This is a genomic window from Salipiger bermudensis HTCC2601, from assembly GCF_000153725.1.
In the GTDB taxonomy this organism is placed as follows: domain Bacteria; phylum Pseudomonadota; class Alphaproteobacteria; order Rhodobacterales; family Rhodobacteraceae; genus Salipiger; species Salipiger bermudensis.
Genome location: NZ_DS022276.1, coordinates 3952629 through 4010299 on the forward strand (window position 1 = coordinate 3952629; position 57671 = coordinate 4010299).

Annotated in this window: 50 protein-coding genes and 1 tRNA gene (1 of these 51 only partly in view); 13 read left to right on the top strand and 38 right to left on the bottom strand. The window is 64.0% G+C overall.

Going from position 1 to position 57671, the window contains the following annotated elements; genetic code table 11:
* From R2601_RS26120 to R2601_RS26695, 3 genes are all read right to left on the bottom strand, one after another.
* A partial coding sequence (locus R2601_RS26120; protein WP_007801172.1) for a transposase occupies nt 1–174 on the bottom strand: 174 nt, incomplete at its 3' end.
* A 676-nt stretch (nt 175–850) separates the two neighbouring features.
* Complete coding sequence (locus R2601_RS26690; RefSeq protein ID WP_144266929.1) at nt 851–4606, bottom strand: RNA-directed DNA polymerase; 3756 nt, start codon at nt 4604–4606, stop codon at nt 851–853.
* A gap of 994 nt (nt 4607–5600) precedes the next feature.
* Nucleotides 5601–6983, bottom strand: coding sequence for a hypothetical protein (locus R2601_RS26695; RefSeq protein WP_144266930.1), 1383 nt, complete (start codon nt 6981–6983; stop codon nt 5601–5603).
* A 14-nt stretch (nt 6984–6997) separates the two neighbouring features.
* On the opposite strand from R2601_RS26695, the gene R2601_RS18690 reads away from it, so the two are divergent.
* Complete coding sequence (locus R2601_RS18690) at nt 6998–7930, top strand: IS5-like element ISRssp5 family transposase (RefSeq protein ID WP_007801183.1); 933 nt, start codon at nt 6998–7000, stop codon at nt 7928–7930.
* 648 nt (nt 7931–8578) lie between these two features.
* On the opposite strand, the gene R2601_RS18695 is transcribed toward R2601_RS18690, so the two are convergent.
* From R2601_RS18695 to iscR, 15 genes are all read right to left on the bottom strand, one after another.
* Complete coding sequence (locus tag R2601_RS18695) at nt 8579–9781, bottom strand: IS256-like element ISPebe1 family transposase (protein WP_007792467.1); 1203 nt, start codon at nt 9779–9781, stop codon at nt 8579–8581.
* Between the two features lie 468 nt (nt 9782–10249).
* Nucleotides 10250–10732: a hypothetical protein gene (locus tag R2601_RS26700; RefSeq protein ID WP_144266931.1), complete on the bottom strand. Its 483-nt coding sequence runs from the start codon at nt 10730–10732 to the stop codon at nt 10250–10252.
* Nucleotides 10729–11754 carry a tyrosine-type recombinase/integrase gene (locus tag R2601_RS26130; protein ID WP_007801185.1) on the bottom strand — a complete coding sequence of 342 codons (1026 nt, stop codon included), beginning with the start codon at nt 11752–11754 and terminating at the stop codon, nt 10729–10731. The genes R2601_RS26700 and R2601_RS26130 overlap by 4 nt, the downstream gene beginning before the upstream one ends.
* A 106-nt stretch (nt 11755–11860) precedes the next feature.
* A tRNA-Arg gene (locus R2601_RS18700) sits at nt 11861–11937 on the bottom strand.
* Nucleotides 11938–12010: 73 nt separating this feature from the next.
* Nucleotides 12011–13024 (bottom strand): methyltransferase, encoded by a 1014-nt coding sequence (locus tag R2601_RS18705; protein ID WP_007801186.1) that lies wholly within the window; start codon nt 13022–13024, stop codon nt 12011–12013.
* A 114-nt stretch (nt 13025–13138) separates the two neighbouring features.
* Nucleotides 13139–14359, bottom strand: coding sequence for a cysteine desulfurase (locus R2601_RS18710; RefSeq protein ID WP_007801188.1), 1221 nt, complete (start codon nt 14357–14359; stop codon nt 13139–13141).
* Nucleotides 14359–14937 (bottom strand): YIP1 family protein, encoded by a 579-nt coding sequence (locus R2601_RS18715; RefSeq protein WP_007801190.1) that lies wholly within the window; start codon nt 14935–14937, stop codon nt 14359–14361. The genes R2601_RS18710 and R2601_RS18715 overlap by 1 nt, the downstream gene beginning before the upstream one ends.
* Entirely contained in the window at nt 14934–15422 is a 489-nt protein-coding gene (locus R2601_RS18720; RefSeq protein WP_007801192.1) for a YIP1 family protein, read from the bottom strand. Before R2601_RS18720 ends, R2601_RS18715 begins: the two co-directional genes overlap by 4 nt.
* Nucleotides 15422–16699: a SufB/SufD family protein gene (locus R2601_RS18725; protein ID WP_007801194.1), complete on the bottom strand. Its 1278-nt coding sequence runs from the start codon at nt 16697–16699 to the stop codon at nt 15422–15424. The genes R2601_RS18720 and R2601_RS18725 overlap by 1 nt, the downstream gene beginning before the upstream one ends.
* Nucleotides 16700–17455 (bottom strand): Fe-S cluster assembly ATPase SufC, encoded by a 756-nt coding sequence (sufC, locus tag R2601_RS18730; protein WP_007801196.1) that lies wholly within the window; start codon nt 17453–17455, stop codon nt 16700–16702.
* Between the two features lie 44 nt (nt 17456–17499).
* Entirely contained in the window at nt 17500–18063 is a 564-nt protein-coding gene (locus R2601_RS18735) for a hypothetical protein (RefSeq protein WP_007801198.1), read from the bottom strand.
* Between the two features lie 186 nt (nt 18064–18249).
* Nucleotides 18250–18447 carry a hypothetical protein gene (locus R2601_RS18740; RefSeq protein ID WP_007801202.1) on the bottom strand — a complete coding sequence of 66 codons (198 nt, stop codon included), beginning with the start codon at nt 18445–18447 and terminating at the stop codon, nt 18250–18252.
* 49 nt (nt 18448–18496) lie between these two features.
* Nucleotides 18497–20029, bottom strand: a complete 1533-nt coding sequence (gene sufB, locus R2601_RS18745; protein ID WP_007801204.1) for a Fe-S cluster assembly protein SufB — start codon at nt 20027–20029, stop codon at nt 18497–18499.
* Between the two features lie 221 nt (nt 20030–20250).
* Nucleotides 20251–21285 (bottom strand): cysteine desulfurase family protein, encoded by a 1035-nt coding sequence (locus tag R2601_RS18750; RefSeq protein WP_007801206.1) that lies wholly within the window; start codon nt 21283–21285, stop codon nt 20251–20253.
* Nucleotides 21286–21408: 123 nt separating this feature from the next.
* Nucleotides 21409–21870 carry a Fe-S cluster assembly transcriptional regulator IscR gene (gene iscR / locus R2601_RS18755; protein ID WP_007801208.1) on the bottom strand — a complete coding sequence of 154 codons (462 nt, stop codon included), beginning with the start codon at nt 21868–21870 and terminating at the stop codon, nt 21409–21411.
* A gap of 198 nt (nt 21871–22068) precedes the next feature.
* Between iscR and R2601_RS18760 the strand changes: the two genes are divergently transcribed.
* The 3 genes from R2601_RS18760 to R2601_RS18770 are packed head-to-tail and all read left to right on the top strand — an operon-like array spanning nt 22069 to nt 23606.
* Entirely contained in the window at nt 22069–22722 is a 654-nt protein-coding gene (locus tag R2601_RS18760) for an alpha/beta hydrolase (RefSeq protein ID WP_007801210.1), read from the top strand.
* A gap of 13 nt (nt 22723–22735) precedes the next feature.
* Nucleotides 22736–22966: a hypothetical protein gene (locus R2601_RS18765; RefSeq protein WP_007801212.1), complete on the top strand. Its 231-nt coding sequence runs from the start codon at nt 22736–22738 to the stop codon at nt 22964–22966.
* 46 nt (nt 22967–23012) lie between these two features.
* Nucleotides 23013–23606: an HD domain-containing protein gene (locus tag R2601_RS18770; RefSeq protein ID WP_007801214.1), complete on the top strand. Its 594-nt coding sequence runs from the start codon at nt 23013–23015 to the stop codon at nt 23604–23606.
* Nucleotides 23607–23708: 102 nt separating this feature from the next.
* Here R2601_RS18770 and lpdA read toward each other — a convergent pair whose 3' ends face one another.
* From lpdA to R2601_RS18795, 5 genes are all read right to left on the bottom strand, one after another.
* On the bottom strand, nt 23709–25103 hold the full coding sequence (gene lpdA, locus R2601_RS18775; RefSeq protein WP_007801215.1) for a dihydrolipoyl dehydrogenase: 1395 nt from the start codon (nt 25101–25103) through the stop codon (nt 23709–23711).
* A 207-nt stretch (nt 25104–25310) separates the two neighbouring features.
* Nucleotides 25311–25892: a DUF924 family protein gene (locus tag R2601_RS18780; protein ID WP_040544922.1), complete on the bottom strand. Its 582-nt coding sequence runs from the start codon at nt 25890–25892 to the stop codon at nt 25311–25313.
* Between the two features lie 121 nt (nt 25893–26013).
* A complete protein-coding gene (locus tag R2601_RS18785; RefSeq protein WP_007801217.1) occupies nt 26014–27294 on the bottom strand; it encodes an MFS transporter in 1281 nt (426 codons plus the stop codon).
* A 109-nt stretch (nt 27295–27403) separates the two neighbouring features.
* Nucleotides 27404–28453 carry a tRNA preQ1(34) S-adenosylmethionine ribosyltransferase-isomerase QueA gene (gene queA, locus R2601_RS18790; RefSeq protein ID WP_007801218.1) on the bottom strand — a complete coding sequence of 350 codons (1050 nt, stop codon included), beginning with the start codon at nt 28451–28453 and terminating at the stop codon, nt 27404–27406.
* Nucleotides 28454–28478: 25 nt separating this feature from the next.
* Complete coding sequence (locus R2601_RS18795) at nt 28479–31772, bottom strand: YhdP family protein (protein ID WP_007801220.1); 3294 nt, start codon at nt 31770–31772, stop codon at nt 28479–28481.
* A gap of 90 nt (nt 31773–31862) precedes the next feature.
* On the opposite strand from R2601_RS18795, the gene R2601_RS18800 reads away from it, so the two are divergent.
* The 4 genes from R2601_RS18800 (at nt 31863) to R2601_RS18815 (ending at nt 35209) form a co-directional block, all read left to right on the top strand.
* Nucleotides 31863–32315, top strand: coding sequence for a peroxiredoxin (locus tag R2601_RS18800; protein ID WP_040544924.1), 453 nt, complete (start codon nt 31863–31865; stop codon nt 32313–32315).
* A 34-nt stretch (nt 32316–32349) separates the two neighbouring features.
* Entirely contained in the window at nt 32350–33159 is an 810-nt protein-coding gene (locus tag R2601_RS18805) for a ferritin-like domain-containing protein (RefSeq protein ID WP_007801224.1), read from the top strand.
* Nucleotides 33160–33381: 222 nt separating this feature from the next.
* On the top strand, nt 33382–34692 hold the full coding sequence (locus R2601_RS18810; RefSeq protein ID WP_083793952.1) for a M23 family metallopeptidase: 1311 nt from the start codon (nt 33382–33384) through the stop codon (nt 34690–34692).
* Nucleotides 34682–35209 (top strand): bactofilin family protein, encoded by a 528-nt coding sequence (locus R2601_RS18815; protein WP_007801228.1) that lies wholly within the window; start codon nt 34682–34684, stop codon nt 35207–35209. The genes R2601_RS18810 and R2601_RS18815 overlap by 11 nt, the downstream gene beginning before the upstream one ends.
* 166 nt (nt 35210–35375) lie before the next feature.
* Here R2601_RS18815 and lon read toward each other — a convergent pair whose 3' ends face one another.
* From lon to tgt, 5 genes are all read right to left on the bottom strand, one after another.
* Nucleotides 35376–37781 carry an endopeptidase La gene (gene lon, locus R2601_RS18820; RefSeq protein ID WP_007801230.1) on the bottom strand — a complete coding sequence of 802 codons (2406 nt, stop codon included), beginning with the start codon at nt 37779–37781 and terminating at the stop codon, nt 35376–35378.
* A 269-nt stretch (nt 37782–38050) separates the two neighbouring features.
* Nucleotides 38051–38224, bottom strand: a complete 174-nt coding sequence (locus R2601_RS27085; protein ID WP_007801235.1) for a hypothetical protein — start codon at nt 38222–38224, stop codon at nt 38051–38053.
* Nucleotides 38225–38296: 72 nt separating this feature from the next.
* The gene (locus R2601_RS18825) at nt 38297–39391 is read right to left on the bottom strand and encodes an alkene reductase (protein WP_007801237.1); all 1095 of its coding nucleotides are present in this window, start codon (nt 39389–39391) and stop codon (nt 38297–38299) included.
* A 226-nt stretch (nt 39392–39617) separates the two neighbouring features.
* Nucleotides 39618–39941 carry a PRC-barrel domain-containing protein gene (locus R2601_RS18830; protein ID WP_007801239.1) on the bottom strand — a complete coding sequence of 108 codons (324 nt, stop codon included), beginning with the start codon at nt 39939–39941 and terminating at the stop codon, nt 39618–39620.
* Nucleotides 39942–40062: 121 nt separating this feature from the next.
* Nucleotides 40063–41190, bottom strand: coding sequence for a tRNA guanosine(34) transglycosylase Tgt (gene tgt / locus R2601_RS18835; protein WP_007801241.1), 1128 nt, complete (start codon nt 41188–41190; stop codon nt 40063–40065).
* Nucleotides 41191–41360: 170 nt separating this feature from the next.
* Between tgt and R2601_RS18840 the strand changes: the two genes are divergently transcribed.
* The 4 genes from R2601_RS18840 to R2601_RS18855 all read left to right on the top strand — a co-directional run bounded on the left by R2601_RS18840 (nt 41361) and on the right by R2601_RS18855 (nt 46225).
* Nucleotides 41361–41663, top strand: coding sequence for a hypothetical protein (locus R2601_RS18840; protein WP_007801242.1), 303 nt, complete (start codon nt 41361–41363; stop codon nt 41661–41663).
* An 85-nt stretch (nt 41664–41748) separates the two neighbouring features.
* Nucleotides 41749–43530: a glycosyltransferase family 2 protein gene (locus R2601_RS25610; protein ID WP_007801243.1), complete on the top strand. Its 1782-nt coding sequence runs from the start codon at nt 41749–41751 to the stop codon at nt 43528–43530.
* The gene (locus R2601_RS18850) at nt 43527–44462 is read left to right on the top strand and encodes a glycosyltransferase family 2 protein (RefSeq protein ID WP_007801244.1); all 936 of its coding nucleotides are present in this window, start codon (nt 43527–43529) and stop codon (nt 44460–44462) included. Before R2601_RS25610 ends, R2601_RS18850 begins: the two co-directional genes overlap by 4 nt.
* A gap of 254 nt (nt 44463–44716) precedes the next feature.
* Complete coding sequence (locus R2601_RS18855) at nt 44717–46225, top strand: DEAD/DEAH box helicase (RefSeq protein WP_007801245.1); 1509 nt, start codon at nt 44717–44719, stop codon at nt 46223–46225.
* A 341-nt stretch (nt 46226–46566) separates the two neighbouring features.
* Here the strand turns inward: R2601_RS18855 and R2601_RS18860 are convergent, their stop codons facing one another.
* From R2601_RS18860 to R2601_RS18905, 10 genes are all read right to left on the bottom strand, one after another.
* Nucleotides 46567–47649 (bottom strand): ABC transporter ATP-binding protein, encoded by a 1083-nt coding sequence (locus R2601_RS18860; RefSeq protein WP_007801246.1) that lies wholly within the window; start codon nt 47647–47649, stop codon nt 46567–46569.
* 3 nt (nt 47650–47652) lie between these two features.
* Entirely contained in the window at nt 47653–48438 is a 786-nt protein-coding gene (locus tag R2601_RS18865; protein ID WP_007801248.1) for an ABC transporter permease, read from the bottom strand.
* Nucleotides 48435–49421 carry an ABC transporter permease gene (locus R2601_RS18870; RefSeq protein WP_007801249.1) on the bottom strand — a complete coding sequence of 329 codons (987 nt, stop codon included), beginning with the start codon at nt 49419–49421 and terminating at the stop codon, nt 48435–48437. The genes R2601_RS18865 and R2601_RS18870 overlap by 4 nt, the downstream gene beginning before the upstream one ends.
* A gap of 96 nt (nt 49422–49517) precedes the next feature.
* Nucleotides 49518–50624 carry an ABC transporter substrate-binding protein gene (locus R2601_RS18875; protein WP_007801250.1) on the bottom strand — a complete coding sequence of 369 codons (1107 nt, stop codon included), beginning with the start codon at nt 50622–50624 and terminating at the stop codon, nt 49518–49520.
* A 43-nt stretch (nt 50625–50667) separates the two neighbouring features.
* Nucleotides 50668–51768: an NAD/NADP octopine/nopaline dehydrogenase family protein gene (locus tag R2601_RS18880; protein ID WP_007801251.1), complete on the bottom strand. Its 1101-nt coding sequence runs from the start codon at nt 51766–51768 to the stop codon at nt 50668–50670.
* Nucleotides 51765–52352: a peroxidase-related enzyme gene (locus R2601_RS18885; RefSeq protein WP_007801252.1), complete on the bottom strand. Its 588-nt coding sequence runs from the start codon at nt 52350–52352 to the stop codon at nt 51765–51767. Before R2601_RS18885 ends, R2601_RS18880 begins: the two co-directional genes overlap by 4 nt.
* Nucleotides 52349–52831 (bottom strand): hypothetical protein, encoded by a 483-nt coding sequence (locus R2601_RS18890; protein ID WP_007801254.1) that lies wholly within the window; start codon nt 52829–52831, stop codon nt 52349–52351. Before R2601_RS18890 ends, R2601_RS18885 begins: the two co-directional genes overlap by 4 nt.
* Nucleotides 52828–54291, bottom strand: a complete 1464-nt coding sequence (locus R2601_RS18895; protein ID WP_007801256.1) for an NAD(P)-binding domain-containing protein — start codon at nt 54289–54291, stop codon at nt 52828–52830. The genes R2601_RS18890 and R2601_RS18895 overlap by 4 nt, the downstream gene beginning before the upstream one ends.
* Before the next feature lie 39 nt (nt 54292–54330).
* Complete coding sequence (locus R2601_RS18900) at nt 54331–55668, bottom strand: MFS transporter (protein WP_007801258.1); 1338 nt, start codon at nt 55666–55668, stop codon at nt 54331–54333.
* Nucleotides 55665–57125 (bottom strand): aminotransferase class V-fold PLP-dependent enzyme, encoded by a 1461-nt coding sequence (locus R2601_RS18905; RefSeq protein WP_007801260.1) that lies wholly within the window; start codon nt 57123–57125, stop codon nt 55665–55667. Before R2601_RS18905 ends, R2601_RS18900 begins: the two co-directional genes overlap by 4 nt.
* Before the next feature lie 114 nt (nt 57126–57239).
* Between R2601_RS18905 and R2601_RS18910 the strand changes: the two genes are divergently transcribed.
* Nucleotides 57240–57671: the 5' portion of an Lrp/AsnC family transcriptional regulator gene (locus R2601_RS18910; protein WP_007801261.1), read on the top strand. 30 nt of this gene lie beyond the right edge of the window; 432 of the gene's 462 nt are visible here — the first part of the coding sequence; the start codon lies at nt 57240–57242; the stop codon falls past the right edge of the window.

Genomic DNA, 57671 nt, shown 5'->3' on the forward strand with positions numbered 1-57671 from the left:
GGCCTGGATTGCGGCGTCGCTATAGGTTTGCTGGCGACCGCGCCGCCCGGACGGCGCCGCTTTCCATTGCATCAAGGGATCGAACCAGACGGTCAGCGATCCGCGCCGCCTCAGCGCCTGATTGTAGCTGCGCCAGTTGGTGGTCTTGTAGGTCGGCTTCGGAGGTCTGCTCATGCTGCCCGGCTAGCATGCTGGATTCACGAGATGAATCCCCTAGATTTGCGCAACAACGCCGGTTCGCGGTCTCAGTTATTGAATATGCCGAAGCAAACAGTATCCCCTTGGCGCGACCGTTGGTCAACTTAGACTTCAGTGACTTTTAGGTCCACCGAAATTATAGCCGACTGGACGCGATCAACATTTTTCATGATAGTTTTGGCCCGACACTTCACACCGCTAGGAATCTGCCATTTGCTGCGATGCAGAAAATCTGCAAGAAGGGCTCCAAGCGGCCATGCGGCAGCGCGGCAGGCTCCTCGCTCAGGTGAGCCTGCCGCAGGGCGTGGACGGCCCAGAGCTGACCTTGGCCCACTGCCAAGACGCCCCACCGCAGTGTCACAGAAGCGGCCATTCCTCCTGGCCGCAGCATTTTGAACGATCGAAGGTCGGGAGAGCGCAGGCAGCGGACGCACCCTGTCGAGCAAGGGCGCCTCACTTCACAGGCGCGCTCGGCCAAATGGGAAACGCGGGGAAGGACGGTTTTGAGAAACTGTTTTATGTTCCTTCGGTGCGATTTAATGTTCGGAACAAAAACTCCGGACACCATAGGTATTGATTTTGCTGTCCTACGCTTGAACTGAGTAGAACCAAACCAGAGAACGTTTGACGTACACCCTCAACTGACGTCATTCTAGTAATCCGTCCACTTCTTTTGCGGCATAACTGAGTGGGCGGGAGGGGATTTGAAAGGCTTCGAAGTGCTCTTCGGAACAGTTTTTTGGTCGTCGCCACCGTCTTGGGAATCCTGAATATGCCGGCTCTTGAAATCCGCGATGCGATCAATCTCGAGAAATGCAATCGACGCTTGAGGTTGGCCATGCATGTGGAAAATTTGTCGCTTGTAAGGCTTCGTAAACGGAGCATATGCGTTGCTTCCTCCGTACAACCCATTGTTTGCAACAAGGACCATCTGAAACATATGGTAATGAAGCGCCTGCGCCATTTGATCGAATGTACCCACGTCCTTGTTCAGCGCAGGTATCAAGTAGACGTCAGAATGATCTCTCAAATCAGCTGCCAGACTCAGATCGGTAGCGTCGTAGCAGATCGACGCGGTTAGCCACAGGGGATCATGCCCAGGTTCATTGGTCCATTGGTAGCCGACTAGCCACTGACATGGCCGGAATGGGCGTATCAAAGTAACTGGACTATTAAGCTTGCTCTCTTCAGGTGCCAGATTTCCTTTACCCTGCCGTCTGATTTGAACGCGAAATCCACCGGTGGCGTCTTGCATCGGAAGAATCCAAAGTGCGCTATTAACAAGAGGTTTGCCCTTCTCGACTTCATCATATGTCAAACCTGTAACCACCGTAGTGCGATACTTACGCATGAAGGGGACAATATGAGTACCAACGTCTGCAGGGTGAACCGCTAGCTCCGGTAGGATAAGGAGATCCAATCGACCATTCTGGTCCTTGTGCGTTTCTCGCAATTCCAAAGACTTAATGACTGCCGATAGAGCTGCCGAGAGATGTCTTCGATGGCGAACGCGTATGCTCTTATCAGACATTGTGAGATCAGATTTCTGAAAATCTTCTTTTTCTCCGGGGATCACTGTTTGCACAACACAAGCACGAATTGGCTGCGTGGAATTCCCGGAATATGAACGTGGAAGATTAATAGGCAGAACATCGACACTTTTACCGTGAAAGCCTTCAAGTAGGGCCGACCTTTCCCTAAGCGATCGAAGCAGGTGGTCAGATGAGTTACTAAGATCGAATCTTCCTTCTACTTCCGGGCAGCCGGGCCACTTTAGTAGTTCAAACAGCAAGTTCTCCGTCCAATCAGAAATAGGCAACCAATCGTCACCAAAGGCGGAGTGTCCGCTGTAGAGGCCGTAGAACCTTTGGTACCAATGACTCGTAGCGGGGCGGTAGATGGTATCGGATTCTTTCCAGTATGAAGTCTTGACAGGCTTAGTGAAATCCCGGCGCGCCGTTAAAATAAACCTTAGCAGGTAGCCTAGCTGAAAACGCCATTTCTCGTCGTCGTGGCACCAGTCCGGGGGTGAATACAAAGACCCAGAGCCTTTCCCGGAACTCTCTATTCGCACCGAATCCACCGTATGCCTTCTCGTATCGCTTTCAGACAACGAAACGTACACATCCGATGGTGAAATATAGTCGTGAACTTTGCATTCTGAAAGTTCCACGAGAAAAGCAGAGGCAAAACTGATCAAAGAGTATTCGTTTCGGAGTATCTCCCTAGTTTCCTTAGATAGGACCAGGTCGGCCAGCTGTAGTTCACGCTTCCGGCCTCTAGATTTCTTATAGCTCAAGCTGGATTTTGAAGCGCCATAGAACATTTCAAGCATCGAGGGATCAAATTCCGCCATCTCCGCACCGAAGTCGGGATCCAATCTGGCGATTTTATTCGCCCTTGCCGCAGTAATGTTTGTTGATACTATCGATCGTGTCTGTTCGATGCTCCGAAACGATCTTCTGGTCAGAACAGAGTATGTGGCGAATTCTTCATCTGTAAGGTTTTCAAAATTTCCCGAAAGAAAATTCTGAAGTTTGCCGTAATGTCTGCCGACGACAGCTGGCTCTGCGAGTACTATCGGGTCTCCACTTGTGGCCAAGAGAAGGTGCGCTTGCTGCACTAGGTACCAGGGTAGCGCAATTGAACTGCCTTGAAGCAAGGCGCTGGCTCGCCCGTACAGTTCGCTTCTGAATTTATTGATATCAAGCCGCGATGGAAGCTTCTCATCATCATCGACAAAAGCTGTCTCAACAGCTCCTGCGCGGAAGACTTCCGCTAGGCAGTACGAAGAAACAAGCACCTCCAGAGAGTTAGGCTCGTGATCATTGATCGCCCCCATTAGCAGGTCGAGAATTCGCCTCAGCAGATGGAATTCGGGCCAAACATCTAACCCAATTCGTAGCAACCGCACATTAGATGGATCTTGGATCCACTTTGAAACCATTTCATACGCAAAGGCTCTTGCTTCTTCATCCAGCTCTTGCCTCGTCAAGTCGGAGCCGAACCGCGAAGTTGCCAAATCCACATCGTCTTGGTTGCTCTCAAAGTAAAGCAACGGACGCAAAGAGCGGTATGTGCTTCGAAACCTCGCGGCGGCGAAGCGATCGACCGTTTCGTCCTTCACGTCAGGGACGGGCAAGAACTCTAGGCTGGAAGTCGCAGATTCCCTAGCACCGAGTCTTTTCTGAGCACCGATTAGTCCAAGTATTGATGATAGTATTTCGCTACCTCCTGTGGCATCAAAACCTCCAGAGACAGCGGACTGAATTCTGCGCATCTTTTGGCTCTGCCTAACGACAGGCCGTTCTTCGCCACGGAATACCGCGGCAACAGTTTTCTCCCTTGAGGTTGTAAGGCCGGGCGCTGCGTCGTTCAAGAGATCATTTAACCATCTGGAAAGCTCCCCCTCTACTTTATCGATGCCCGTTTCGTTTTCGACAATTAGAACTAGGCGTATGTCATCAACATACCTAGCGCAGTCCATCAATTTTACTCCAGGCATTATGTAGGTATTTATCGACCCCACCATTGCTTCATCGAAACTGAGAAGTACGGTATTTGCCAAAAATCCCGACGCCACAAGGCCCTGCGGAAGGCACACTCTATCAAAACTATCGAGAGAAGCCTGTCTTTTGTATTCACTTACTAGATCATTATCATCTTTATGCCAGCGCCAATCTAGATAACCACAAGCGAAATCAAAGAACTCCATCTCAGATATGTTTTTCTGAAATTTTCTAAGCGAGCTATGGAGCAGCTCTGGAGCCACTCGATCATAGAACTGTCTGAGATCTGACTGCAGAATGACAACTTTCGAGTCGGATTGAGGAAGGGCTTCAGCTATGGCGTCAGGACGTTCTAGAAATGATCGATAATCCTGGAAGTAACCTCTATATAACTTTGCAGATCCCCAGCGATGCCTTAGCTCGCTACCCTCTCTGTCACAAAATAGCCGATTCCCGTATGAAACCACTCGATCGACCGGTAAATCCGTGATGGGGTTTCTTGGATCACCCTGTGCAGTCTCCACGCGATCCGCCAGCAGTAGCATCAATGCCGTCGTTACCACCTGATCTTCGATCGAAACGTGGGCTAATGGCCGCAAGCGAGCGGATGCCCCTGATGCCTCCATCGGGGCCCATTTCCCATTTCCAAAGACGCCCCACTCTTGGCTCTTTGGAGCTGGCACCATCCTCAAGGGATCACTGGATGATGCGTTTCCCGATCGGATTTTCATTGAAAGGTTTGAGATGAAAGTCTGGAGATTTACTGCCGTCAAGTCTAATTCGAGTGTATCAGAGAACCAATTGTGATATCGGATATGTGCGGAAGCTTTCTTCCATGCTTGCACTAGGACTTCTTCACGCGCCAATTCGTCAAGACTCAATGCGAGTTTTTCGATCAATTTTACACCTGTTTTCGCATGGAAGTATTAGCAAAATAGAATATCGTGTGCTTTACAGGTTGGCAACGCGCCCGAATCTAGGAGCTGCCTAGTGTTGCCAGTTTATTGCGCCAAGCTGTCGATGTGGCGTTTCTGCTTGGCTGGCCGCTGCTGCGGCAATGCGCTTATGTTCAGTGATGCCTTCTAGTGCAGTACATTCACATTCTCTAAAGCAGACATCGCGCTCGGCAGGTCGGATGGCAGCATTGTCCAAGTCACGTCATGAAGGGCGACCACTGGTCGTACCTTCGCTATGTCGGCTACCTGTGCTTCGCTGCTGTTCATCCTGGACGCAGCGAACGGCGTCTCTCCGCCCGTCGCGCAACTCTGGGTCGCATTTTTAGATGGCACGCGCCAGGAAAAGATTAATGCTTGCTATCCTGAGAACGGCCACACAATCTGGAAATTGAGTGCCACCCACCTTCCCGCCGCTTCGTAGTGCGCGTTTTAATACATAGAAAACAAACAGATACCGAAAACAAGGGCGAGGCTTAGGCCCCGCCCTTCATCTGGTTATCCCGCTTCCACAAGGGCTGCAGATTCGTGTAGTGACAAAGCTTCGCCAAGTCTTCGACGGTGCTCGCTGCCGACAACGGTATGACATGATCGATTTCCCATTGACCGTATCTCGGCCAGGCCATCCCCTCGCTAAATTGAGCAGTGATGTATTGCTTCAATCTTCTACGATCGCAACCCAGCGCTTCGACAGGACTTACCCTCCCACGCAACACCTGCCCCGACCTTCGCTGCACGGATCGATACATTCTGAATGATGGATCAGCCGCGGACCTCCGCCGCTCCCGTTCCCGTGCCTTCTCTGCATTGCATTGAATGCACTGCCCGTTACTGACATAGCGCTCCGCAAAATGCCCAGACTTGCAGGGCTTTCCCGTATTGAAACGCGAAAGGCCGCACTGGGCGGCCTCTTCACGGGTAATAGATTTTGATTTTGTGCTCAGAGGATCACACATCTGAATCCCTTCACATCAGCCGTAACAGGTTCATAGCGGAGCACAGGTTTGGCCGTACGCCCGCAGCCAGGAACAAAGCGCCACCCTCGTGTATGAAGCGGCTTGCACTGTTTCGACCCGAATACACGCTTCAAGTCTTTGCTCGCAATTTCGGTTTCGCTCTCAACATCCGACGCATTTAACGTTATCGGCCGCTTTCCAGCCATAGCTGAAGCCAACAGGCCAAAGAGTCTTTTACCCTTGGTATTCTGAGAACTTGAATGGTCGTCGATGTATGAAGGAGCAGCTGCTCCGGGAAATATTGAGTCGTAACTTTCCGTAAAAAGCCCTCGATCCATCGTGGTATAAAGACGCATTGAATTCGCAAATCCACGTTCATCGATCAGGCGTACGCTTCCACGGCTGGCCATCTGCTTAAAATGCCGCAATCTATGTGCTTTGGACACATCAGAAACCGCGCCTGTGCAATGACTTCCATTTGCTTGGGACAATTCGTCATGAGACACTGTAAGCCCTCGTGCTGCAAGGCTCCGAGCGAGGTAGATATGCCGAGGCTGGTGAAATTCTGCGAACAAGAAAATGACGCTACAGCCTCGGTATTCGTTTGAACCTACACCCATACCCCAATTCGCCACTTTGACCTTTCGGCCCGGTATCGGATTCATCGCATCCAAATAGTCACGGACCCTCTTTGGCACCACAATCAAAACACTTTCATCTATTGTTGACTCCGCTCTGACGGTGCGCTTTACCCAAGAAGCATACCCTCGTATGGTATCGGAAGATGCCGACCGGCTGGACGCAAGTTTAAATTCAGGCGGCTGATTGATATGGAAAGGATCCAGATTCCGATATGAAACTGTCCCGCCGCTATATCGTTGAAATGGCTTCCCCGCTTGAACCAAAGGTGAATATCCGGCCGTTGCATCTAGGATGACGAGACCAGGGTGACTTTGAAACCGATTATGAAAGGTCACTAAGTTTTTCTGGCCATTCGCTTCTCCCGAACGGCGTGCTTTGGCGCGTGAAAGAAACGCCCCTCCATTTGCGCTAGAAATGACACCATTCATTGTATTTTCCAAATTATGCAGATTATCGACGTCGTTCAGACGAGTTAGATCGACAGCCTTCAGAAGGGATAAATCTCCCGGAGCGACTAAATCTGGAACTGAAAAGCTTGAGCGTTTCGCACCGCACTGCGCTCTAAATGCTCTAGCCGCCTCACGGATCACTTTCGATGCAGTCTGATAATTGGGAAAGCGCTCAAGCTGATCGGCGAGTTCGTCGACATCCGACGGTGAAATCTCTGATATATGCAATGGGCGTTGTTGCGCAAATCTAGGGGATTCATCTCGTGAATCCAGCATGCTAGCCGGGCAGCATGAGCAGACCTCCGAAGCCGACCTACAAGACCACCAACTGGCGCAGCTACAATCAGGCGCTGAGGCGGCGCGGATCGCTGACCGTCTGGTTCGATCCCTTGATGCAATGGAAAGCGGCGCCGTCCGGGCGGCGCGGTCGCCAGCAAACCTATAGCGACGCCGCAATCCAGGCCTGTCTCACCCTCAAGGTCCTCCTCGGGCTGCCGCTCCGCCAGACGACGGGGTTCGTGGCGAGCCTGCTGGAACTGTCCGGGCTGGGGTGGTCCGTTCCTGACTTCAGCACGCTGTTACGTCGTCAGAAGACCTTGGACGTCAGCATCCCGTATCGCGGCTCCAAGGGGGCGCTTCACCTGCTAGTAGACAGCACCGGCATCAAGGTGGAGGGCGAAGGCGAGTGGCACACGCGCAAGCATGGCGGCTCGAAACGGCGTGTGTGGCGCAAGATCCACCTCGGGATCGACGAGCAAACATTGGAGATCCGGGCCATCGAGGTCACGTCCAGCAATGTCGGCGATGCGCCGATGCTGCCAGATCTGCTCGCCCAGATTCCGGCGGAGGAGGAGATCGCCACGGTGACGGCCGACGGCGCCTACGACACGCGCGCCTGCCACGATGCCATCGCCGCCCGTGACGCGGCAGCGGTCATTCCGCCGAGGCGGACCGCGAGGCCATGGGAGCCGGACACTGCCGGAGCCCGGGCGCGCAACGAAATCCTGCGGGCGTCAAAGCACCTGGGCAGGGCGCTCTGGCGGAATTGGAGCGGGTACCACCGCCGCAGCCGGGTCGAAACGAAAATGAACTGCGTGAAGCAGCTCGGCCAGCGGCTGATGTCACGGGACTTCGACCGCCAAGTGGCAGAGGTCCAGATCCGCGCGGCGGTCATGAACCGCTTCACGGCTCTCGGCATCCCGATGACCGTGGCCGCAGGATAGGTGTGTCTGGGGAAAGGGGGACTGCGGTCACCAGCTGATTTGTCCAACAACGCCTATGCAATGTGTCCGGGAACTCATCTAGAAACACATGAGTACGCGGCGAACCATCATATTTTCGAATTCCATAATCACATTCTGTATCAGCTTCACTAAAGTAAAGTTCATGTGTGCAGATAACGACCCTACACTTCCTTAGAGCTGCCTTCTGGCTTGGACCGTTGGTGTTCACATGTTCCTCCACTCTGTCTCCAATCCTTTGCGCGGCCTCTATGCTAGCATGAGCCGAAGTATAGATTGAAAGCTCGCCGTCCGGGAGCAAAGGCGAAATAAGATCATATACCTTTTGCGCTTCATTTATAGTGGCGACGACATAGGCCGCTGAGTAATTCTTCGCGTAGATGGTCCAAGTAGCGATAAGCGCAGTGCAGAAGGTTGTCTTTCCACTCCCAGTCTCAGAACAAACCAGCTTCGGGACAGAGTTTTTACGATCCGAATCTGCTTGTTTCACAGTGCTCAAGGCAGCATCGAAGAGTGCTCGATTGGACTTCATGCCAAAGGGGGTTGGCTTTCCGCAAACTGCGCTCGATGATGTCCCGGGAAGTGGTGTAGCTCCTCATGGGCCTCGCGCTTTCGAGCGGGCCGAGCTGGTCAGTCGCTCTGCGCTGCAGGCAGACTGACACCGAGATCATCGCAGACGGGCGCGAGCGTTTCCAGCGTCATGTATCTGGCGCGCTGGACTGTCCATTCCTCGGTCTGCTCCATGAGGATCGCGCCGACGAGGCGCCGGATCGAAGCCTCGTTCGGAAAGATGCCGACGACGTCCGTGCGTCGCTTGATCTCGCCGTTCAGCCGCTCGATCGGATTGGTGCTGTGCAGCTTGGTGCGATGCTGGGCCGGGAAGGTCATATAGGCCAGGACGTCCTCCTCGGCCGTGTCCATGAGCGTGGCCAGCTTGGGGAGCTTGCCGCGCATCTGGTCCGCCACGAGACGCCACTGGGCCTTCGCCGCCGCGTGGTCGGGCTGGGCAAAGGCCGTGGCGATGAATGCCGAGACCACCCGGCGGCTGTTCTTGCCGGCATGGGCGAGCGCATTGCGCTGGAAGTGGACGCGGCAGCGCTGCCAGGTCGTGGACAGGACCCGGGCGGTGGCGGCCTTGATGCCCTCATGCGCATCGCTGATCACAAGCTTCACGCCGCTGAGGCCACGGCGGACGAGATCACGCAGGAACTCGGTCCAAAAGGGTTCGGCCTCGGAGGCCCCGATCGCCATGCCCAGCACTTCGCGCCTGCCGTCGGTGTTGACGCCCACCGCGAGCGTGACCGCAACCGATACGATCCGGCCGCCCTGGCGCACCTTGAGATAGGTGGCATCGATCCAGAGGTAGGGCCATTCGCCCTCGATCGGCCGTGTCAGAAAGGCATCCACGCGCTCGTCGATCTCCTCGCACAGTCGGCTGACCTGGCTCTTCGACACCCCGGTGCCACCCATGGCCTGCACCAGGTCGTCCATCGATCGCGTTGAGACGCCGTGGACATAGGCCTCCTGGATCACGGCCGTCAGGGCCTTCTCAACAGAGCGCCGCGGCTCGAGGAACGAGGGGAAATAGGAGCCGGTGCGCAGGCGCGGGATGCGCAGTTCGACGCTGCCGGCCCGGGTCTGCCAGTCCCGATCGCGATACCCGTTGCGCTGCGCCAGGCGCTCGCTGGTCTTCTCACCATAGTCAGCACCGGTCTTGGCGCCGACCTCCAACTCCATCAGCCGTTCGGCAGCAAAGCCGATCATCTCGCGAAGCAGGTCGGCATCGGCGCTCTTCTCTACCAGCGCACGCAGGTCCATCATGGGTTTGGTCATCGGGGGCATCCCTCGGTTCAGGTTGGTGTCAGCAACCCGACCCTACCGAGAAACCCGATGGCCACCGAAAGCTACACCACGACCTGGGACCTCACCATGCGCTCTGAGTTTGGCAGGCCGCATGGAATATCTGTTCATAGTTCAAGTTTCTCTCCACAAAAGAAAACCCGCCGTGAGGCGGGTCAGGTGATTTCAAATGTAAAACGGCGTATTTTTCTATGGGTATCTTTTAGGAAATTGCGCCGATGACTTCAGGTGTGCCATTTCGTGGCGCTCCGTTCTTGTCTATATGTGAGCAGTTCGTCAGGAGGATGGAAGGAGTTTCCAGCATCCATTTGTTTTTAAATAGAAATTTAGAAGCACACTTCCCGTTCCGGAAGTACCTTTTGACGGACTGTGATCAGGCAAAACACAGAGTGAGCACCGATAACTGAACCCTAAGCCACAGATACTTACTTAGAAGGATGCTTACTCAACTCTATCCTCGCTGCTGTCCTTCTCGGTTTTCCGAAAGCACTTTCCACTGATCACTGCTGCTTCATACGTCTCCGTACCACGCGGCACAAAATATGGACCTGAAGAGTAGTAGCGCTGATGTGTAACCATCGACGCAACTCCGGTTTCAAGGTGGATAGTGAAGATCGACATATGGTCCAGAAGTGGAACCTTCGGTGTGTGAGAAAAGACCATAAATCCGTCTGGCTCTACTAAGAAGTATGGACCGACGGACATCGCCCACTCGCCGTTCGCAGTACGCATTTGGACTTCATAACTCCCGTCAACCCGAATAACACGCCACGAATGCCCGTTAGATTCCTTACTGGAGAGACGATCCAATCCTGCGCCAGAATAAGCCTTGTGCATCTCGCAAGTTAATTCGATGTGCTGAGCGCGTGCCATTCTGGGCTGCAAAGAAGCCAAAACCGCCACAGCAAACAATAGACCTTTCATGCCGCAGAGCCTGCCTTATTGAACTTCAAAACAATATTTTCTGCACGTAGGTGAGTATATCGGAACAGCATTCTCGGGTCTCGGTGCCCACTTATAAGTGCAACTTCGGGGACCGACAAACCCATCTCAAAGAAGCGGCTGACTGCTTCATGCCGAAGATCATGAAAACGTAGGCTCTCAATTTGCTTATAGTCTTCGGCTACTTTGCCCTTACAGCGCTGCCAGCATTGCCTAAATGCGTTCGCTGAAACAGGGAATATTCTAACCGAACTGTCATCACAGACTTCCAACATATCTCGCAACACATCAACTGCAACGGCGGTCAGTGGGATACGCCTAGCATGGCCGTTCTTTGTCTCTCGGATCGTCAAAGTGGATGTATCCATTGAAACATCACACCACCTTATCGAAAGTATTTCCCCTCGGCGCATCCCCGTTTCGATTGCGAGCACGATCCCGGCACGAAGCCAGTCGTTTCTATAGGACTGACAGGCTGTCAGCAGAAGATCAAGCTCGCCGGGGCGTAGGCGCCGCTCCCTCGGATCAGGCGCTTTTGGTTTGCGCACGTTCGCAAGCGGATTATTCTGCAGCGGCACATCCCACTCTAGCCGCGCAACCTCAAAGATCGATCTGAGCAATCCCAAGTCGCGAATAACGGTACCCGGCCTTACAGTGCGGAGGCGTTCGTCTCTGTAGCGACTGAAGACCTGTGGCGTCACCTTCGAGAGAGTTCGGTCAACCCATGTCTGCCGAAGAAAACCATCGATCCGCTTGCTCTCAGATGCAGCGCCACGTTTGGTAGCTGTTACTTCTCTTCGGTAGCGCTCCAAGAGGTCGCGTACGGTGACCCGGTCCAGAACACGTATGTCAATCCTTAGTGCCGAGGCCTGAAGTTCTGCTTCTGTCTGCTTGGCCCAGCGTTCGGCATCGCGCTTGGTCGTAAAGGACTTGGTTTGCGATGCATGCCCCTTGATACGGACCTGCGCATGCCACTTACCATTGCGATTTCTGATGGCAGCCATGTCTTAGCTCCTCTTGGTGTGCCCAGAGTGTGCCAAGTTGCTTTTCAGTGGTTTTTCGCCGCGTTCCTCTCTAAGCGCAAACCGCTTGCAAATAGAGGAATAAGTATGGCGCACCCGATAGGATTCGAACCTATGGCCTCTGCCTTCGGAGGGCAGCGCTCTATCCAGCTGAGCTACGGGTGCCTGCGCCGGGGTGATAGTGCAAAGCAAAGCGGCCCGCAATCGGGAATTCCCGTTCCGCGCCGCTTTCCTGCACTCACTCCGGTCGGCGCGCTTCGGCCAGCATCGTCATCTGCGGGATCATCTCGGAGACCGTCACCTCGGCAAAGCCCGCCGCCCACAGATCCCTCGCCAGCCCTTCGGCATCGACCGAGCGCGCCTCGGGCGTGAAGGCGGTGTGCTGGAGCTGCCAGAGCGCCGCCAGCGGCGGGCCGCTGCGGTCGGCATGGACCACGAAATCGTGGATCAACAGCCGTCCGCCCGGCATCAGCCGATCATGGGCGGCGCGGAGCAGCCCCTCATGCGCCGATCCAGGCACGCCGGAGAACAGGTAGGACATCAGCACCACGTCCTGCCCGCCCGGCCAGTCGGTTTCGAGCGCGTTCCCCTCGACATACGCGATCCGGTCCGACAAACCTGCCTCGGCGACATGGCGGCGGCCGAGCGCCGCGACATTGGGGAAATCGACGATGGTGGCCGAGAGCTCCGGGAAGGCCTTGCACAGCGTGATCGCGAAGGCGCCAGTTCCGCCGCCCACGTCGAGCAGCTGGCGCGCCCCCGACAGGTCGATGCGCTTGGCGAGCTGGCGCGCCGGGCCGAGCGAGCCCGCATGCTGGCTCTCGGAATAGAGCCGCGCCTGCTCTGGGTCGGAGAACCATTGCTCGTAGGAGGCCGTGGCCCCCTCACCCAGCGCCCCCGAGACTGCGTCACCGAGCTGGCCCATGAGCCCGTACATCTGCTTGCCGACCTGAAGCCGCAGGTAATCGCCGAAATCGTATTTCGCGCCCTTCACCAGAAAGGCCTCGGCGGCCGGTGAATTCGCAAAGCGCCCGTCCGAGACCGTCACCAGCCCCAGCCCTGCCAGCGCGGTCAGCAGCGTCTCGGCGCGATCGCGATGCAGGCCGGTGCGGTCTGCCAGCGCCTCTGCATCAAGCGCGCCCTCGGCGAGCACGGTAAAGAGGCCATGATCCAGCGCAGTGAACAGCGCCTGTGACCCCATGAACCCGAAGGCAATTCGCGAAATCTCGTCGGCGTCCGTGACCGGCCCCATGCATCTCTCCCGCTTGTCGATGGTGCGGCGAGGCTATCAGGGGGGCGCGGCGTGTCCAGAAGGATTGCCCGAAACCGACATATCACGTCGGTTTCGGACCGGAAACGTCACGTCTCAGGCAAAAAGCTCGTGCGCCAGTTCCAGCGCGTCGATCAGCGTGTCGACCTCGGCCTCGGTGTTGTAGAGCGCAAACGAGGCGCGGCAGGTGGCCGAGACGCCAAGGTGATCCATCAGCGGACCGGCGCAGTGATGGCCGGCGCGCACCGCGACGCCCTTCTTGTCGAGAATGGTCGAGATGTCATGCGCGTGCGCCGCACCGTCGAGCGTGAACGAGAAGATGGCCGCCTTCCCGGGCGCGTGACCCTGCACCTGCAGCCAGTTGAGACCGGCGAGCCGCTCCATCGCATAAGCCGCGATGCGCGCCTCGTGGGCCGCGACGTTCTCCATCCCGAGGTCCATCATGTACTCGAGCGCGACGCCAAGGCCGATCTGCTGCACGATGCCGGGCGTGCCGGCCTCAAACTTCATCGGCGGGTCGGCATAGGTCACGACGTCCTTGTGGACTTCCCGGATCATGTCGCCGCCCCCCATGAACGGCTGCATCTCGGCCATCCGCTCCTTGCGGATCCAGATCGCGCCCGAGCCCGAGGGACCGTAGAGCTTATGGCCGGTGATGGCGTAGAAGTCGCAGCCGAGCTCTTCGACATTCACCGGCATGTGCACGGCGCCCTGCGAGCCGTCGACCAGCACCGCTACACCCCGCTCGCGGGCCGCGGAACAGATCGTCTTCACGTCGACCACGGTGCCCAGCACGTTCGACAGCTGGGTGATCGCAACGAGCTTGGTCTTCGGGCCGATGGCGTCGATCACCTTCTGCGGATCGAGCGCGCCGGTCTCGTCGACATCGACCCACTTGATCACCACGCCCTGCCGCTCGCGCAGGAAGTGCCACGGCACGATATTGGCGTGGTGCTCCATCACCGACAGCACGATCTCGTCGCCGGGCTCAAAGCGCGGCATGGCCCAGCCATAGGCCACGAGGTTGATGCCCTCGGTGGTGCCGGAGGTGAACACCACCTCCTCCTCGTCCTTGGCGCCGAGGAAGCGGGCGATGATGCCGCGCGTGCCCTCGTATTTCTCGGTGGCGAGGTTCGACAGGTAGTGCAGGCCGCGATGGACGTTGGCGTATTCCTCGGCATAGCCGCGGGTCACCGCGTCGATCACCACCTGCGGCTTCTGCGCCGAGGCGCCGTTGTCGAGATAGACCAGCGGCTTGCCGTTCACCTCCCGGGAGAGGATCGGGAAGTCTTTGCGGATTTCGGTCACGTCATACATCAGATCGCCATCGCGTTGGGGCTTATGCCCATCAGGGATACGAGCAGGCTCATCGCCATGACAAGGACAAGCCCGCCGATCACGAGCACGGCGAGCGCCCGCAGCAGGTTTCCGAAGCCATGAGCCACGTCGAGAAAATTCAGGAAAATGTAGATGCCGGCGAGGAAGCCAAGCACCGCGAGGATCGAGGCCAGCGCCGGGGTCAGAAGCGCCGCGACGGCGACGATGACCTGCCAGAGAATGCGCACCGCCTGCAGCCAGGCCAGCAGAACGGCCAGATCCTCGGCCCGGGCGGTCCCGCCCAGCATCCGACCGACGCCGGTCAGCACCATGACCGACACCACCAGCATCGCCGCGAGCAGCGCGCCGAAGAGCACCGGGCTCATCACGAAGGGCAGCGCGCCGGCGCCCATCGAGACCTGCAGGATGCCCATGACCAGCGCGTTGAGTGCCACGACCAGCGCCATTGCGGTCAGGATGGCCTCGTGGCTGAGCCTTGCTGCGATGAGCAGCTGCGCCACCTCGCGCGGGGCGGTGACGGTCTGCCACGCCAGTCGGACAAACGCGACCGGGCTCATGCGGGCGCCGCCTTCTGCGCCGCGGCGAGGCCCGAGAGCCAGAACCACAGGAACACCGCGAACCAGACCAGCCCCACCAGCGTGAGCTCGAGCCCCGGCCCCATCAGCCCGGCCACGAGCCCGTTCAGAAGCACCAGTGGCGTCGCCGCCAGAAGCGCCCAGAACAGCGCCAGCCGCGCACCATAGGCGCTGCCCTTGCCGCCGAACAGCTTGGCGACGAGGTGGCTCAGGAAGGCGACGAGGTAGAACAGCAGCGGCGCCAGCACGAGCCACGCAAGAAGCGCTCCACCCAAAAGCGGATTCAGCTCCGTTTCTTCCAAATGCGCCTGCCGCGACAGGGCCGGCATCTGCGCGATGAAGAACAACGCGCAGGCCGCCATGACGAGCATCAGCGCACGGTCTTCGCGCGGCCCCTGCGAGAGGAGCCGCGCGACAACCTTGCCCGGCCCCCGGTAGGTGGCCAGGATTTCGCGCGAGAGCGACATCAGCCGCGGCGCCGCAGCAGCCAGGCTTCGACGCGCTCGACGATCTCTTCCTGCAGGCCCTCGTCCTCGACCTCCTGCACCGCTTCCGCGATGAAGGCGATGGTCAGCAGATCCTCGGCGATGCCGCGCGGCAGGCCGCGGGCGCGCAGGTAGAACAGGCCGTCCTCGTCGATCGCACCGGAGGTGGAGCCGTGCGAGCAGGCCACGTCGTCGGCGTAGATCTCGAGCTCGGGCTTGGCGAGGAACTGGCTGTCATCGTCGAGCAGGAGCGACTGCGAGATCTGGTAGCCGTCGGTCTTCTGGGCGTCCGGCTTGACGAGGATCTTGCCCTGGAACACGCCGGTGGCGCCGTTGCGCAGCACCTTCTTGAACACCTGGCGGCTTTCACAGTTCACCGCGTCATGGGTGATAAACACCGTGTCGTCGTGATGGAAATCGCCATCGCCCATGCAGGCGCCCGCGACATGAGCCACGGCATCGTCGCCGTTGAGCTCGAGCACGCACTCGTTGCGGGTCATCACGCCGTTCACCGTGAGGGTGAAGGTTTTGAAGGTGCTCTCGGTGCCCAGACGGCCGAAGATGTACGTCGCCGCGCGGCGCTCGTCATCCCGGCCCTGCGTGCGCACGTGGTGGAAGCCCGACCGGTCCGCCACGTCCACTTCCATCACCTTGTTGAACCGTGCCGCCGCCGGGCCGTTCTCGAGGATGGTGACGTCGCCGCCCTGCTCGACCTTGACCACGTGGTGCAGGATCGCATCGGAGCTGTCCGACTTGTGGTGATAGATCAGGTTGATCGGCTTCGACACCTTGCCAGTGACGCGCATCAGGATGCCGTCGGTGGCGAAGGCGGTGTTGAGCGCCGCCAGCGGGCGCTCCACCGGGGTCTGGCCGTTGGCTTCCAGCGTGCCGTAGAGATCCTTGGCCCAGTGGATGTCGGTCGCATCCGCAAGACGGGCGATCTCGACCCCCTCGAGCGCCAGCTCGTCCGAGGCCTCGGCATCGAACACGCCGTCCACGAAGACGATCTTCAGACGGTCGCGCTCACCGAAGATCGGCGCCTCATCGGCCTCGAACACGGAGGCCTTGGGCGCCTCGGCGCTGACCAGCGTCTCGGGACGGGTGTATTTCCAGTACTCGTCACGCGCGTGGGGCAGACCCATCGCGCGCAGACGGGCCAGCGCGTCCTTGCGCGCCGGGGCCGACCAGCCGCCCTCGGGCAGCTCGAGCGCGGCGATGCGCGCCTCGGTCGCGTCCAGTTTCGGTTGCGGAAGAGCCATTTACGCCTCCTCTTCGATCAGGTGGGCATAGCCTTCGTTCTCGACCTCGAGGGCCAGTTCGGGGCCGCCGGTCTTGATGATGCGGCCATCGTGCATGATGTGCACCACGTCCGGCTTGATGTGGTCGAGAAGGCGCTGGTAGTGGGTGATCACGAGGAAGCCACGGCCTTCGTCACGCAGCGCGTTGACGCCATCGGCCACCAGTTTCATTGCGTCCACGTCGAGGCCGGAGTCGGTCTCGTCGAGGATGCAGAGCTTGGGCTCGAGCATCGCCATCTGCAGGATCTCGTTGCGCTTCTTCTCACCGCCGGAGAAGCCCACATTGACCGGGCGCTTCAGCATCTCGGCGTCGATCTTGAGGCTCTTGGCCTTCTCGCGCACGACCTTGAGGAACTCGGTCGAGCTCATCTCTTCCTCGCCGCGCGCCTTGCGCTGGCTGTTCACCGCGGTGCGCAGGAAGGTCATGTTGCCGACGCCGGGGATCTCCACCGGGTACTGGAAGGCCAGGAACAGGCCTGCCGCGGCGCGCTCTTCGGCGTCCATGTCGAGCAGGTCCTCGCCGAGCAGCTCGGCAGACCCGTCAGTGACCTCGTAGCCGTCCTTGCCCGAGAGCACGTAGGACAGGGTCGATTTGCCCGAGCCGTTCGGGCCCATGATCGCGTGCACCTTGCCGGCCTCGACGGTGAGGTCGACGCCCTTGAGGATCTGCTTGTCCTCTTCTTCAAGTTTCACTTGCAGGTTTTTGATTTCCAGCATGTTTTTCTCCTGTCGGCCGCGGGCCGATCTTCCTCTTTCCGGCCTCAGGGCCGCATCGTCAATTGCATGATCCGCAGCAGGCGCTTCGCCGGGACCGGCTGCGGGGTGATCTCGAACCGGGCCATGCGGCCGGTCATTTCGGGGTGGCCGAGGAACTCCTCGACCTTGTGGTATTGCTTGCGCTGCGCGTAATCGTCGAAGAGCAGCGTCAGCGGTTTCTCGGCAAGGAAGGCCGCCGCCAGCGCGCAGCCCTCGCGAAAGCGCCCGTCCACCAGCACCACGTCGGGCTGACGGAACTCGGGCAACTCCCAGACCTCGAGCGGATAGCGTGACCAGCGCCGCCACTCGCCGTCGTCGACCGGATGGCCCCACTCTTTGGTGGCACCGATATCGGACCAGATCACGTCGACCTGGGTGCCCTCGGCTGGCGGGTTCTGATCGAACCAGCCGCGCATCATCTGCGCCCAGTCCCGGTCACTCTCGACCGCGAAGACGGTGCGCCCCGGCAGTTCTGAGGCCACCACGGTCGAGCCGCCGGTGCCGTATTCGAGGACCACCCCGGCCCGGCCATAGGTCTCGCGCAGCAGCGCGGACTCGGCCTCGGGCATCGTGAGCTCCGGGCGCGTTATGGGCGCGGCTCCGGTCACCCGATCAGCACCGCCGCGCCAGAGGCCGAGACCATGAGCATCGAGTTGCCGACCACCACGCCCCTTAAGGCGGTGATGCGATGGCCCTCGATGCTGTTGGTCGTGGTCACGATCATCGTTTCTCTCCAACCCCTTACGGGACGAACCTCAGACGGCGGTAAAGTACTTCATCGTCATCATGACAAGCATGGCGAGCCCCGCCGCCGCACTTGCGGTGAGCAGGACCGAGCCGCCAAGCAGCCCCTCTGTCTTGCCCTTGCGCTTGCGGATGCCAAGCCCGATCAGCACGCCGAGGAAGACGCCAATGCCGGTGCCGAGCGACTGGATGGCAAGTTGTTGGATCATGTCCGGTCTCTCCCGAGGGGGCGGGCTTGCCGCCCACCCGTGCCGTGCGTCAGCCCACCGAGCCTTCGAGCGAGATGGCGACCAGCGCCTGCGCTTCCATGGCAAACTCCATCGGCAGCGCCTGCAGCACTTCCTTGCAGAAGCCGTTCACCACGAGAGCCACGGCCTCTTCCTCGTCCATGCCGCGCTGGCGGCAGTAGAACAGCTGATCGTCATCGACCTTCGAGGTCGTCGCCTCGTGCTCGCAGCGCGAGGAGTTGTTCTTCACCTCGATATACGGAACCGTGTGGGCGCCGCACTTGTCGCCGATGAGCAGGCTGTCGCACTGGGTGTAGTTGCGCGAGTTCTTGGCCTTGGGGTGCATCGAGACGAGACCGCGATAGGTGTTCTGCGCCACGCCGGCCGAGATGCCCTTCGAGACAATCCGGCTCTTGGTGTCCTTGCCGAGGTGGATCATCTTGGTGCCGGTGTCGGCCTGCTGGTGGTTGTTGGCGATGGCGATCGAGTAGAACTCGCCCTGGCTCTCGTTGCCACGCAGGATGCAGGACGGGTATTTCCACGTCACCGCCGAGCCGGTCTCGACCTGGGTCCACATGATCTTCGCCCGGTCGCCGCGGCAATCCGCGCGCTTGGTGACGAAGTTGTAGATGCCGCCCTTGCCCTCTTCGTCGCCGGGGAACCAGTTCTGCACCGTGGAATACTTCACCTCGGCGTCTTCCTCGACGATGATCTCGACCACGGCGGCGTGCAGCTGCGCGGTGTCGCGCTTGGGCGCGGTGCAGCCTTCAAGGTAGCTCACGTAAGAGCCCTTGTCGGCGATGATCAGCGTGCGCTCGAACTGGCCGGTGTTCTCCGCATTGATGCGGAAATAGGTCGAAAGCTCCATCGGGCAGCGCACGCCCGGCGGCACGTAGACGAAGGAGCCATCCGAGAATACGGCGCTGTTGAGCGTGGCATAGAAGTTGTCCGACACCGGAACGACCGAGCCGAGATACTTCTTCACCAGCTCCGGGTGCTTTTCGATCGCCTCGGAGATCGAGCAGAAGATCACGCCGGCCTTCTCAAGCTCCTTCTGGAAGGTGGTGCCCACCGAGACGCTGTCGAAGACGGCATCGACGGCCACCTTGCGCTCGGGCGCGTTGGCATCCGCGGGGGCATCCTCGGCGCCCTCCACCCCGGCCAGAACCATCTGCTCCTTGAGCGGGATGCCGAGCTTCTCATAGGTCGCCAGAAGCTTCGGATCGACCTCGTCCAGCGACTTGGGCTTGGTCTCCATGCTCTTGGGGCGGGCGTAGTAATACTGCTTCTGGAAGTCGATTTCCGGATACTCGACCATCGCCCAGTCGGGCTCTTTCTTGGTCAGCCAGCGCCGATAGGCCTCGAGGCGCCATTCGGTCATCCACTCCGGCTCGCCGTTCTTGCTCGAGATCAGCCGCACGATGTCCTCGTCGAGGCCCATCGGGGCGTATTCCATCTCGATCTCGGTTTCCCAGCCGTACTTGTAGGTCGAGACGGCTTCGACCGCGTCCACGGTCTCCTTCTCGACACCTTCCTTGACCGTCACGTTGTCAAAGGCTGCCATGCGTTCTCTCCTGTCATCGCGCGACATGCGCGCGTCTCGTGCTTCCACCGGCGCTGCGGGCGCCGCCTGTTCTCGTCTCGCGCCCGAGGGCGCGGTTAAATCCCTACGCCCCGCGGCGCGGTCTAATCCCTGCGCGTCTCAGCGCGGCCTCCTCCGGCACTTGCGGCACATATAGGGACCCTCGCCCCCTCCTGCAGCCCGGAGCGCCACTTTCGCGGCGCTCAGCCGGTCCGCCGCCGGTATTGTTTCAGCCAGGCCTCGGCAAAGCCCAGCACCTCTTCCTCGGTCGACTGCGGCCCGAGGCTGACGCGGATGGCGCAGCGCGCCGCCTCCTCGTCATGACCCATGGCCTGCAGCACGTGGCTCGGACGCAGCTTGCCGCTGGAACAGGCCGAACCGGCACTGACCGCGTAGCCCGCAAGGTCCATCTGCATCACCTGCGTCTCCCCCTTCCAGCCCGGCATCGCGAAGCAGGATGTATTGGGCAGACGCGGAGCGTCATTTCCGACAAAAATAGTCTCTTCCGCGCTATCTGCAATCACATTCTCTAGAATGTTTCTAAGTTTCTCGACCCGCGCCCAGACGCCCTGCTCGAGATCCCGCGCTGCGGCCTCGGCAGCGGCCCCGAAGCCCGCCACGCCGAGCAGGTTCTCGGTGCCCGCGCGCCGGCCCATCTCCTGCCCACCGCCCCTGAGCTGCGCCTCCAGATCGGTGCCACGCCGTAGCACCAGCGCGCCGATGCCCTTCGGTCCGCCCAGCTTGTGGGCCGAAACCAGCGCGGCGGTACAGCCGGCCCAGTTGAAGGCAAAGGGGATCTTGCCGAAGACCTGCGTGGCGTCCACCACCGCGAGCCCCTGCGGCAGCTCCTGCACCACTCCGGTCTCGGAATTCGCCGCCTGCAGCGCGGTGCGCCCGGGCGCGTCCACCTGCACCTGCCCGCGCCCATCGACCGTCAGCACCGGATCGATCCACGCCGCCACCGCGTCATGCTCCACCGGCGCGCCCACGAGGCCCCGCCCGGCGCAGGCCAGCGCCGCGGCCTCGGTGGCGCCGGAGACAAAGATCACCTCCGCCCCGTCGGCCCCGAAGGCCGCCGCCACCTGCCCGCGGGCCCGCTCGAGGAGCCCCTTGGCCGCGCGGCCCTCCGCATGGACAGACGAAGGGTTGCCCATCACGTCCATGGCGGCGATCATCGCCGCGCGAGCCTCCGCCCGCAGCGGCGCAGTGGCGTTCCAATCGAGATAGGCGCGCGTCACGTCAAGCTCCTTGCCGGGCCGCTTGTCCGGCCCATTGTCTTCTCTGGGTCAAAAATACCTCGGGGGAGTCCGCGCTCGCGCGGACGGGGGCAGCGCCCCCTCACCTCCCCGGACGCGACAGGATCAGGCCTCGTCGACCACCGCAAACAGCGAGGGCACCGCCGGGCATGGCGCCAGCGAGTTGCCGACCACGTCCGACAGCCGGGTCTGGTGCAGAAAGACGTAGACATGCGCCGAGAGGCTTTGCCACAGCCGGTTGTTCAGCGATTGCGCGCGGCTGCCCGAGGTCGCGCCCGACGCTCCCGCCCCCTTGTGCATGGCGTCCACCGTCTCGTCCACGGCGCCGAGGATATCGACCACGCGGATTTCCGAGGCCGGGCGCGCCAGGCGGTAGCCGCCACCCGGGCCGCGCACCGACTCGACCAGCCCCGCCCGGCGCAGCTTGACGAAGAGCTGCTCGAGATAGGGCAGCGACACGTCCTGCCGCTTTGAGATATCGCCCAGCGTCACCAGAACGCCGTCCGGCTGCATCGCGATGTCGGTCAGCGCGACCATCGCGTAGCGCCCCTTGGTACTCAGCTTCACGCCACCGCCTCCCTATCGTCTGTCTCGCGCATCCTGCGCCAACCCCGCATCACACTGGCAAAGATTGACCTTGCCAGACCAATTGCATATCTGCAAACGAAGACAACCCGGAGCGCACTCCGGAGTTAGAACCGTTCTAAGGTGCCTGAGCAGTTTCGTCAAGAAAGCCGGGTGCGTGTTGAGGAGCAGATTGCACCTATGCCCGAGGTGATTTTTCCCGGACCCGAAGGCCGTCTTGAAGGCCGCTACCACCCGCAGAAGGAAAGCGACGCGCCGATTGCCATCGTGCTGCATCCGCATCCGCAATTCGGCGGGACGATGAACAACAAGGTCGTCTACAACCTGCACTACGCCTTCTACAATATGGGCTTCACGGTGCTGCGCTTCAACTTCCGCGGCGTCGGCCGCAGCCAGGGCGAGTACGACCAGGGCGTGGGCGAGCTGTCGGATGCCGCCTCGGCGCTCGACTACCTGCAGTCGATGAACAACAACTCCAAGCACTGCTGGGTTGCAGGCTTCTCCTTCGGCGCCTGGATCGGCATGCAGCTGCTGATGCGCCGCCCCGAGATCACCGGCTTCGTCTCGGTCTCGCCGCCGGCCAACATGTACGATTTCTCGTTCCTCGCGCCCTGCCCGGCCTCGGGCCTGATCATCAACGGCACCGCCGATCGCGTGGCACCGCCCGCTGACACCACGTCGCTGGTGAGCAAGCTCAAGGAGCAGAAGGGCATCACCATCACCCACGAGGAGATCGAGGGCTCCGGGCACTTCTTTGAAGAGCCGCACATGGAGACCATGATCGACGGTGTGACTGGCTACGTGAAGCGCCGCCTGACCGAAAGCACCCGCTGAGGAGGCTCTGCCGATGTCCCTGACCCAGGAGCTTGCCGACAAGCTGGCCGAAGACACCTTCAAGGTGATGAAGGCCACTGGAGACGAGCGCTTCTACATGGAAGTGGCCAAGGTCATCGGCGCCTCCTCGACGACGCTCGAGGAGGCCTTCCTCACCTCTGTGCGCGTACGCCTCGCCGAGCAGCGCGCTCGGCGCTTCATCACCGACCGGCTCTCCGAGATCGCCCGCGACAAGGGCGCCTGAACGGGCCCGCCGGTCGATCCCACCATGACCGACGGAGACCGGCCTGATGACTCCATCCCAGAGCGAATCCGCCCGCCTCGACGCCCAGATGGCCTTCCTGATGGAGGCCGACCGGCTCAAGGCGATCACCCGCGCCACCCGCAACCATGACGGCCGGTTCGAGAACTCGGCCGAGCACAGCTGGCACCTCGCACTCTTCGCCTTGGTGCTGGGCGAACACGCGCCCGAAGGCATCTCGGTCGAGCGGGTGATCCGCATGCTTCTGATCCACGACCTGGTCGAGATCGACGCCGGCGACGTGCCATTCTTCGGCGAGGTCGATGAAGCGGCGAAAACCGCCGAGGAAACCGCAGCGGCGGAACGGCTCTTCGGGATGCTGCCGCAAGCGCAGGGCGCGGATCTTCTGGCACTCTGGCACGAGTTCGAGGCCAACGAGACGCCGGACGCCCGCTTCGCCAAGTCGCTCGACCGTTTCCAGCCGCCCAACCTCAACCTCGCGTCCGGTGGCGGCAGCTGGGACGATTACAACGTCACCCATGACGTGTTCGAGGCCCGCATGGGACCGAAGATCCGCCACGGCGCCCCGGCGCTCTGGGACTGGCTGGCGCCGCGCGTCAAAGCCTTCTTTTCCAGACGCTGACACAGCACGAAAAAGGCCAAGACTTTTCGTCCGAAAAGTCTTGGCCGGTGGTGTCCTGCGATGCGCGAAGATTTTTCGTACGAAAAATCTTCAGCCGCGTCATCAGTAGTGGATCGCCCGTCCCCAGGCGTCGAGCACGCTCTCGTGCATCATCTCCGATAGGGTCGGGTGCGGGAAGACCGTGTTCATCAGGTCTTCTTCGGTGGTCTCGAGCTGGCGGCCCACCACGTAACCCTGGATCAGCTCGGTGACTTCCGCGCCGACCATGTGAGCGCCCAGCAGCGCGCCGGTCTTCTCGTCGAACACGGTCTTGACCATGCCCTCGGGCTCGCCGAGCGCGATCGCCTTGCCGTTGCCGATGAACGGGAAGCGGCCCACCTTGATCTTGTAGCCGGCCTCCTTGGCCTGCGCCTCGGTGAGGCCCACGCTTGCCACCTGCGGGTGGCAATAGGTGCAGCCCGCGATGCTGTCGGGATCGACCGCGTGCGGATGACCTCCGGCGATCAACTCCGCCACCATGACACCCTCGTGGCTTGCCTTATGCGCCAGCCACGGCGCGCCGGCCACGTCGCCGATGGCATAGACGCCCTCGATGCCGGTGCGGCAGTGCTTGTCGGTCACCACGTGGGTGCGCTCGACCTTCACGCCCAGCTCTTCGAGCCCCAGCCCCTCGACGTTGCCGACGATGCCCACGGCGGAGATCACCGTGTCGAACTCCTCGGTCGTGGTCTTGCCGTTCTGCTCGATATGCGCGGTGACCTTGCCCTGGCCACGGTCGAGCTTCTTGACCATGGTCTTCTCGCGGATCTTGAGGCCCTGCTTCTCGAACTGCTTCTTGGCGAATTTCGAGATTTCCTCGTCCTCCACCGGCAGGATTCGGTCCATCACCTCGACCACCGTCGTGTCGGCGCCGAGCGTGTGGTAGAAGCTGGCGAACTCGATGCCGATGGCGCCCGAGCCGATCACCAGCAGCTTCTTCGGCATGCGCTTGGGCTGCAGCGCCGCCTTGTAGGTCCAGACCAGATCGCCATCCGCCTCGAGGCCGGGCAGCTCGCGCGCTCGCGCGCCGGTGGCCACGACGATGTTCTTGGCGGTAAGTTCCTCGGTGCCCTTCTCGGTCTTGACCGAGACCTTGCCCTTGGCGGTAATCGTGGCGTCGCCCATGATCGAGGTCACCTTGTTCTTCTTCAGAAGATGGGTGACGCCCGAGTTGAGCTGCTTGGCCACGCCGCGCGAGCGCTTGACCACCGCGTCGAGATCGAAGCCGATCTTCTCGGCCGAAAGGCCGTATTCCTTGGCGCGGTGCATGTAGTGGAAGATCTCGGAAGACCGCAGCAGCGCCTTCGTCGGGATGCAGCCCCAGTTGAGGCAGATGCCCCCCATATGCTCGCGCTCCACGCAGGCCACCTTGAGCCCGAGCTGGGCGCCGCGGATCGCGGCGACATAGCCGCCCGGTCCCGCGCCAATCACGATCATGTCGAAGCTTTGCGAAGCCATGGCTCTCTCCGTCCGTGTCAAATTAGTTTGGCATTAAACCATTTCCCGGAATGCTTCAACGCAAAGCAATCTCGGGCGGCGGGTTTCCTCTCCCTCGCCCCGACTTTGCCCCGGAAAGGGCAAAGCGAAAGGGCCCGTGCGATCACCTTCGCACGGGCCCTGCCGAAATGAAAAGCCTTGATTGTCGGCCGCTAACGGCGCAGTGGATCAGGCCGCCTCCGCCTGCAGCTTACGGATGGTCGTACCGTAGCCGCCCGCCTCGACATAGGCCTTCTCTGCCGCGGTCGAGGCGCGCTCGAGCGCCGCATTGCGGGTCGGGAAGCGGCCGAAATCGCGGATCACCTCGCGATGGGCACGGGCGTGAAGCAGGTTCGAGGCCCCGGTCTCGGGCATGCGCTCCTTCATCAGGCGGATGCAGCGGTCCTGATCGCACAGGTTCTCGGAATGCATCAGCGGCAGGTAGAAGAACTGCCGCGCCGGCTCGTCGATCTTGAGATCCCAGCCGCGCCAGATCGCCTGCTTCGCCGCCGCCATCGCGATCTCGTCGGAGGCGAAGGCGCGTCCGTCGCCCCGGAACATGTTGCGCGGGAACTGGTCGAGCAGCACGATATAGGCCAGTGCCCCGCTCGGGTAGGTCAGCCACAGGCCGAACCGGCCCTCCATCGCCGCCTCCCAGGTCTCTTCGAACTGGTCGCGCACGCGGGCGTCAAGTGCCTCGTCCTGCGCATACCAGCGCTCTTCTCCGACCTCGTCGAGCCAGAATGTCAGTATCTCCTCGGGCCCCTTCATGGCCACATGCTCCTTCTCGCCTCGCCCCTGTTCGAGCGTCATGTAGAGGTTACATTCCACTTCGAACGGAGCAAAAGTAAAATATTCTGTCAATTACGACATTCCGGCAGTGCGAGGACCCTCAGGAGGCCTCGCGCAGAGCCTCGGCTTCGGCTTCAGCCTCGGCCTCGGCGGTCTCGATCGCCAGTTCCTGCGCCACCGCGACGGCCACCGGAGACGAGCTTGGCGACACTGCGGTGTAGGCGCTGGTGTCGTCCACCGAGGGTGCCGCACGCACGGTCATGCGGAAGAAGGCATAGGCGGTGAGGCTCAACAGCAGCACCGCGATCAGGGCAAAGTAAGCCCCGGGCCCAAAGACCTGCATGGCGTAACCGGTGATGATCGGGCCGGCGATGGCGCCCACCCCGTTGACGAAGAGAAGGCCGGCCGAGGCCGCCGCCATGTCGTCATGGTCGAGATAGTCGTTGGTGTAGGCAATCAGCAGCGAATAGAGCGGGTTGGACGCCCCGCCGATCACGAATGCCGCGCCCAGAAGCACCATGAACTGGCCGGTCATTGCGGTCGCGAACACCGCGGCGACACCGCCCAGCAACGCCACGATGGCGACCAGACGGCGGCGGTCCATCCGGTCCGAGAGCCAGCCCAGCGGATATTGCGTGACCAGCGCCCCGACATAGAACGAGGCCACGAACATCGAGATCTGGCTCAGCCGCAGCCCGGCCTCGGCGGCGAACACCGCCGCCATGCCGAACTGCGCGGCAAACACGCCGCCCAGCAGGAAGATGCCGACAAAGCCCAGCGGAGACACGCCGTAGAGCTCACGAAGGCTCATCCGCTTGGTGGTCGCGAAGGCAGGGGTCGGGCTGACCGAGAGCAGAATCGGCGCAAACGCGATGGAAACCAGCACCGAGGGAATGACGAAGAGCAGGAAGCCCGAGGGGTCCGGCACCAGCAGCATCGCCTGCGCCGCGATGATGCCCAGCATCTGCACCATCATGTAGGCCGAGAGCGCCTGCCCGCGGCTTTCATTCGAGGTCGAGTTGTTGAGCCAGCTTTCGGCGGTGACGTAGACGCCGCAATAGCAGAACCCGATGATCATGCGCTCGATGGTCCAAGCCGCGGGATGCGGGAAGGACGGGTAGAGGATCAGCACCGCCGAGATGAACGAGCCCAGCGCGGCGAAGACCCGCACGTGCCCGACGCGGCGGATCATCCCCGGCGTCACCATCGACGCGATCAGGAAGCCGGCGAAATAGGCCGACATGACCACCGACATCGAGAAGGCCGAGAAGCCCTCGCCGCTGCCGCGCACACCAAGAAGCGAGCCCTGCAGGCCGTTGCCCAGCATCAGCAGCAACATCCCCAGAAGCAGGGCCCAGGAATGTTTGAACACGTCGAGCATGGCGGCTCTCCTTGGTGCGTCGTCTTGCGTCTTGCCCACGCAGTGCGGCGGCGATTCCGTTTCGCCAGAGCCGTGGCATCAGGCACTGCCAAACGCAAGCACAGAGCGCCTAAGGAATCAGCAAAGATGAATCGCCGTAGGAGAAGAAACGATAGCGCTCCGAGATGGCATGTTCGTAAATGCCCATCATCCGCTCGCGCCCCATCAGCGCCGAGACCAGCATCATCAGCGTCGATTTGGGGAGGTGGAAGTTGGTCATCAGCGCATCGGTGACGCGGAACGCGAAGCCCGGATAGATGAAGATATCGGTCACACCCTGCCACGCCGCGATGGCGCCGCTGTCGCGCGCCGCCGTCTCCAGCAGCCGCAGCGCCGTGGTGCCCACCGGGATCACCCGCCCGCCCGCCGCCTTGGTGGCGGCGATCTCGGCGGCGGCGCTCTCGCTCACCTCGCCCCACTCTCCGTGCATCTTGTGGGTGGTCACGTCGTCGACCTTGACCGGCAGGAAGGTGCCCGCCCCCACATGCAGCGTCACCTTGGTGAAAGCGACGCCATGCGCCTCGAGCGCGGCCAGCAGGCCTGCGTCGAAATGCAGGCTGGCGGTGGGCGCGGCCACCGCGCCCGTGCGCTCGGCCCAGACGGTCTGGTAGTCGGTCTTGTCCTGCGCGTCGGCGGCGCGCTTGGCGGCGATGTAGGGCGGCAGCGGCATGGCGCCCGCCTCGGCCAGTGCCGCGTCGAAATCCTCGCCCTCGAGATTGAAGCGCAAGAGCCCCTGCCCGTCCTCGCGCGCCTCGAGCGTGGCCGACAGCGCCTCGGAGAACACCACCGTCTCGCCTTCGCGCAGCTTCTTCAGCGGCTTGACCAGCGCCGCCCAAAGCCCGCCCGGGCGCGGCTCGAGCAGCGTGATCTCGATCTGCGCCTGCGTCACGCCCTGCGCGCTCTCGCGCGTGCGCGCCCCCGAAAGCCGCGCCGGGATCACCTTGGTGTCGTTCAGCACCAGCCGGTCGCCGGGCCGCAGCCATTGCGTCAGGTCGCGCACCACCGCGTCGGTGATCGTGTCACCCTCGGCCACCAGCAGCCGCGCCGACGAGCGTGGGTTGGCGGGGCGGGTCGCGATCAGCTCATCGGGCAGATCGAAATCGAAATCGCTCAGGTGCATGGGGCCTCTCGGGTCGGGGGTGGTCTTACTGGCTGACGCTGGGGGGCGGGCGGCGGAAGATGTCACGGAAGATGCCCGGGGTGAAGGCCGAAAGCGGGTTCACCGAGACCTGCGGATCGCTGGCCGCGCCGCGCAGGTTGAAGTTGAAGCCGATCAGGCCCTCGCCCTTGCGGGCAAAGAGCTGGCCGATGCCGTTGAGGATATAGATCGGCGACAGCACGCCCTGCATGTCCATCCGCTTGTCGGCGAGGCTGTAGAACCCGTCCATCGAGATCCCCATCGAGGGGCCGATGGCGCTCGACCGGGTCAGCACCACCTGCCGCGGGCTCAGGCGGAAGCGCGCCTCGACCTCGGTGAAATAGATCCCCGATCCGTTCAGCTCGTCGAGCAGCCCCACCACCGAGATCGCGTCAAGCAGCCCGGTGATGGCGGGCGCGTCCTGCAGCCGGGTCTCGCGGATCACGAGATTGCCGTCATAGGTGCCGTCCTGCCCGCGCACTGGCACCAGCGTGAGATCGAAGGTGCCGTCCTTGACGTTGTTGAACACCCCGGCGCCGGCCAGCACGTCGCCGGCATCGCGGGCGCGGATGCGGATGGCGCTGCCGCCGTTCTGCGGCACCAACGCCCCGTTGATCTCGGCCCGGCCGAGATCGGCGGTGAAATCCCCGGTCAGCCCGCCGGCATCGCGGAATCGTCCCTCGAAGCCGGTGACCGCGATGCTGTCCGAGACCTGAAGCCGGTCGAGGCTGATCTGCATCGGCCCCGTCGCCGCGCCCCCGCTTCCGCCACCCTGCCCGAACGGCGCGCTGCGCATGTCGACCCGACCGCCGTTCAGGGTGATCGCCGGCGGCGCCCCGCGCCCCTGCGCCGTCAGCACCACGGAACTGTCGAGCCAGCCCCCGACCCGCAGCCGCGGCAATTCCAGCCGTCCGAAGCTGCCATCGGGGTTGAGCCGCACCCGCCCCTCCGCCTCGAGCCCCGCGCCCGACAGCGCCAGCCGCTCGATCTGCACCGGTTGCCCAAGCGCCCCGGTCACCTCGAGCGCGCCGGTCTGCTGCTGCGAGAGTCGCCAGCCGAGCTGCGGCAGCGACAGGCCCACCCCGGCCAGCGACGAGTTCAGCGCAAAGCGCGGCGTCTCGCCCGGCGCGAGATCGATGCTCAGCGCCGCGCGTCCCTGCCCCGAGATCGTCCCCGGCGCCAGCGTCAGCCCCAGCGCCTGCGCCACCGGCTCGGACAGCACGATCCCGCCCTCGACCGAGCTGCCGGCACCGGGCTCGAGCGATTGCGACCAGCCGCCCTCGAAGGGCACGCCGTCGAAATCCACCGCGCCCGAGATCGTCACCCGGTCATCATCGACCGCCAGCGCCAGCCGCTCGGCAGCCAGCGTCTTGCCCGCCACCACCTGGTCGCTCGAGACGTCGCTCAGCGTGCCGGTGATGTCGATCGTCATGTCCTCGCGCTTCACGCCCTTCATCAAGGGCATCAAGATGGTGCCGCCGATCTCGACATCGCCATCTCCCAACGCCACCGGCCTGCGGGCCTTCTGCATGATCTCGAGCTTGGGGCTGTCGATGTACGAGAGCGCCGCCACCAGAGGACCACGCGCCGAAAGCGTCAACTCGCCGGTGGCGGGCTTCTCGCGCATGTCGCGGATCACGAAGCGGCTTCCCGCCCCTTCAATCTCTCCGCCCTCGGGCGGGATCACCTTGCCGGCCTCGACGGTGACTGCGAGCCGGTGGTCGTAGATCGTGAGCTGCCCCTCGGCCCCGGTGAGCCGCGGCAGGTTGCGCGCGTAGGTCAGCTCGCCCCCGGTGATGCGCGCGTCGATATAGGTTTCCGGCTTCTCTCCCGGCGCCTTGCGCACCGAGAAGATGCCATCCTCGATGCCGCCGGCATGGACGTTGTCGGCCACCCATTTGCGCGGCTTGTCCTGGATCCGTTCCGGCCAGTAGGACAGCAGCGTCTCGTGATCCATCTGCGCGATCTGTCCGTCGAGCGCCAGCCGCCAGCCCTCGCTCTCGGCGCTCAGCTCGCCGGAAAGCCGCAGTGGCAGGGCCGGGTCGCTGCTGCGGAAGCGACCAAGCTCGAAGCGGAACGGCGCAAAGCCCAGCCGCCAGTCAAGCTCGGCCCCGTCGAGCGTGAAGGGCGTGTCGAAGATGCCCTCCGCATCGGCCTCGAAGCGGCTTACCCGGAACTGGCCGGTCATGCCGTCGGGCCAGCCGGTCTCGGCGCCGTGCAGCACCGCACGCCCGTCCGAGATCACCGTGCCGACGGCGCTCTGGACGGTGATCTCGTCGAAGCTCAGCGCCTGACTGGCCGGATCATAGGAGAAATAGGTGCGCGCCAGCCCGAACGGGATCGGCTGGGTGCGGGGGTTGGGCTGCAGAACGCCTGCGCCGATCTGCAGCGTCGCGTTCAGCGCGCCAAGCTCGCCGGTCTCGGTCATGGTGCCGCGCAGCGCCCCCGAGATCGGTGCCCTGAGGCCGCTTAGCCAGACCAGCGCCGGGCTCTGGGTCGCGATGTCCTGCGCCGGCAGCGCGCTGAGGTTCATGCCGAACTGCGCCGATTGCTCACCGATCACGCTCTCCGCGTTGAGCGCCAGCGTCGCCGCGACATCGCCGGCCCCAAGCAACGCCACATCCCCCGCGAGCCGCAGCGTGCCGTCCTCGCGTGTCAGGCTCAGCCGGCCGCCATCCGCGGTCCAGCCGCGCCCCGCGCGGGCGTCCTCGTAGCGAATGGTCAGCGCCTCGGCCTCGATGCGGCGCAGGCTGTCGAACCGCGGATCCGACAGCGCCGCGTCGATCTGCGCGATAATCGTCGGGATGTCCGGGGCCTTGGTGTCGGAGGAGAACGCATCGCCAAGCGCCAGCCCGACCCTGCCCTCCCGGTCGCGGCGCAGGCTCATGCTGGCCCCGGCAAGGCTCACCCGGCCGAGCTGCAGCTCGCCACGCAGCAGCGGCAGCGGATCGAGCCCGGCGCGCAGATCCGCCAGCGTTGCCACCGGCACGCCGTCGCTGGTCTGCAGGTCCACATCCGAAAGCACCACCCGGGCCAGACCGTCCCGCTCGACCAGAACCGACACGTCGCCGAAATCGATGGTCAGGCCCGGTAGCGCCTCGTCGAGTCGCGCTTCGATGCTCTCTCGCAGCCAGTCCGGGGCCGAAAGGGGCCGGCCCACCAGCACCAGCGCCGCGCCCCCCGCGATCAGCGCCAGCACCATGACGACCAGGAGCCCCCCGGCCAGCAGGCGCAGGCCGCGACGCCGCTTGCGCGCCGGCGGCGCGGCAGGTTCCGGCGTCTCGTGGTCCTCTGTGGTCACTGGTGATGCGGCCCGTTGCTTTGCTTTGTGTTCACGGCGTTCTACACCGAAGGTCAGGAATTGAGAAACAGCAAGACCGGAGCCTTCGACATGAGCGACATCGCCCCCGACTTCACCCTGCCCTCGACCGAGGGCGCCGACGTCACCCTTTCGGCCCTGCGCCCCGCCCCCGTGGTGCTGTTCTTCTACCCGCGCGACGACACCTCGGGCTGCACCAAGGAGAACGAGGAGTTCAGCGCCCTGCTGCCGGAGTTCGAGGCCGCGGGGATCAAGGTCTTCGGCCTGTCGAAGGACAGCCTCGCCAGCCACGAGAAATTCATGAAGAAGAAGGCGCTGACCGTGCCGCTGCTCTCCGACGAAGGCTCCGAGGTCTGCGAGGCCTACGACGTCTGGAAGGAGAAAAAGATGTACGGCAAGACCTTCATGGGGATCGAGCGCAGCACCTTCGTAATCGACGCCGAGGGCAAGATCGCCAAGGAATGGCGCAAGGTGAAGGTGCCGGGCCATGCCGCCGAGGTGCTCGAGGCCGCCAAGGCGCTCTGAGAGACGGATGGCGGACGCGAAAGGACAGGCCGGCATGACCAAGACCCTGAGCGAGATGGCGGTGGAGGTGCTCACCACCGCCGACGGGCGCGCCAAGACAGCGTTGAGCCATGCACATGCGAACGCATGGCGCGCCGCGCGCGAGGCCGGCACGCCGATCCCGTTGGGAAAGGCCGCGCCGCCGCTGCGCCCGTCACGCCCCGAAAAGCCCGAGCTTCTCGATCCGCGCGACGTGCCCAAGCGCAAGCCCGGCTCGGAAAAGGGCCGCATCGCGCTGCTGCACGCGGTGGCGCATATCGAGCTCAACGCCGTCGACCTGCACTGGGACATCATCGCCCGCTTCACCGACACGCGCTTCCCGCTCGGCTTCTACGACGACTGGGTGCGCGCGGCGGACGAGGAGTCCAAGCATTTTAACCTGATGTGCGACTGTCTCGAGGCGCAGGGCAGCTTCTACGGTGCCCTGCCCGCCCATGCCGGCATGTGGCGCGCCGCCGAAGACACCGCCGAGGACCTGCTGGGCCGCCTTGCCGTGGTTCCAATGGTACTCGAGGCGCGCGGGCTCGACGTGACGCCCGGCATGATAGACCTGTTCCGCCGCGCAGGCGCCGACGATGCCGTGGCCGCGCTCGAGACCATCTACGCCGAAGAGGTCGGCCACGTGGCCTATGGCTCAAAGTGGTTCCACTTCCTCTGCGGCCGCCACGAGCTCGACCCCAAGGACGTGTTCCACGATCTCGTGCGGCGCTATTTCCACAGCACGCTGAAGCCGCCCTTCAACGACGAGAAGCGCGCCGAAGCGGGTCTGCCGCTGGATTTCTACTGGCCTCTGGCCGAGGAATAATCGCTTGCAGGCGAACGTCCCGGGCAACAATGACGAAATATTGAGCGCCCGGAACCCCTTGGTGTCGGCGGTTTTTCGCCACCCAAGCGCGATTCCGCCGCGGCAAAACCACGGCAAGCCCAAAATTGTTGCGATTTTGTCGCTGCCTCTTTACCCCCTTGCCAAGACGTCGGGTGGGGAACCGGCGCATTGGAACTTGGACGGGAACAGGGGACAAATACGGTGAGAACGCGTTTCGCGATCAGAACCCATGCGCTGCTAGAGCGCGTTTTTCCAGAACGTCGGGTGTTTCTGAAATCGGACACCGACACACGCTTCATCCGGCTGCGCTCGGAGACGCAGGCCGTGGCCGCTCTCGGAGCGGGCCTGGTGGTCGCCTGGACCATCGTCGCCACTGCGATCCTGCTGATGGACAGCATCAGCGCCGGGAACTTCCGGGAACAGGCCAAGCGCGACCAGATCACCTACCAGCGCCGGCTCAACGAGCTCTCGCAAGAGCGTGACACCCGCACGGCGGAATCGCTCGCCGCGCAGGAACGCTTCAGCACAGCGCTCGAGCAGGTTTCGGCGATGCAGGGCAAGCTGCTCGACAGCGAGGCCCGCCGGCGCGAGCTCGAGACCGGCATCGATGTGATCCAGGCCACGCTGCGCGAGACCATGAAAGAGCGCGAGGATGTCAATGACCGCCTCGCCGCACTCGAGACCCAGATCGAGGGGGGCGACGTGGCCGTCGCTGGCGGCAACGAGGCGGATGGCACGCTCGACCTGCTGGCCGAGGCACTGGCCCGGACCGCCGAGGAGCGCGACCAGGTGGTCGCCGATGCGCAGGACGCGCTGGTGCGCGCCGACGAGATCGCCACCGAGCTGCGCCTGATGGAAGAGAAGAACGACCGCATCTTCCGCCAGCTCGAAGAGGCGATGACCGTCTCGGTCAAGCCGCTCGACAAGATGTTCTCCGATGCCGGGATGGACCCCGACCGCATCATCAGCCAGGTTCGCCGCGGCTATTCCGGCCAGGGAGGCCCTCTGACCCCGCTGACCTTCTCGACCCGCGGCGAGGAACCCTCCGCCGACATGGAGCGTGCCAACCGCATCCTCGGCGAGATGGACAAGCTCAACCTCTACCGCATCGCCGCCGAGAAGGCGCCCTTCGCCACGCCGCTGAAGGATCCCTTCCGCTTCACCTCGGGCTTCGGCCGCCGCTGGGGCCGCCTGCACGCGGGCACCGATTTCGCCGCGCCGCATGGCACGCCGATCTACTCGACCGCCGATGGCGTCGTGACCCATGCGGGCTGGATGTCGGGCTATGGCCGGCTGGTAAAGATCAAGCACGAGTTCGGAATCGAGACCCGCTACGCGCACATGTCCAAAATCCGCGTGAAGGTCGGCCAAAGGGTCTCGCGCGGGGACCGTGTTGGTGATATGGGAAATACCGGACGGTCGACCGGGACGCATCTTCATTACGAGGTCCGCGTCGGAGGCGAACCTGTGAACCCCATGATCTACATCAAGGCTGCAAACGATGTTTTCTAAGAGCAAGATCAACGAGCCCGGCCCCAAGGCCGAGGACAACGCACCGAAGCCGGCCGCCGAAGCTCCGCGCGCGCCCAGCGGCGACTTCAAGCCGTCGACCCCGCCGAAGGCGAAGCCGCCGGCATCGGTGCTGTCGAGCGATCTTCACATCACCGGCAACCTCAAGACCACCGGCGACATCCAGGTCGAAGGCACGGTCGAGGGCGACATCCGCGCCCACCTGCTGACCATCGGCGAGAGCGCCACCATCAAGGGCGAAGTCGTCGCCGACGACGTCGTCATCAACGGCCGCATCGTCGGCCGCGTGCGTGGCCTCAAGGTCCGCCTCACCGCCACCGCGCGGGTCGAGGGCGACATCATCCACAAGACCATCGCGATCGAGAGCGGCGCGCATTTCGAAGGCTCCGTGCAGCGTCAGGACGACCCGCTGTCGTCCCGCGGCAAAGGCGCCCCCGCCCCGGCGGCAGCACCGGCCCAGCAGCAGGCACCGGCAGCTCCGCAGGGTCAGGGCAGCTAAGCTCTCCCCTCCGAAGGTCATTCGAAACGCCGGGCCCCGCGCCCGGCGTTTTCTTTTGCGCCACCGAGATGCGGCATGCTGCGCTCATCCGGACAGCCAGTCGCGAACACGAAAACGGCGCCGCAATCGCTTGCGGCGCCGCCTCATTTTCCGGTTGGGACCAGCCTCAGTGCGCGGTCGCGCCCGCGGCCGTGTCTTCGCCCTTGGCCAGGGCCGCGGCGGCCTCTTCGGCCTCCTCGTCCCACTCGATGGGCTCGGGCTTGCCGATCAGCGCAATCTCGAGCACTTCCGACACGTGCTTGACGGGGATGATCTCGAGCCCCTCCTTCACGTTGTCGGGCAGCTCGGCCAGATCCTTCTCGTTCTCTTCGGGAATGAGAACGGTCTTGATCCCGCCGCGCAGCGCCGCGAGCAGCTTCTCTTTCAGGCCCCCGATGGCCGAGGCGTTGCCCCGCAGCGTGACCTCGCCGGTCATGGCGATGTCCTTGCGGACCGGCAGCCCGGTGAGCACCGAGACGATCGCCGTCACCATCGCAAGACCGGCCGAGGGGCCATCCTTGGGCGTCGCGCCATCGGGCACGTGCACGTGGATGTCCCACTTGTCGAAGCGCGGCGGCTTGACCCCGATCTGCGGCGCGATGGAGCGCACATAGGAGGACGCGGCCTCGATGCTCTCCTTCATCACGTCGCCGAGTTTACCGGTGGTCTTCATGCGCCCCTTGCCGGGCAGCTTCAGCGCCTCGATGTGCAGCAGGTCGCCCCCCACGGAGGTGTAGGCAAGCCCCGTCACAACGCCGATCTGGCTCTCGTCCTCGGCCAGGCCGTAGCGGTACTTCCGAACGCCGAGGAAATCGTCGAGGTTCTCCGGCGTCACCGTGACCTCTTCGGTCTCCTTCTTGACGATCTTGGTCACCGCCTTGCGGGCCAGGCGCGCGATTTCGCGCTCGAGGTTCCGCACCCCGGCCTCGCGGGTGTAGTAGCGCACAATGTCGGTCAGCGCTTCGTCGGTGAGCGTGAACTCGCCCTTCTTGAGCCCGTGGGCCTTGATCTGCTTGCTCAGCAGGTGGCGCTTGGCGATCTCGGTCTTCTCGTCCTCGGTGTAGCCCGAGAGCGGGATGATCTCCATCCGGTCAAGCAGCGGCCCCGGCATGTTGTACGAGTTCGACGTGGTGACGAACATCACGTTCGAAAGGTCGTACTCCACTTCGAGATAGTGATCGACGAAGGTGCCGTTCTGCTCGGGGTCGAGCACTTCCAGCATTGCCGAGGCCGGGTCGCCACGGAAGTCCTGCCCCATCTTGTCGATCTCGTCGAGCAGGATGAGCGGGTTCGTGGTCTTGGCCTTCTTCAGCGCCTGGATGATCTTGCCCGGCATCGAGCCGATATAGGTCCGGCGGTGACCGCGGATCTCGGACTCGTCGCGCACGCCACCCAGCGAGATGCGGATGAACTCGCGCCCGGTGGCCTTGGCCATCGACTTGCCGAGCGAGGTCTTACCGACACCCGGAGGGCCGACGAGACAGAGGATCGGGCCCTTGAGCTTCTGGCTGCGCGCCTGCACCGCGAGATACTCGACGATGCGTTCCTTGACCTTCTCGAGGCTGTAGTGATCGTGATCGAGCACGTCCTGCGCCCGGCCCAGATCCTTCTTCACGCGCGACTTGGTGCCCCACGGGATCGACAGCATCCAGTCGAGATAGTTGCGCACCACGGTGGCCTCGGCCGACATGGGCGACATGTTGCGCAGCTTCTTGAGCTCGGCATCGGCCTTCTCGCGGGCCTCTTTCGACAGCTTCGTGGCCTCGATGCGCTCGGCCAGTTCGTTGACCTCGTTCTGGCCATCCTCGCCATCGCCGAGTTCCTTCTGAATGGCCTTCATCTGCTCATTCAGGTAGTACTCGCGCTGGGTCTTCTCCATCTGGCTCTTGACGCGGGTCTTGATCTTTTTCTCGACCTGCAGAACCGACAGCTCACCCTGCATCAGGCCATAGACCTTCTCCAGCCGCTCGCTGATCGGCAGCGTCTCCAGAAGCTCCTGCTTCTGCTCCACCTCGATGCCGAGATGGCCCGCGACGAGGTCGGCCAGCTTCGCCGGCTCGGTGGTCTCGGAGACCGCCGAGAGCGCCTCTTCGGGGATGTTCTTCTTGACCTTCGCGTAGCGCTCGAACTCTTCACCGACGGTGCGCACAAGCGCCTGGATGGCGGCGGGATCGCCGGGCATCTCGGACACGTGCTCGGCCTTGGCCTCGAAGAACTCCTCGTTCTCGAGATACTCGGTGATCTTCACGCGGCTCTGGCCCTCGACCAGCACCTTGACGGTGCCGTCGGGCAGCTTGAGCAGCTGCAGCACGTTGGCCAGCACGCCGGCGCGGTAGATGCCGTCGCTGGTCGGGTCGTCGACCGCGGGGTCGATCTGGGCGGCAAGCAGGATCTGCTTGTCGTCGGCCATGACCTCCTCGAGTGCCTTCACCGACTTCTCGCGCCCCACGAAGAGCGGCACGATCATGTGCGGGAACACGACGATGTCGCGCAGCGGCAGCACGGGATAGGAGGAATTGAGAGGCTGTTGCATTAGCATTCCTTCGTCTTGGCAGGATGGCCCGGCCCCGGTTCTCCGGCGGCTCCCGCCATCCCCTGTCTCGGAGCTTTAAGGTGGGGTCGTGCCCTTCGGAAATCAACCGCGCCACCCTCCGGTCGACGCAGCATGACGAAGCGGGCCAGCGGCTGCAAGGCGACTTTTGCGTGACGGTGGCGAAAACGCGGACCCGAACCGGCACCACGCCGCACGGCTGCACAAGGAGGAACGGATGCGGCCCGTCAGGGCCGCATCCGCCGGTTCGCTCAGGTCTCGGGCGCGTCCTTGCCCTGCGACTGTGCGGCTTTCATCCGCGCCAGAAGCTCGGCCTTGCCTGCCTTGCCGGCAGTGGCGACCTTGCCCTTGGGCGCGTCCTTGTGGCGGTCGTAGCGCGGGGCGTTGCTGCCCGGGCGCGCGCCGCCCGATTTCGAGTAATCCATGTTCCGGCTCCTTGCCGCGAGTGCAGGCCCGTCTCATGCCGCAAGGCGCGGGCCCGCACAAGCATAACCGGATCAGGCCGCCTCGTCTTCCAGCGTCGGATAGTCGATCAGGCCCTCGGCGCCACCACCGTAGAAGGTGCTCTGGTCACCCTCGTTGAGCGGCGCCTCCCGGCGCAGGCGGTCGACCAGATCCGGGTTCGCGATGAACGGCCGTCCGAAGGCCACCAGATCCGCCTTGCCCTCGGCCACGGCACTGACCGCCATTTCGCGATCATAGCCGTTGTTGCCCATGTAGGGTCCCTCGAAGAGCTTGCGCAGGGCGTCGATGCTCTGGCCTTCCTCGAGCTCGCGCGAGCCGCCGGTGGCGCCTTCGACCATGTGCAGATAGGCGAGGCCATAGGCGTTGAGCTTGGGCACCACGTATTCGAAATCCGCCTGAGGATCGGCATCGTCGATGCCGTTCGCCGGCGAGAAGGGCGACAGGCGCAGGCCGGTGCGGTCGCCGCCGATCTCGTCGGTCACTGCATCGAGCACCTCGAAGAGGAAGCGGGCGCGGTTCTCGATCGCGCCGCCATAGGCGTCGTCACGCCGGTTGGCGCCGGTCTTGAGGAACTGGTCGATCAGGTAGCCATTGGCGCCGTGCACCTCGACCCCGTCGAACCCGGCCTTGATCGCCAGCGCGGCAGCCTTGCGGTAATCCTCGACCGTGGCCCTGATCTCGGCCTCGGTCAGGGCGCGCGGCTCGGACGTGTCCTCAAAGCCGTTCTGCGTGAAGGTCTGCACGCCTGCGGCAATCGCCGAGGGCGCCACCGGCGCCTGCCCGTCCGGCTGCAGCGAGGTGTGCGAGATGCGGCCCACATGCCAGAGCTGCACGACGATCTTGCCGCCGGCCTCGTGCACCGCGTCGGTCACGCGCTTCCACGCCGCGGCCTGCGCCTCGGTGTGGATGCCCGGCGTCTGGATATAGCCCTTGCCGGCGGGCGAGATCTGCGTCGCCTCGGTGATGATCAGGCCGGCGCCGGCGCGCTGGCGGTAATACTCCACATGCAGGTCGTTGACGGTGCCGTCCTCATCGTCGGCACGGTTGCGGGTCAGCGGCGCCATCACGATGCGATTGCTCATCGCGATGCCACCGGCGGTAAACTTGCTGAACAGGGCTTCGGTCATGGTCATGTCCTTTCGCGCTCGGGCCCGGAAGCGGGCCCCCCTTGGTTCGGAGGCAGGACATAGGTGCTTTCTGCGCCGCGACAACGCAGGGCCGCGTTGCAGCATGCACATGGGCTGTTCACCCGTGCAGGGGTGTTCTGAAACCGCACACCGAACCATCATCGACAGAAGAACGGCGCGCCCTCGTGAGGCGCGCCGCAAACATGGTTCTCCTGGACGGAACGCGTCAGTCGTCCCATTCCGGAAGGTCTTCGAGCTCTTCCTCGGTCAGCAGCGTGCTGTAGTTTCCGGCGTCGAAGGTCAGGTCCTCGAGCGAGACGACGATGTCCTCGTCTCCGATATCGAGGAACCCGCCGGCCTCGACCACGGCTGCCACCGGGATGCCGGTGACATCGACGAGGATCTCCTCGATCTCGCCGATCTTGTTGCCATCGGGGCCCATCACGTCCGCGTCATCGACGCTGTAGAGGTTGGACATGTCGACGCTCTGCGCCGCGGCGGCGCCGGTCATAAGGATCAGGGAGAGGGCGGGAAGAGTGATGTGGCGCATGGGGCCTCCTGTAACTTGCGTGTCAGGATCTCAATGCGGAGGACCGTGCCCGGGTTCCGCTCGCGGCCCCGGCACGGCGGTTCCATGCCCCACGGCGCGCTCGGCGCCGATGGGCGCGCTCTCAGAGGCGCTCGATATCGCCCTCGGCACGGCCGGCGTGGAACACAGCCTCCCAGGCATCGAACCGGCCCTCGGCGATGGCCCCACGCATCCCGTCCATGATGTCCTGGAAATATTGCAGGTTGTGCCAGGTCAGCAGCATCCCCGAAATCATCTCGTGCGAGCGGAACACGTGGTGCAGGTAGGCGCGCGAATAGCCGGTGCAGGCCGGGCAGGAACAGTGTTCGTCCAGCGGCCGCGGATCATCGGCGTGGCGGGCGTTCTTGATGTTGACCACGCCGCGCCGGGTGAAGGCCTGCCCGGTGCGCCCCGAGCGGGTCGGCAGCACGCAGTCCATCATGTCGATGCCGCGCTTGACCGCGCCGACGATGTCGTCGGGCTTGCCAACGCCCATCAGGTAGCGCGGCTTGTCCACCGGCAAGGTGTCCGGCGCGTGATCGAGACAGCCGAACATCGCCTCCTGCCCCTCGCCCACCGCGAGCCCGCCCACGGCGTAGCCGTCAAAGCCGATCTGTGTCAGCGCCTTGGCGCTCTCCTCGCGCAGGTCCGGCTCGAGCCCGCCCTGCTGGATGCCGAAGAGCATGTGCCCGGGCCGGTCGCCGAAGGCATCGCGCGAGCGCTGTGCCCAGCGCATCGACAGGCGCATGCTCTCCTCGAGCCGCTTGCGGTCGGCTGGCAGTGCCGGGCATTCGTCGAAACACATCACGATGTCCGAGCCCAGCAGGCGCTGGATCTCCATCGAGCGCTCGGGGGTAAGCATGTGCTTGGAGCCGTCGATATGGCTGCGGAAGCTGACCCCCTCCTCGGTGAGCTTGCGCAGATCCGCGAGGCTCATCACCTGGAACCCGCCCGAGTCGGTCAGGATCGGCCGGTCCCAATTCATGAACTGGTGCAGCCCGCCCAGCCGCGCGATGCGCTCGGCGGTGGGGCGCAGCATCAGGTGATAGGTGTTGCCCAGCAGGATGTCGGCCCCGGTGGAGCGGACCTGCTCGGGCAGCATCGCCTTGACGGTGGCAGCGGTGCCCACCGGCATGAAGGCCGGGGTGCGGATCTCGCCACGCGGGGTCGAGATCACGCCGGTGCGCGCCTTGCCGTCGGTGGCGTGGAGGGTGAAGGAGGTGGTGCTCATGCCTCTGCTCTGCCCCAAAGCGCAGGCTTTGCCAAGCCCGCAGCATCGGCACAGCGCCCCTGCCGCCGCAGCGCAACGTCAGGAAACGCCGCGCATTGTAAATTTATAGGTCGCGTTTACACCTGTGCCCGATCCTGCCCTGACACCCAACGGAACGGAGTTTTCCCTGCATGAACCGACCCTTCGCGCTTGCCTTCGCTGTTGCCATGATCTCGCTCACCCCCGCGGCGCAAGCCGCCAACACCGCCTTCGGCCCCAGCCAGAAGACGCTGCGCGCCAACAACGCGAACCCCCATCCCGGCGCATCCTACCAGGGCCAGGTCTATGTCACTCCCGGCGGCTGTTCGTATTCGCGGGCGCAGGTGCCGGGCTACAAGCCCACGTGGCACCTGATCCGCAACGGCGCGGCGGCCGGTCTCACCAACGCCCATCGCCGCTGCCCGACCATGCTGGGCGATTACGAGCGTCTCTGACGCCCGCGTCCCCGCTGCACCACCACGCCCGGAAAGCGCGCCGCCACGATTGCGCGGCGCGCGATCCCGCGCCACTCTCCGCGCCATGAGCAGCGACGACCCCAGCGACGAGACAAGCAAGAGCAATCGGCCCACCTGGCCCGGCGGCATCGATGCGGTGCTGACCCAGATGGAGGGCCGGCGCGACGCCATCACCTATGCTAGAGGCGAGGCCCCGCCGCCCGCCGATCTCGACCTCGCCCCGCTGGCCTTGCAGATCGTCGCCGACCCCGAAGATGATCCGTCCGAGGACCGCCCCTTCCGCTCCAGCTATCATCGCAAGCGTTTCGACCTGCGCCGAGAGCTGCAGGGCCAGAGCGAGCTGGTGTTTCTCAACGGCCTGCTCATCGCCCATCTGCGCAAGCGCGACTTCCCCACGCACCTGCCCGCGCTCTTCCATCGGCTCTGGGCCGAACAGGGCGCGCATCTGCTCGACACCCTCGATCCGCGCTGGCTGGTTTCGGCCGTCACCACCTTCGGCGATCACGGGCTGACCGCCACGCAACGCTCGGTCGGGCTGGCGCTGACCGTGCTCTTCGGCACCATGAAGCTCTACGAAACCGAGCGGCTCTATTCGGGCCAGCCCGCCGACCGACCCTTTGCGCTCGACCGCAAGGCAGGCGGCAAGCTGCCGCTGAACATGGACGCCTATTCCATCGTCAATGGCGGGCTCGACGTGAACATGATCGGGCGGCTCTGGATGGAGGCCGAGGCGGACCCGGTGATCGCCCCCCTCGCCCACCACCTGCTCGATCTGCTGATCCACGATGATCGCACGCTGTTCCGCCGGCTGATGGTCATGCGCAACCGCAAGGCCCGCCAGACGCCCGAGCCCGCCCCCGGCAAGCGCCCCGGCAACCCCGCCCCGGTGCCTGCCGAGACTGCGTCTCTCACGCCCGAGACCCTGCGCTGGGGGCTGGTCTCGACGATCCGTGCGCCTCTGCCCGTCATTGCGCGGTTCGCCGCCCATCATCTCGAGCTCGGCGCCCAGGCGCTGCACATCTATCTCGACGCCCCCGAGGCCGAGACCGCCGCCTTTCTCGAACGCCACCCGAGGATCCACGTCACCCGCTGCGACGACGCGTGGTGGCAGGCAACCGGCAAGCCCCGCCCCGAGGCGCACCAGCTGAGGCAGGCCCACAACGCCACCCGCTGCCTGCGCGCTGTGCACGATGAGCTCGACTGGCTCGGCCATATCGATGCCGACGAGTTCCTGCTCAGCGACCGCCCGGTGGCCGAGCTGCTCTCCGAGGTCTCGCGCGGCCACGCGCTGGCCCGCGTGGCGCCGGTGGAAGCGCTGGCAAACGACGCGGGCTGGCCGGTGCATTTCAAGCGCACCCATCACCACGCCGGGCAGAAGAAGGCGGTGCTGCAAGAGATCTACCCGACCTTCGGCATGCATCTTTATGGCGGTTTCCTGAGCCACACCTCCGGCAAGGTCTTTGCCCGCACCGGCATCCCCGAGACCCGTCTCGGCATCCACACGCTGAAATACCGCGGCGAGGATGCCAGCAACCGCGCCAAGCTCGAAGGCATCCACCTCGTCCACCTGCACGCACCCAGCTGGCAGCACTTCCGCGACCACCTCGCCTTCCGCCGCACGCAGGGCTCCTACCGGGCGCGCTCCGAGCGGAAAGAGATGGGACAGGCCAACCTGATCGCCTTTCTTGCAGGGGAAGAGGGCGAGGACGGGCTGCGGATGCTCTTCGACGAGGTCTGCGCCGACACCCCCGAGCTGCGCGCACGCCTTGCCGCGCATGACATGCTGCTGACCCGCGCCTTCGATCCAGATGCGGCTGTGGCGCGGATCTTCGGGGCGCTGCCATGATCCGCTGGGGCACCGTCACCACCACCAACGCCGCCCTGCCCGAGATCCTCGACTTCGCCGCCTGGCATCTCGAGCTCGGGGCGCACCGGCTTTACCTCTATCTCGACGATGCCATGCCAGAGGCGGAGGAGAGGCTGGCCGCCCACCCCAAGATCCGGGTCTTTCGCACCGATGATGCCTGGTGGGCCAAGCGCAACGGGCGGCCGAAAAAGCATCAGGTCCGGCAGAGCGCCAACGCCCGCCACGCCAACAATCGCAAACCCGAGGTCGACTGGCTCGCCCATATCGACACCGACGAGTTCCTGCTGCCCTCGCGCCCCGTGGCCGAGGAGCTGGCCGCCCTGCCCGAGAGCTGCCTCTGCGCCCGCGTGCGTCCGGTCGAGGCGCTGGCGCCGCTCGAGGCGGGTGCAGAGACCGTCTTCAAGGCCTTCCCCCTCGACCAGCGCGCCCGGCAGGAGGCGGCGGAGGCCTGCTTTCCCACATGGGGGCGTCATCTGTCGGGCGGGTTCCTGAGCCACGTTGCGGGAAAGCTGTTCTTCCGCCCCGGCACCAAGGGGCTTCAGATCCGCATCCACAATGTCGAGCTGGATGGCCAGACCAACCCCGGGCAGGTCGAACTCTCCGGCATCGAACTCGGCCATTTCCACGCCGCCGACAGGGAGCATTTCCTCCGTCTCTACCGCTTCCGGCTGGCGCAGGGGTCGTACCGGGCCGAGCTGAAGCCGCAGGCGCGCGGTGAAGGGGCTGTCAACCTTCACACCCTCTTCGAGATGATCGAAGGCGCGGGCGGCGAAGAGGCGCTGCGGCTGTTCTACGACGAGGTCTGCACCGCACGGCCCGCGCTGCTCGACCAGCTTTCCGCGCGCGGCTTGCTGCGCCGCCGCTGCATGGATCTCACCGCCCTGCGCCAACGTCATTTCCCCGGCGCCTGAGCCGCGATCAGCGACAAAGACGCCAACGGCGACGCGAACCTGTCGCCGTTCTCAGAACAACCCTTGCGCGACTGTCCCTTCGAGCCCACGATTTCACCCCCAAAATGCCGCGCTGATTGACGTTTCCCCGGTGATTCCGGTACAAGGCGCCACATTGGGATCGCATCAGCCATCACGTATGGGGCCAACCGGGCCCGATCCAGGACCATTCGCGCGGGCCAAGTCTCAGTGTCCGCACCCCAAAACGGACACGCATGACAAAGTTTTCTGATCTCAACCTGAACCCCAAGGTTCTCAAGGCCATCGAAGAAGCGGGCTACGAGACGCCGACGCCGATCCAGGCCGGCGCCATCCCCCACGCGCTCGAGGGCAAGGACGTGCTGGGCATCGCCCAGACCGGCACCGGCAAGACCGCCAGCTTCACGCTGCCGATGATCACCTCGCTGGCGCGTGGCCGCGCCCGCGCCCGGATGCCGCGCAGCCTCGTGCTGTGCCCCACGCGCGAGCTGGCCGCACAGGTGGCCGAGAACTTCGACACCTACGCGAAATACGTGAAGCTCACCAAGGCGCTGCTGATCGGCGGCGTGAGCTTCAAGGAACAGGAACAGCTCATCGACAAGGGCGTCGACGTGCTGATCGCCACCCCCGGCCGTCTGCTCGACCATTTCGAGCGCGGCAAGCTGATCCTCACCGATGTGAAGGTCATGGTGGTGGACGAGGCCGACCGGATGCTCGACATGGGCTTCATTCCGGATATCGAGCGGATCTTCTCGCTCACGCCCTTCACCCGCCAGACGCTGTTCTTCTCGGCCACCATGGCCCCCGAGATCGAGCGCATCACCAACACCTTCCTGTCGAACCCCGAGCGCATCGAAGTGGCCCGTCAGGCCACCGCGTCCGAAACGATCGAGCAGGGTGCCGTCTTCTTCAAGGGATCGCGGAAGGACCGCGAGGGCTCGGAGAAGCGCACGGTGCTGCGCCAGCTGATCGATCGCGAGGGCGAGAAATGCACCAACGCCATCGTCTTCTGCAACCGCAAGGTCGATGTCGACATCGTCGCCAAGTCGCTGAAGAAGTACGGCTACAACGCCGAGCCGATCCACGGTGACCTCGACCAGTCGCAGCGCACGCGCACCCTCGAAGGGTTCCGCGAAGGCTCGATCCGCCTGCTGATCGCCTCCGACGTGGCGGCCCGCGGCCTCGACGTGCCGAGCGTGAGCCACGTGTTCAACTTCGACGTGCCGGGCCATGCCGAGGATTACGTGCACCGCATCGGCCGCACCGGCCGTGCCGGGCGCGAAGGCAAGGCCTTCACCATCGTGGTGCCGCGCGACGAGAAGAACTTCGAGGATGTGGAGAAACTCCTGCAGAAGGAGATTCCGCGCGTCGAGCTGCCCGGCGTGAAAGCGCCCGCGAAGGCGGAGGCCACCGCCGACGAAGAGAAGACCGACGCGAAGCCCAAGCGCACCCGCTCGCGGTCGCGCAAGTCCGACAAGTCCGACAAGGTCAACGCCCCTGCCGAGGCGACTGCCGCGGAAGCCCCTGCCACCGAGGCCCCCGTCGAGGCGCCCGAGGAGAGCAAGGACACCAAGGAGAGCAAGGCCCCGGCGCAGAAGAGCGGCGCCGACAAGCCGCGCTCGGATCGTGGCCGCTCCGACAAGGGCCGGGGCCGTGGGTCCAAGTCCGACAACAACGTGGTGGGGATGGGCGATCACATGCCCGAGTTCATCGCGCTGAGCTTCGACGAGCGCCGCGCCAGCTGAACCGGCCCTTCTCGACAGAGACACGGAAAAGCGGACCCTCGGGTCCGCTTTTTTGCCTTTGTGACACTGAGTAAACCGAGCGACCTGCCGCGCCATCGCCTGCCCGCGGGGTGGCGATCCAACCTGCGACCCTCTCGATTTATCCCGGCCAAGTCCGAAGGATCTCTCAACCTCTTGCTGCCCTCACCAGATCGCCAGCCCGGGGGGCGGGCAGGCGATGGCGCGGCGGCCTTCGGCCTTGATTCCGCGCAGGCTTCGCTCAGATGCAGCCACAAGGCTCCAAAAGAAAAAGGCGGACCACCCGGCCCGCCTCTTCCGTCTCCAGGGCATCGCCCCGTATCTCAGTCCCGCAGCACGGCCATGCTGCTCTCGTCCCAGCCGATCCAGACCGGGGCCTCGCCCACGGACTGGCCGGTATCGGCATCGACATAGGCCTTGAGCGTGGCGCCATTGGCCTCCTCGACCATCAGGTCGAGCGCCATGCGGCTGCCGAGGAAGGTCTTGCCGACCACCCTGCCCTGCACCGCGTTGGCGGTGGTCGGGCGCTCGGCGTGGAAGCCCAGCCGCTCGAGGCGCACCGAGGCGGTGATCGCCTCACCGGCCTGCGGCACGCCGCCCGGCGCGTGGCCGCGCAGGGTGTTGCCGAACCAGTCCATCACAACCGCGTTGCCCTCGGTGCCGCGCAGTTCGCCGGTCAGCAGGTTGGTCTCGCCGATGAACTCGGCCACGAAGCGCGAGGCCGGGTGGAAGTAGAGCTCTTCCGGCGTGCCGTCCTGCTCCACGTGGCCCTTGTTCATGACCACGATGCGGTCCGACATGGTCAGCGCCTCTTCCTGATCGTGGGTGACGAAGAAGAAGGTCTTGTTGGTGCGGCGCTGGATCGATTTCAGCTCCTGCTGCACCTGTCCACGCAGCTTGGCGTCGAGCGCGCCCAAAGGCTCGTCGAGCAGCAGCAGCGCCGGATCGGGTGCCAGGGCGCGGGCCAGCGCCACGCGCTGCCGCTGACCGCCCGAGAGCTGCGCCGGGTAGCGGTCGCCATAAGCGGTCAGCTCGAGAAAGGACATGATCTCGTCCTGCCGCTTTGCGATCTCGGACTTGCCCATGCCCTTGAGCTCGAGCCCGAAGCCGATGTTCTGGCGCACCGTCATGTGCGGGAACAGCGCGTAGTCCTGGAACACCATGTTGACGTTGCGCTTCTCCGGCGGGCGCTTGGTCACATCATCGCCGCGCAGCAGCACCCGGCCGCTGGTCGGCTGCTCGAAGCCGCCGAGGATGCGCAGCGTGGTCGACTTGCCGCAGCCCGACGGGCCGAGGAAGGTGACGAACTCGCCCTGCGCAATGTCGAGCGTCAGGTTGTCGAGCGCCACGGTGTCGCCGAAGCGCTTGGTCACGCCTTCGAGGCGGACGAGAGGATCAGAAGACATGGATCAGCTATCCTTGTTCATGCGGCGGGTGAAACGCTCGGCCCAGACGCCGATCACGGCGGTCAGGACCAGCGCCACGGTCGCGATGGCGTTGATCTCGGGCGACATGCCCGATTTCAGCTTGGCGAAGATCAGCACCGGCAGGGTCGGCTCGTAGCCACCCAGGAAGAACGAGCGCACGAAATCGTCGAAGCTGAGGAGAAGACAGAAGATGCTCGCGCCCATGATGGCCGGCACGAGATAGGGAAAGGTGATGCGCAGGAAGGCGATCAGCGGGTCGGCACCGAGGTCGCGGGCGGCCTCGATCTGGCTCTTCGGCAGGGTCGAGAGCCGCGCCATCACCACCAGCACCACGAAGGGCACGTTGTGCACCGCGTGGCTCCAGACGATGGCGCCCATGCCCGGCTCGATTCCGAGATAGCGGGCGTAGATCCGGAAGGCGATGGCCGAGATGATGCCCGGGATCAGCGCCGGCAGCACGGTCATGCCGAAGATCGCCGCGCGGCCCCAGAACTTGCGCCCCTCGAGCAGCACCGCGATCCAGGTCCCGACGATCACCGAGAACACCGTCGAGAGCACCGCGATGGCCACCGAGTAACCGAAGGCGGCCAGCGTCTCGGTGTCGGCGAAGACGCCGGTGTACCAGTCGAGCGTCCAGGAGCGGATCGGGAAGCCGATGAAGTTGCTGTCCTTGAAACCCATCAGCACCATCAGGATCAGCGGCACGAACACATAGGCCACGAAGGCCCAGTAGACGCAGGAGAGCAGGATGCGGTTGTGACGGGTCATTTGGTGTCTCCCTTGCGCAGCGCGGTCATCAGCCGCTGGAAGGCCGCGGTGATGGCGAGCGCCGCGAGGAACATGATGACGGCAAAGGCCGCCCCCGTGGGCCATTGGTCACCGGCAACGTGGAAGAAGCCCGCGATGGTCTCGGCAAACACCGTCGTCGACGGCCCGCCCAGCAGCACCGGCGTGGCGTAGAAACCGGTCGAGATCAGGAACACCAGCGTGCAGCCCGACGAGATCCCTTCGAGGGTCATCGGCAGGGTGATGCGACGGAACCGGGTCCAGGCGCCCGCGCCGAGGTCGGCGGCGGCCTCGTTCATCGACTTCGGCAGCTTCTCGAGCGAGGAGTAGAGCGGCAGCAGCATGTAGAGCGCGGTCAGGTAGACGATGCCCACCCCCATGGAAAAGCTCGTGTACATGAACGGGATCGGCCGGTCGATCAGGCCGAAGAAGCGCAGCACCATGTTCACCGCGCCGGTGTTGCCGAGCAGGATCATGATGGCATAGGTCCGCACGATCTCGCCGACCCAGAACGGGATAAGCAGCAGCAGGAGCAGCAGCATCCGGTTCTTGGGGCTCACGTGCCGGGCCAGGAAATAGGCCACCGGGTAAGTGATGATCAGCGTGCAGAAGGTGAACACCCCGGCAAAGATCAGCGTCCGGAAGAACGGCATCCAGAAGATGCTGTCTCCGAAGAAGCTCAGGTAGTTGTCGAAGGTGAAATGCTGCTCGACGCCGGGCGCGACCGGGTAGGCATCGGTCAGCGACACGCGCAGCATCTGCAGCATCGGCCCGAGATGCTGGGTCAGCACCCACAGGATCGGGAACACGGCGAGGATCAGGAACTGGCGGCGCGGCGAAGCGGTGGCGAAGGTTGCAAGCCACTGGTACGGCGCCCAGCTCGACAGGCGTCCCCAGAAGGTGCGGTCGGAGGCGCTCTCCGCGACGGCCCCGCGTTCTTCGCGCGCGGATGCGTCATAGGTCATTGGGTCTTCCTTTCGAGAGGAACGACGGCGGGTCGTATGAGGGGCCCGCCCACCGGCCACGGGACCGGCGGACAGGTCTTAAGGCTCCGTGCGTGCTTACGCGGCCTTGATCGCTTCGACGGCCGGATCGACGAGGCCGTACTTCATCTCGTTCGCTTCGGCGCGGAAGAACTGCAGGTTGGCCAGCTGCTCGTCCGGGAAGGAGGTCGACTTCTTCTCGAGATCGGTCAGGTGGTTCGACGCGTCCTTGTAGGTCGAGATGAAGCCCGAAGCCTTGGTCATCGCGGCACCGATCTCGGGCGATGCGAGGATCGCGTTGAGGAAGGTGTAGGCGTTGTCCGGGTTCGGGCAGTTCTTGGCGATGTTGTAGGTGTAGACGAAGCCGTAGGAGCCTTCCTTCGGGATCGCCATGCCAAGCGGGAAGCCGTCGTTGATCAGGGCTGCCGCCGGGCCGTTCCACGAGTGGCCGAGCAGGATGTCCTGGTTGACCATCATCTGCTGGAATTCGGCGCCGCCGTCATAGTACTTGCGCACCAGCGGCTTGTGCTCGATCAGGAAGTTCTTGGCCTCCTCGACGATGGCCGCGGCCTTCTCCGGATCGTCCATGTAGGCGACCATGTTGCCGTCATAGCCCATCTTCAGCATGATGATCGACATCATGTCCTGGATGATATAGGCGGTCTGACCCGAGTATTTCTCGCTGAAGAGCGTGTCCCAGGTCTCGGCCTCTTCCGGCGAGACATAGTCGGTGTTGTAGGCCAGAACCTCCATGCCCGACAGGATCGGGGCGCCCCACTTCTCGCCGTTGATCGTCGACCAGTCGGACTCGGAGAAGGTCGGGTTGATGTTGCCCCAGTTGCTCAGACGGTCGGTGTCGAGCGGCGCCAGCAGGTCGCTGTCGATGAACTGCAGGAAGCGGTGGCCGGCCACGGTCATGATGTCCACGGACGGGTTCGGTGCTTCGGCGGCCAGCAGGTTGAACTGCTTGCCCTGGTCGTCGACGAGGCGGACGTTCACCTTGATGCCGGTCTCGGATTCGAACTGTTCCTTGAACGCTTCCGGAACGAAGTCGTTGTAGGTCCAGATGTTGACCTCGCCGCCCTGCGCGTGGGCACGGCGCAGATAGGCGGGGCTGGCGAGAGCGGCGCCGGTCATGGCCGCGGTGTTGAGGAACTTCCGGCGGTTGAGAATGAGTTTGGTCATGGGGTCGTCTCCCTGAGGGTTGGTATCCGTATCGTTTTTATCGTCAGGACGCCGGTTCCGGCATCTTCCGCAGCAGCCCGGTACGGGCGGCCTGCCGCAGATCGTCGAGGCTGTAGCCGTCAAGCTCCAGCGCATTCAGCAATTCGTTCTCGGCGGCAAAATCGCGGCCATACATGGCCGAGAAGATCTTGATCCCCGCCTCGTGCAGCTCGGCCGGCTTGCCGACCAGGCGGCCCAACACGGCGGTCAGCTGAAGACCGTAGGGCACATCCTCGGTGACATAGCGGCTATCGGCCGTCGCCGGCCCGGTGCCGCCATTGCCCTGCGCGTGCATCTGCTGGTTCATCTCGGAGATGGTCGAGATCGGCACGTGGAAGCTCTGGCTGAAATGCTCGAAGATGGTCTTCGTCTGCAGACCCAGCGCCGCGACGATCTCGAGCCGCTCGGCGTCCAGCGCCTCGAGCAGCGCGCCGACCTTCGGCGTCACGTTCTGGCCCTGGCTCCAGGTCTCGCCGCGCTCCATCCGGGTGATGTTGCCAAGCGCGATGCCGAGGTGGTTCTGCGGGTTGAGGTTCGACAGCGAGATCGCCAGCAGACCGTCACGCGGCACGAAGACATCGCCGAAAAGCTTGGTGCAGACCGCGAGCGCGCAATCCGAGCGGGTCTCGGGCACGGTGCAGAGATCGACCTTCTTGCGCACGGTGTTGACCTTGACGCTGGCCCCCTCGCCGCGCCGCCCGGTCACCACGGTGGTGCCCCATGCGGTGATCGCCGCATCGACGCCGCGCTCGGCCAGTTTCTGCATCAGGTAGACCGCGCCCAGCGAGGCGTGGCTGCTGATGATGACGTGCTGGCCGTCGCGGATATAGGGCGCCAGCGCGTCGAACACCGCCTTGTGGCCATAGCCCGGCAGCGCGATCAGGATGGCGTCGTTCTGCTCGGCCAGCTCCTGCGCCGAGGTCGCGACGCGCGGGGCGAAGACCGTCTCGACGGCGCCGGAGGCCTCGAGCGGGCCGTCCTCGAGCGCCTTGGTGGACGCCCCCGAAGGCGACCACAGCATCGGCTCGTGACCGTTCTGCTGCAGCAGCGCGGCGCTGCCGAAGGCGATGGAGCCGGCGCCGGCGATTCCGACCTTGCAGCTCATGCCGACACCTCCTCGCGCACCGGATCGCCCAGCACGTGCATCAGCCGGTTCGCCCAGCCGAAGAGCGAGGTCGACAGGATCAGGTCGAGGATCTCCTCGTCGTTGAGACCGGCCTCGCGCAGCTTGGCCATGTCGGCCTCATCCGCCGCCACGGGGCTTTCCGACAGCTTGCGCGCAAAGTCGAAAATCGCACGGTTGCGGGGGTTTAGATCCGCTTTCTCACCCTTTGCGAAAAGCTCGTCGGTGACCGCGGCATCCTTTTCGAGCTTGGCGTGACGGTCCGCATGGACCGCAGCGCAATAGATGCAGCGGTTGACCATGCTGGCGCCGATGGCGCCCAGCTCGCGCTCGGCGCGGGACATGCCGCCCGGGTCGTACATGATCGCGTTGAACAGCGGCGAGCGCACCTTGAGGCTTTCCACGTCATGCGCCAGCGTCAGCACATAGGCCGAGACCTTGGTGTTCGACGGTGTCACCGAAAGCGCGTCGAGCTGCTCCTCAGTCGCCTCCTGCAGATCCACCGGCGTGACGCGCGGCTGCCATTGCGGGACGGTGCGGGTGAACTTGTGAACGATGCGGCTCATGCGGCGGCTCCCTTCATCAGGCGCAGCCCGGCGACCACGCGCAGCTGGTAGGCCACGAAGGCGACCAGTTCGCAAAGCCGCACGATGTCGGCATCCCCGACGCCCGCGGCCTGCAGGGTCGAGATATCCTCGGCGAGGATCTCGCGGGTGTGGTTCGCCGCCTTGTCGGCAAAGGCCACCACATGCGCCAGCCCCTCGGTCTCGCCGTCCTGCGAGGGATCGGCCAGCCCGGCCATGTCGCCCGCGCCCGCGAGATAGCGGTCGGCAAGGTCGTTCTCGCCCGCCTCGTTGGCGATCCGCGCCGCCAGCGCCGCGCGCAGCGCGTGCGGGAACGCGCCTGCGTCCTTGGGCGTGAGGACCGCGTCCTCGGCAGCCTGCGTGGCCTCGATGATGTTGCTGCGGGTCTCTGCCGCCGCGCCCGTGGCGCTGCCCGCGGTGATGCCCGCGGCGCTCAGTGTGGTGCTGTCGAAGATGGTCATGCCACCTGCCCTTCCTTTGCCGGTGTCAGCTCGCTCGGCTGCCATTCGCTGCCGTCGAGCTCCGGGGTCTCATAATCCAGCATCGCCTGCCAGTGGGTTTCCAGGTCTTCGGCGTAAAGCGTTGCCGCCATTGACTTCGCCAGCCAAGCCGCGCCTTCCGAGACGCCGGGAATGTCGCCACTCACCTTGCCGAGGCTCGCCGAGGCGCCGTAGTTGAAGCAATAGACCTTGCTGAGCCACGGCACCTCGCCCGGCACCTTCTCGCGGAAGGTGAAATCGGGGTTGAGATAGGGGAACCGGCCCAGATCGGCCTGCTCCTCGCCCTTGGGCGGAGTGTAGACGTCTTCCCAGAGCAGGATCTTGCCCGCCACTTCGCCGAACTCGGTGCGCGCCATCGGATCGATGGTGAAACCGGTGCCGAGGATGACGAAATCCGCCACGTAGGAGGTGCCGTCGGCGAAGAACACCTCGACCGCGTCGCCGCGCTCCTCGATGCGCTGCGTGGCCTTGCCAAAGTGGAAATGCGCGTTCGGGTGGCGGCTCACCCGTAGCGTCGAGCCATGCGGCGGCGGCGTCTGGGTGGTGAAGCTGTACTGCATGAAGCGCCAGCGCCATTCGTCGGGCAGTTCGGAGAAGCCTGCGGTGAAGCCGTAGCTGCCGATGCCCATCATCTTGTTGATCGTCGGCATTTCCGCGCGGCGGATCAGATGCCGCACTTCGCCCGCGCCGTGCTCGAGCGCTTCGGCAGCGTTGTCGACCGCCGATGCGCCGACGCCGATCACCGCCACGCGCTTGCCCTTGAGGGCATCGAAATCGATCTCGTCGGCGCTATGCGCCCAGAAGCGGCGCGGCAGGTCCTTGATGAAGCCCGGGATGTTCGGGCCGCCGGTGCCGTCACGGCCCGTGGCAAAGACCAGCTTGCGGGTCAGGATGGTGCGTTCCGTCGCGCCGGAGACGGTGAGCCGCAGCAGATCGCCCTCGGGCTCGACCTTGTCGACCGAGACGCCGTTCTCCACCGGCACGTTCAGCGCCTTGCGATACCAGCGCAGGTACTCCATCCACATCGGCCGCGGGATCTTGTCCATCTTTTCCCAGGCCTCGCGCCCGTGCTGGGCACGGTACCACGCCTGGAAGGTCAGCGCGCCGTGGCCGAAGGCCGGGCCGGTCAGCGTCTTGGGCGAGCGCAGAGTCTCCATGCGGGCATAGTTGAGCCACGGCCCCTCGAGCCCCGCCGGGTTGCGGTCGAGCACGCGGATGTTCTGCACCCCGCCGGTGGTCAGCCCGAGCCAGGCCACCATGCCGCACATGCCGCCGCCGATGATGACGACATCGCTCACGCCCTCCTGTGCCGGCACCCAGTCCTTGCCAGGGTAGCACAGGAAGTCGAGATCCTCGCGCAGACGGGCTTCCAGCACATCCAGGCCCTGAGCGTCGATCGGAGAGCGGTCGTTCGTTTGCATACGAATCATCCTAGTAGAAAAAGGTGTTTCGGTTCAGCATCAATTCGGCGCCTTGGACCAAATCGGATGCAGATCGTCGATGTGGTAGGCATGGGCATGGCGATGCGCCAGACCATGGCCCGGATTGTCTCGCAGATGCGGGTGATCCGCGGGCAGCTCGGGGTGGCTGTGCGGCCTTTCGAGCGGGTCATGCGCCGGCCAGACGCGGGTCGCGACGAGCGCCACCACGGCCCCCGCCAGCGCCAGCACGAGCAGCGCGTGCTCGAGCCCGGCGGAACTGGCAAGCCAGCCCGCCAGCGGGTAGGCCACCAGCCAGCCAGCGTGGCTGAGCGAGAACTGCGCGGCAAAGACCGCGGCGCGGTCCTGTCGTGCGGCAGAGCGGGTGATCACCAGCCCGCCGGGCGTCAGCACCAGCGACGAGGCGAGGCCGAAGCCCGCCCAGATCGGCAAAAGCAGCGCCAGCGGCGGCGGCGGCACCAGCGCGAAGCCCGCTGCCAGAGACGCGAAGACGAACACCCCCGCCAGCATGGCGCTGCGTTCCTCGATGCGGCGCAGCAGGCGCGGCACGGTGATCGCGCCGAGCGCGGCGCCAAACCCGTAGCCCGCCATCAGCACCGGGTAGAGCCCGTCGGCATCGCCGAGCCGCGCACCGGCATAGACCACGGTGTTGACCAGCACCCACGCCATCACCAGCGACAGCGCGAAGTTCAGCAGGAACAGCCCGCGTAGCCGCGGCGTGCGGGCATAGATCGTCATGCCCCGGAAAGCGCGTTTCAGGAACGGCCCCTTGCGCGCCACTTGCCCGCGATCCGGGAAGCGCGTGGCCAGCAGGAAGCCGACCGAGCCCACGAAGGCCAGCGCGGCGCAGAGAAACAGCGCCTCGGGGGCCACGATCTTCAGCACCACTGCCGCGATCACCGGGCTCAGCACCGATTCCAGCGTGTAGGCGATGCGCGACCAGGCCAGCGCCTTGGTGTAGTGCTCCTCCTCGGGCAGCACGTCCGGGATCACCGACTGGAACAGCGGCGTGAACCCCGAGGCGAGAACGAAGAACAGGAAGGCCAGCGCCGCGATCTGCCAGGTCTGCGTCACGAAGACCATCGGCAGCAGCAGAAGCATGCGCCCGAAATCCAGCAGCACCATCGCCCGCTTGCGCGGCAGATGCGCCAGCACGCTCTCGGCGAAGGGCGCGAGCCCGACATAGGCCACCATCTTCAGCGCCAGCAGCAGCCCGAGCACCTTGCCGCCCGCCGCGACACCGCCGAGGCGGTAGGCCGCCAGCGACAGCGCCACGGTCAGCAGCCCCACCGCCAGAAGCGAACAGACCTGCGCCGCAAACAGCGTGCGGAAGGATCGGTTGGCAAGTGGGCTGGTCACGAGGCGAGGCTCTCCGGGGTCTCAAGAACGGGCGCGAAGCGGGCGGTTGTTTCGTCCGCACGATATTGTGGCAGATATTCTGACGCTTTCCGTGCCAGAATGTCCACCGCCTCCACGATCATAGCAGCTTTGTCGTCACTCATCAGCGCCGAGAAATTCAGCCGCACCCAGCCGGGCTTGGCCATTTCCTCGCCACGGTCGATGGCGGCGAACATGGCCTCCGATTCGGCCTCGTCCAAACCAAGCAACCGGTGCGCGTAAGATCCTGCGCAGGCGCAACCACCGCGCGCCTGAATGCCGTAGACGTCGCTCAGGAGCCGGGTGAAGAACTGGTGATGGATCAACCCGCCCTGCGCGTCGCGGATGCGGAAGGAGAAGATCGGCAGCGCCGCCGGCCCCTCGAGGCCAAGGAGCTCGAGATGCGGGTTCTTGCGCCAGACCGCCTCGGCCCGCGCCCGCAGCCAGGCCTGACGCTGGTCGAGCCAGTCCTGCCCGAGTGCCTCCTTGACCATCAGCGCAAGCGCCGCGCGGATGTCGCCCACCACGTTGGGCGTGCCACCCTCTTCGCGGCTCGAAAGGCTGCCGGAATAGCGGTGTCCCCAAGGGGACACGAAACTCACCGTGCCGCCGCCGGGCAGCGTGGGCGTCGCGCGGCGCGCCACCGCGTCGCGCAGCACCAGCACGCCCGAGCCGCCGGGCCCGCCGGGAAACTTGTGGGTCGAGAACACGATGGCGTCCTTCTCGGCATCGGAGCCTGCCTCCATGTTCATGCGCACGTAGGGCCCGCCGGCGCCGAAATCCCAGAACGCCAGCGCGCCATGCGCCTTGAGCAGGCGGGTCACCGCGTCGGTGTCGGTGAGGATGCCGGTGACGTTCGAGACCGCCGAGAAACTGCCGATGATCAGCTCGGCGCCGTGCGCCTTGCGCAGCGCAGCGGTGAGCGCGCCCATGTCGGGCCCGCCCTGCGGCGCTTCGGGGATCTCGACCACCTCGGCGCCGCTTTCGCGCCACGGCAGCAGGTTCGAGTGATGCTCATAGGGGCCGATCAGCACCACGGCGCGGCCACCCGTGGCCAGCACCGAAGGGATGTCGAGCAGCCCCACCAACCGGTTGATCCCGGCGGTGCTGCCGGAACCGGTGAAGACCACGCTCATATCGTCATCCGCGCCGGTGATGCGGGCGATCTCGGCCCGCGCCGCCTCGCGCAGCTTGGTGATGAACGCGCCGCAATACGAGGCCTGCGTGTGGCTGTTCGCGTAATAGGGCAACACCCGGTCGCGGATGAAATCCTCGACCTGCGCCAAAGCCCGTCCGGAGGCCACGTAATCGGCATAGATCAGCGGCTTGGGGCCATAGGGGCCGTCGATCTCCACGCCGTCGCCGATCAGGCCGTCGCGTAGCCAGCTGGCCAGGTCCGGGCGTTCGAGCGAGCGGGCGAAATCGTCGAGGGGAGACATGAGGGATCCGTATCGTATCGTGACTGCGTTGATGCAAAGCATGTCACGCAGAACGGAAAATTCTTCACATATTTTCACCTTCCAAACGCTTATATTCTATCATATGAACGATGAATGGAGCTTAAACTCGATCATATTGATTATCGCATCCTCGAAGAGCTGCAGCGCGACGCATCGCAGTCGCAACGCGCGCTGAGCGAAAAGGTCGGCCTGTCGCAGAATGCGTGCTGGCGGCGGCTCAAGGCGCTCGATGCCGCCGGCATCATCCGCAACCACACGGTGGTGCTCGACCGAAACCAGCTCGGCGCCGGGCTGGTGGTCTTCGTGATGATCAAGACGCGGCACCACTCGGCGAGCTGGCTCAAGCGCTTCCGCACGCATGTCTCGTCGATCGCCGACGTGATCGACTTCTTCCGCATCGGCGGCGAGTATGACTACCTGCTCAAGATCATCACCCGCGACATGGCCAGCTATGACGAGGTCTACAAGCGGCTGATCGAGGAGGTGGAACTCGAAACGGTGACCTCTTATTTCGCCATGGAGGCG

What these genes read in the sequence shown, in the direction of transcription:
- R2601_RS18780 (WP_040544922.1), bottom strand. Translation starts at nt 25,892, where the DNA reads ATGAAGGGGCCCGAGGAGATACTGACATTCTGGCTCGACGAGGTCGGA.
- lon (WP_007801230.1), bottom strand. Translation starts at nt 37,781, where the DNA reads ATGCAACAGCCTCTCAATTCCTCCTATCCCGTGCTGCCGCTGCGCGAC.
- R2601_RS18885 (WP_007801252.1), bottom strand. Translation starts at nt 52,352, where the DNA reads ATGAGCCGCATCGTTCACAAGTTCACCCGCACCGTCCCGCAATGGCAG.
- R2601_RS18765 (WP_007801212.1), top strand. Translation starts at nt 22,736, where the DNA reads ATGTCCCTGACCCAGGAGCTTGCCGACAAGCTGGCCGAAGACACCTTC.
- R2601_RS18800 (WP_040544924.1), top strand. Translation starts at nt 31,863, where the DNA reads ATGAGCGACATCGCCCCCGACTTCACCCTGCCCTCGACCGAGGGCGCC.
- R2601_RS18735 (WP_007801198.1), bottom strand. Translation starts at nt 18,063, where the DNA reads ATGCCCGAGGCCGAGTCCGCGCTGCTGCGCGAGACCTATGGCCGGGCC.
- R2601_RS18875 (WP_007801250.1), bottom strand. Translation starts at nt 50,624, where the DNA reads ATGACCAAACTCATTCTCAACCGCCGGAAGTTCCTCAACACCGCGGCC.
- R2601_RS18895 (WP_007801256.1), bottom strand. Translation starts at nt 54,291, where the DNA reads ATGCAAACGAACGACCGCTCTCCGATCGACGCTCAGGGCCTGGATGTG.
- R2601_RS18855 (WP_007801245.1), top strand. Translation starts at nt 44,717, where the DNA reads ATGACAAAGTTTTCTGATCTCAACCTGAACCCCAAGGTTCTCAAGGCC.
- R2601_RS18890 (WP_007801254.1), bottom strand. Translation starts at nt 52,831, where the DNA reads ATGACCATCTTCGACAGCACCACACTGAGCGCCGCGGGCATCACCGCG.
- sufB (WP_007801204.1), bottom strand. Translation starts at nt 20,029, where the DNA reads ATGGCAGCCTTTGACAACGTGACGGTCAAGGAAGGTGTCGAGAAGGAG.
- sufC (WP_007801196.1), bottom strand. Translation starts at nt 17,455, where the DNA reads ATGCTGGAAATCAAAAACCTGCAAGTGAAACTTGAAGAAGAGGACAAG.
- R2601_RS18870 (WP_007801249.1), bottom strand. Translation starts at nt 49,421, where the DNA reads ATGACCTATGACGCATCCGCGCGCGAAGAACGCGGGGCCGTCGCGGAG.
- R2601_RS18830 (WP_007801239.1), bottom strand. Translation starts at nt 39,941, where the DNA reads ATGCGCCACATCACTCTTCCCGCCCTCTCCCTGATCCTTATGACCGGC.
- queA (WP_007801218.1), bottom strand. Translation starts at nt 28,453, where the DNA reads ATGCACCTGAGCGATTTCGATTTCGATCTGCCCGATGAGCTGATCGCG.
- R2601_RS18785 (WP_007801217.1), bottom strand. Translation starts at nt 27,294, where the DNA reads ATGCTCGACGTGTTCAAACATTCCTGGGCCCTGCTTCTGGGGATGTTG.
- tgt (WP_007801241.1), bottom strand. Translation starts at nt 41,190, where the DNA reads ATGAGCACCACCTCCTTCACCCTCCACGCCACCGACGGCAAGGCGCGC.
- R2601_RS18825 (WP_007801237.1), bottom strand. Translation starts at nt 39,391, where the DNA reads ATGACCGAAGCCCTGTTCAGCAAGTTTACCGCCGGTGGCATCGCGATG.
- R2601_RS18815 (WP_007801228.1), top strand. Translation starts at nt 34,682, where the DNA reads ATGTTTTCTAAGAGCAAGATCAACGAGCCCGGCCCCAAGGCCGAGGAC.
- R2601_RS18715 (WP_007801190.1), bottom strand. Translation starts at nt 14,937, where the DNA reads ATGAGCCCGGTCGCGTTTGTCCGACTGGCGTGGCAGACCGTCACCGCC.
- R2601_RS18865 (WP_007801248.1), bottom strand. Translation starts at nt 48,438, where the DNA reads ATGACCCGTCACAACCGCATCCTGCTCTCCTGCGTCTACTGGGCCTTC.
- R2601_RS18725 (WP_007801194.1), bottom strand. Translation starts at nt 16,699, where the DNA reads ATGGCTCTTCCGCAACCGAAACTGGACGCGACCGAGGCGCGCATCGCC.
- R2601_RS18880 (WP_007801251.1), bottom strand. Translation starts at nt 51,768, where the DNA reads ATGAGCTGCAAGGTCGGAATCGCCGGCGCCGGCTCCATCGCCTTCGGC.
- R2601_RS18905 (WP_007801260.1), bottom strand. Translation starts at nt 57,125, where the DNA reads ATGTCTCCCCTCGACGATTTCGCCCGCTCGCTCGAACGCCCGGACCTG.
- R2601_RS18710 (WP_007801188.1), bottom strand. Translation starts at nt 14,359, where the DNA reads ATGTATGACGTGACCGAAATCCGCAAAGACTTCCCGATCCTCTCCCGG.
- R2601_RS18705 (WP_007801186.1), bottom strand. Translation starts at nt 13,024, where the DNA reads ATGGGGCCGGTCACGGACGCCGACGAGATTTCGCGAATTGCCTTCGGG.
- lpdA (WP_007801215.1), bottom strand. Translation starts at nt 25,103, where the DNA reads ATGGCTTCGCAAAGCTTCGACATGATCGTGATTGGCGCGGGACCGGGC.
- R2601_RS18770 (WP_007801214.1), top strand. Translation starts at nt 23,013, where the DNA reads ATGACTCCATCCCAGAGCGAATCCGCCCGCCTCGACGCCCAGATGGCC.
- R2601_RS26130 (WP_007801185.1), bottom strand. Translation starts at nt 11,754, where the DNA reads ATGGCTGCCATCAGAAATCGCAATGGTAAGTGGCATGCGCAGGTCCGT.
- R2601_RS18695 (WP_007792467.1), bottom strand. Translation starts at nt 9,781, where the DNA reads ATGACCAAACCCATGATGGACCTGCGTGCGCTGGTAGAGAAGAGCGCC.
- R2601_RS27085 (WP_007801235.1), bottom strand. Translation starts at nt 38,224, where the DNA reads ATGGATTACTCGAAATCGGGCGGCGCGCGCCCGGGCAGCAACGCCCCG.
- R2601_RS18840 (WP_007801242.1), top strand. Translation starts at nt 41,361, where the DNA reads ATGAACCGACCCTTCGCGCTTGCCTTCGCTGTTGCCATGATCTCGCTC.
- R2601_RS18720 (WP_007801192.1), bottom strand. Translation starts at nt 15,422, where the DNA reads ATGTCGCTCTCGCGCGAAATCCTGGCCACCTACCGGGGGCCGGGCAAG.
- R2601_RS18850 (WP_007801244.1), top strand. Translation starts at nt 43,527, where the DNA reads ATGATCCGCTGGGGCACCGTCACCACCACCAACGCCGCCCTGCCCGAG.
- R2601_RS25610 (WP_007801243.1), top strand. Translation starts at nt 41,749, where the DNA reads ATGAGCAGCGACGACCCCAGCGACGAGACAAGCAAGAGCAATCGGCCC.
- R2601_RS18860 (WP_007801246.1), bottom strand. Translation starts at nt 47,649, where the DNA reads ATGTCTTCTGATCCTCTCGTCCGCCTCGAAGGCGTGACCAAGCGCTTC.
- R2601_RS18690 (WP_007801183.1), top strand. Translation starts at nt 6,998, where the DNA reads ATGAGCAGACCTCCGAAGCCGACCTACAAGACCACCAACTGGCGCAGC.
- R2601_RS26700 (WP_144266931.1), bottom strand. Translation starts at nt 10,732, where the DNA reads ATGAAAGGTCTATTGTTTGCTGTGGCGGTTTTGGCTTCTTTGCAGCCC.
- R2601_RS26695 (WP_144266930.1), bottom strand. Translation starts at nt 6,983, where the DNA reads ATGCTGGATTCACGAGATGAATCCCCTAGATTTGCGCAACAACGCCCA.
- R2601_RS18760 (WP_007801210.1), top strand. Translation starts at nt 22,069, where the DNA reads ATGCCCGAGGTGATTTTTCCCGGACCCGAAGGCCGTCTTGAAGGCCGC.
- R2601_RS18805 (WP_007801224.1), top strand. Translation starts at nt 32,350, where the DNA reads ATGACCAAGACCCTGAGCGAGATGGCGGTGGAGGTGCTCACCACCGCC.
- R2601_RS18740 (WP_007801202.1), bottom strand. Translation starts at nt 18,447, where the DNA reads ATGATCCAACAACTTGCCATCCAGTCGCTCGGCACCGGCATTGGCGTC.